This window comes from Nostoc sp. (assembly GCF_036917315.1).
Lineage (GTDB): Bacteria > Cyanobacteriota > Cyanobacteriia > Cyanobacteriales > Nostocaceae > Nostoc.
In genome coordinates, this window is the sequence record NZ_JBALDR010000050.1 from 115,344 (window position 1) to 173,014 (window position 57,671).

Below are 57,671 nucleotides of genomic sequence, written 5' to 3' on the forward strand. Positions count from 1 at the left end.
GTTGGGTTACATTGCTTTCTTGGACAACCTGTGTAGTATTTTCTGCCGATGAGTTTGCCCCACCACTACAGCCAAATGCCAAGAAAGCTATCAAGCCAGATGCAACGAAGCAGTTCCGAAAAACCATGCTGTACCTACAAAAATTATTAGATGATGCTAAAATTTGTTAGTTTTTTGAGTATTATCAAAATACACTACTTTTTACCCATTAATTTACTTATATTTATTTTCCTAAAGAGTCTTGTTGACAATGCATAAAACTTTATCAAAATCAAGAGTGTATAATATTATCATAATAAATACACATAAAGCAATCGCTTAGAACCTACTTTACTCAAAAAACAATTATTTGTGTTGCTATATATATTGCATAGCTGGGACTCGTCGTAAATATCGTACTCGTGTAGTAATTCACCCCGATCAAAACCTTCTTCAATCCGCCAATGTCGGCGCTATAAATCAGCCAGTATTGCAGGTGTGAGGGCAGAAGGAATATCATAATAGCTAGTTTTTCCAATCTTTATTTCTATGAATTAGTTTTATTTTGTATTCAAAATAAAGTAGATAATTAACTCTACGTTATTGATAAATCGCAGACATAATTTCTACTAAATATATGGCAGTTTATAGGTTTGGTATTACTTAAAAACTGAGTAATAGGAAGTATTATTCATAGAAATTACTAGTGAATTACTAATGCCAAGAGATAATTTCTGGCATTAAATTTGGATATTTTGTATTTATCATTTTCTATTAAGGATCTAAAACTATGTCTATTTTCTCCCCTGATGGTCGGACAAAAGTTAGCGATACGACAACTTTTCCGTTTAGTGCTATAGGAAAGATGAGAATACATTGGAAAGGCCCAGATGGGGTTATTGATACTGCCGATGATATTATCCTCAACGGCTCTGGTACTATGATTTCTCCCTACCATTTTTTAACAGCAGGGCACTCTGTGTATGACACGAGATATGGGGGTTGGGCAGATAAAATTGAGGTGATGCTTGGTTCTAAAGGAAATATCATTGCTGGTACAAACCGCGCTGACTATGAATACTATAGTGAAGCAAAATCTGTTTATACGCGTTCTTTTGAAGGATGGACTCAAGGAGATCAAACTAAAAGCGAAACTTTTCAATACGATATAGGATTGGTTACTCTTGACCGCAATATTGGAAACTTCACTGGCTGGTTTAACTATGGATATGACGATAATCTCAGCAGTGGAACTTTAATGAATGTCACTGGATATCCTTCTGATAAGTTTGATTCCAATAGCGATGGGAAATTTGATAACTATGATATGTGGACTCAGAGTGGAAAAATCACAAGTACAACTGACTCGATCTTGCGTAGTAATGAGCTAGATATCTTACCTGGAAATAGTGGAGGCCCTCTCTGGGTTAATAATTCCAATACAAATAAACCGACTATTTATGGAGTAGCTTCAAATGAGACAACCACCAACAACACTCCGCTTTACAACGAGTTCGCCCGAATTACAAGTACTCGATATAACGAGATTAAAAACTGGATCGATGAAGACACAGCTACACGCCAACCTACTGATAAAGCTGATTTAGTAGACTCTGATGTGTGGTTTAACACAACCCTTGGAAGTTTTAGTAATAACAATATCCAATATGGGGAAAATTTCAGCATCACAGTCTATCCTCGCAACAATGGTACAGCCGCGACAGGCACTTTCTCGGTTTCATTTTACGCTTCTACTGATACCAATATCACTAATAGTATTGGTTCTCATTACTTAATTGGTAATACAACTATTTCTTCGATTAATCCATTCAATTCGGGAACAGCGACTTGGAACGGTGCGTTTCCTAATATCCCAATTGGAAATTACTATGTTATTTCATTTCTAGATCCAACTAATTCCATCCAAGAGTTTGATGAAAGTCTAACCAGCAACCAAAAGGTATTTAGAACTTTACTCACTGTTGCCAATAGTGCGATATTACCTCTGACCATTTCATCAACTATTAGCTCTCCCTTATCGGGCCGTGAAGAAAATCTCACCACAGGTACAGCCAATATTAATGAAACTGGTAATCCTGGTAATAACCAGCTAAATGGTGAAAATAGCAATGATATCCTTATTGGGGGAAGTGGTAACGATACTTTCGTTGGAGGTTTAGGTAATGATACCCTAACAGGAGGAACTGGATCTGATATTTTTATTATTAATACCCCTTCTGAAGGAATTGATAACATTACAGATTTTTCGTCCTTAGATGACACAATTTATGTTTCTAAAATAGGGTTTGGAGGTGGGCTTAGTGAAGGTATACTTCAAGCCACACAATTTTTTATCGGTTCAGTAGCACAAAATAGCAGCGATCGCTTTATCTACAACAATAATACAGGGGGTTTATTTTTTGATGCTGATGGTACAGGCTCATCCGGTCAAATCCAAGTTGCTCAACTAGGAATCGATCTAGCCATGACTAATAGGAATATTTTCGTGATTGCCTGATAAATAAAGACGCGATAAATAAAGAAAGACGCGATAAATCGCGTCTCTACATGAGGGTTTTAGAGGCTTAATTGATGCCAAACACTGACTCGACAGTTGACTTAATCGAATCCCGCGCATCCTTCAAAGTTTGGCTAATGGGATGTTTTGCCTGCAAAAATGCCCGCGCACAATTGCGTCCCGGCATTCCCGAAATTGAACCACCTGGATGAGTCCCTGCACCAGTCAAAAATAGATTATCAATTGGCGTTTTGTAGTTGGCTATTTCTGGCAAGGGACGGAAAAATATCATCTGATCTAAAGTCATGTCAACATGATAATAATTCCCTTTGTACGCGCCTAATCTTTCTCCTAGTTCTGCTGGACTTTCTACCCGACGGGCAATAGTTGCATTCTTGACATTGGGTGCATAGTCTGCCAACTTATCAACTACCTTATCTGCAACTTTGTTTTTCAATTCATCCGTCCAACCAGTACCTTTTAAACCAGTGCCTTCTGCACCAGCAATTTGATAAGGGGCAAAAAACTCAATCCATACGGTGTGCTTACCTGGTGGTGCTAATGTGGGATCTAAATAACTAGGCATCACTAAATACATTGATGGGTCAGCATCAGGAATTTCTCCCAAAGTGCATTTACTATGAGCCTGTTCTACATGAGCCACAGAATCAGCAATCAAGATAGAACCAACGAGATATTCATCTTTGTGAGCGTGGTGGGGGAAGTGCAGTGGTTCATCTAAAGCCAAATCTATCTTGAGGATGGTTTCATTATTGTTAACGATGCGGCGTTCTAATCTTTCCCATAAATCTGGGTCGGCGGCGTTAACATCGCTTTTCTCAGTCATTTGTAAGAACAACCGCTTGGCATCAATATTAGAAATAACTCCGTGTTTAGCGCGATATTCTTTCCCGCCAGCAACCCGCACGCCTACAGCTTTGCCATCATCAATTAAAACTTTTTCAACATGTTGGTCTGTGAGAATAACGCCACCTTTACTTGTGACTAAATTCACCAAAGCTTGCACAAGTGCGCCTGTTCCGCCGCGAGGTCTGGCCATCCCTGGATTATGACGCATTGCCATCATAATTGCACCAATGGCAAGGGTTTTTTGTGATGGCGGCGCACCAAGTTCTGCTGCTAGTCTGGCTAGTGGTGCTTTTAGAAATTCTTCATCAAACCACTCGTTAAGTAAATCTTCAGCGCTGGTTAACATCGTGCGAATGAAATCCAGCGTTTTGTTAGGGGAACCAATCACTGAAATTAAATCTTTTATTTTGGTAATGTCGTAGTTACCAAGGATGTCTATAATTGACTTTGGCGGTGCATTAAACATGGGAATCATTGCACCTAGCGCTCGCTGCCAAAAGTCTACAAATTCTGCATATTTTTTGGCATCACGTTCGTTGTAACGGCCGATTTCTGCACAAGTCTTTTCCACTGACTTATGTCCTAAAAAATACTTACCATCAGGATGAGGACAGAAAACAACTGGATCGCACTCCAAATAATGCAAGCCGTATTTTTCTAGTTCTAATTCTTCAACAACTGGCCCTAAGTGAATAAATTCATGGTCAATAGCACACAAATTGAATTTAAATCCAGGAGCTTCTTGCGGTAAACATTCTTCAGTTGTTGCTGCGCCACCTGGTACAGAACGCTTTTCTAGTAACAGAACGCTATAACCAGCTTTTAGCAAATAAGCTGCACAAACTAGCCCATTATGTCCAGCACCGATTAGGACAACATCATACTCTTGCATAGTTGGAATTTAGAAATAATCAGTAACTTTCCAAATTTTAGAAAATTTTTATTACATTGACATCATCCTTCGGTAACAAAAATTATCTTTAAATAGTGTCAATCCTACTAAGGAGAGATTAAAGATGATGAGGGTATTTGTTTTACCTGAGCTTCTAACATAAGTATTAAAGTACCTTTTTGTACTTCTATATCTTTGATAGAAAACGATATATCCTCCCATTTAAAAGATGGTATGTTCATCAGTTCTTTAGCTTTCTGCACGAATGCTGTAATTAATTCTATGGAAATCCCCTCTCCCTCAGTGCAGTTAAAACCCTCTAGCATAGCGGGTTGTGAATTAGTGCGTGGGCGAGCGATCGCAGTGTAAGCTAAAGACCGAGTATTTCCCATTTCCTTTAACAGCACCTTTCCTCTAAATTCTATTTTGCCATCACCAGGTAAAAATACCTGAATTTCTTCTGGCTCAAAACTGACAATTTCACCATCTACATTCAACCCAAAGTTTTGCATCTGGCTACGAACAAACTCTGAGGTCAAAGCGCGGTTAATATCTATTTCTGTAAGTATAACCCTAGCAATGGTATTGACTGGCTCATTGAGTTCTATTTGACCAAAAAGAGCGCTAAAGGGATTGATGGCAATACTATCTGTTTGTAGTTTTATTTCCTGTATGCGAATGTCTTCTTTAATGACTAATCCTTGACCTGCAACTGCAACTCCATCCGACTGTCCCTGAAGGATTTTTAACAGATCGGTTTTTACATCTATTTCTATTTCTTCTACTTCATCTAGCTGATTGGATATTTGTTTTTCAGCTTCTTGGGATAGAAATTGTTCTTCTAACCGATGTTCATCAGGCATGAATTATTAATTCTCCTAAATTTCCTCTTACTCGTAACTGTAAAGGCTAATTCTGGAGAGTAAATCTATATTGGGGTATAGGTAATTTGTGATTTTATTTATAAATAGGGCTGCGATATTGAAGCAGCGATCGCAATTCTTCTCTCCTCTATCTCGTTCCCAGTCGGAGACTGGGAACGAGGAATCTTACTCCCCTTCCCTTAGAGGATGTTTGAAAAGTTTTTTTGTATACATCTAACCCTTGGAGATCCCCCTAAATCCCCCTTAAAAAGGGGGACTTTAAGACTCTTATTCCCCCCCTTTTTTAAGGGGGGTTAGGGGGGATCAAGAAATATTTGCTACTTCAACTAATTGAAATCTTGGTTGCGTGACCATTTAAAGTACTTATTCTAATGTTGCAAAAAAGCAATAAACTGTTACAACCTCGAAGATGTAAAATTTTGGTTAAATTCAACAAGCATCTACAGTTTCACCTCATCGTCAAAAGGTACTCAGCATGACTGCAATCTCCGCAAAGGCATCTTCAGCGCTTCCCAATTTTTCTGAAGGAATTCAATATTTTGGTGAAGCTTTACCAGATTTTGAAACTTATGGTGCAACACCTGCTATTGAGTCGGGAAAAACCGCGATCGCATCGACCACAGATAAAACAGCAGTATATCAAACTTTACTTGCTGCCGATGCCTTACGCTACCTGACTTTGCAAGTTACTGGTAGTAAGGCTTCTGGGCATCCCGGCGGATTTGCCAGCCAAGCAGAAGCTTACGCATCTCTTGTCATGCTGGGATACAAGAACATTATTACGGAAGTCGGACACCACGCCCCCGGATTTTATAGTGCTATGTTCTTGGATCGTTCGCTAGAGGATATGGGAATTTTTACAGTCCAACAATTGCGCGATCGCTTTCGAGAAAAGCACGGATTATTAGGACATCTTTCTGGTTTCATTCCCGGTATTCTCGCACCTGCGGGGCCTTTGGGACAAGGGCAACACTTTGCAATGGCGGCTGCACTATTACACAAAGATAAATTATTCCCCTTTACAGTTGGGGATGGTGGATTGGGTGAGCCTTATATTGTCAGTGCGATCGCACATTTTCATACTGCTTATCCTGCTGTCACAAACTTTTTACCAGTGTTAGTGTGGAACGGTTACAGCCAAGAACATCACAGCATGGTTTCCCTAAAAACCAACGAACAGATGCAAGCATATTGGCAAGGTAACGGTTTTGATGAAGTGGTGTTAGTGGATGCCAAAGATTTCGACGATAAAAACCAGCCAGGGGATTACGTTGATAGTACCGCCTTTTCCTTTGAGAAACGCCTAGAATTTACGCAAGCAGTACTTTCGGGTGTAGATAAAGCAGCGCGATCGGCTTTGGGTGGTAAACTTACCGTCTTCATTATTAAACAACTCAAAGGTGCAGGAGTCCACGCGCGCGGGGCAAAATCTCACAATTTATATCCTAAAGATACGCTGGATGCGCCGCATATTATTAGTGCATTGCAAACCCGTGCTTTGTCAGCAGAAGCTTGGCAATTAGTCAGAACAAATGCCGAACGCGCCGGTGGTGGCCCAGCAGCCAAAACTGTGGTGACAGAATTTGAATTTCCATTACCAGAATTAGGCGAATTACCTTTAGAAGAATATGCAGTCGGTGGCGAACCAAAAGTTTCCACAACTGCAATGGGACGATTGGTAGGAATAGTTGGAAATAAAGATCGTAATTTCCTTGTCACCAACGCCGATGGTAATGAAGCATCTGGAATTGCTAATATCAACCAAGCATTAAAGATTATCCACCCCACAACCGACGACTTGTATTTCCAAGCACCAAACGGACAAGTTTATGAACCATTGAGTGAAGATGCTTGTGCCGGTTTAGCTGCGGGTTTGGCGTTAATGGGTGCAAGAACTTTGTGGTGTTCTTACGAATCTTTTGCCATCAATGGATTACCAATTTGGCAAACTGTTACCCAAGCAATGGCAGAATTGCGCCGTCAAACTCCCTCGACTATTACTTTATTCACAGCAGGTGCATTAGAGCAAGGGCGTAATGGTTGGACTCACCAACGTCCCGAAATTGAAGCTTACTTTGCTTCGTTGATGAGAAATGGAAATGTTTTCCCATTATTTCCCCCCGATGCTAATAGTATTCAAGCTTGTTATGACTGGGCGTTGAAAACTAAGAATAAGGGAATTGTGATTACTGCAAGTAAAACGCCATTACCAATTCGCACCACTTTAGAACAAACTCGTCAAGGGTTGCGCGATGGTGCTGTGCTATTGCATGAAGTCGCTGGTGATAAACAAGTAGTGTTTGCTGTAATTGGCGATTTAACATTAATGCCAGTATTTGAAGCTGCTGCTTTCTTGGAAACTGAAGGTATTGGCGTGAAAATAGTTACTGTGATCAATCCTCGGCAATTGTACCGTAGCCACGATACTGCTTGGGATACTTGTTCTGAACCCGAAGGCGGTTTCTTGGATGATGCGAAATTTGCCGAATTATTTGATGGCGATGCGTTAATTGCCGTTACAGGTGGCGCTGCGGGGATGCTGGAACCAATTTTGTTACGGAGTACAGCCAAGCGCGATACTTTTGCATGGAAACGTGGGGAAACTACAGCCAGTGCTGGTGAGTTGATGGGGTTTAATGGATTGACAGCTGAGGCGTTGACAAAACGTGCGATCGCATTAGTCCATTAAGATAACGTAATACCCCATCTAGGTTTTTACTTGGGTGGGGATTATTTGATAAAGCAAAATTTTATGTTCTATAAATTAGAACCTGTGTAATTTGATCTAAAAAGCTATGATTAAACCTATACCGACTAAATATAATGATGTTCAATTTCGTTCTAGATTAGAAGCAAAATGGGCTGCTTTCTTTGATCTTGTAGAATGGGGTTGGGAGTATGAGCCTTGTGACTTTGATGGATGGATTCCCGACTTTTTACTGAAGTTTGATTCTCCTATTTTTGTTGAAGTTAAGCCCATTTATAATTTTCCACAAGATATTGCTGATGAAATAGAAAAGTCAGGTTGTACAGAAGATTGTCTAATTGTTGGAATGACTCTGGATTCACCTAAAAATAGGTCTTATGGAGTTCAGATTGGTTGGAAGAGAGTCGTAGACGATGAAGAGGCTTTTTTCTTGGAATGCTCTGATTTGGTTTGGCCAGTTTACAAGAATTGGTTTGATGTTGTCTTTACTCTTGATAAATACAAGAAAATTACTTTTGATGGCGCACCTGGACACTCACCAGGAATGGCTAAATTTACAGATGCATGGGACGATTATGGTTCACAAGGCTTAGAAAAAGAAGTTCAAAGGCTGTGGAAGATGGCAGGGAACAAAGTGCAATGGAAAAGTTCGATTATTTCATAAATATTGAAAGGAGAAGTTTAGATCAATGTTGGGTTTCGTTCCTCAACCCAACCTACAATTTATTGCAACTATAGCCAGCGCTGGCGAGTTGATGGCATTTAATGGATTGACTGCTGAGGCGTTAACAAAACGTGCGATCGCGTTAGTGCATTAAATAAATTATGTTGCATAAATGGGGGATAATTTTATTGATTTTCCTTTGCGTAAGATATTCATCCCTAGATTCAGCAACGCCCATTAAATAAGGCTGGAATTGCTTCTACTTTTATCCCATTTATACGTATAGAAACGCTGAAATTGCGTCGGAATGCGTATATTTGCGTTTTTTTTATTGAAGAGAACTTAGCAAGCAGGAAAAATGGGAGTAGATTTGCTGAAATTCTTTGACAAAAGCTGGTTTTGAAGTCACAAAAGCTAGTTTTGGAGTCACAAAAGCTGGTTTTGGAGTCGCAAAAGCTGGTTTTGAAGTCACAAAAGCTAGTTTTGAAGTCGCAAAAGCTGGTTTTGAAGTCGCAAAAGCTGGTTTTGAAGTCGCAAAAGCTGGTTTTGAAGTCACAAAAGCTGGTTTTGAAGTCGCAAAAGTTAGTTTACGAGTCAGAAACTTAGTTTACAAGTCGCAAAACTTGATTTTTGTAGCTAGGACGAAGGGTGATATTTTTATCTGGAAGCGTGGGGAATGTGGAGGCTTGAGGAAAAGTGCGATCGGATTAGTTCATTAAGGATTTTAAAACCGCAGATGTATGCAGTGAAACGTAGATAATTTGACGTGTAGTTGCGTAGATTTGCGGTTTTTATTATATAGGTTTTGATGTTTCTATAAAGTAGAATTTCAAATATACATCTTTTATCTATGGGTGTCTAATTTTGCTAGAAAACATCAAAATATCTGAATTACCATCAGTTTATTTGTTGGATAAAGATCGTCTTCCTAATTGTTCAGCTATATACTTTGTATTTGACAGTAAAGGACATATTATTTATATCGGTAGAACTATTAATTTAGTTGAAAGATGGAAAGGACATCATAGATTTAATCAGCTAAAAAGATTTAATCGAAAAAATACTCTTAGTATTAGTTGGTTAACTTGTAGTAGTGATATAGAAAATCTATCAAATCTCGAAAATGAGTTTATCAAGTTATATAAACCACCCCTTAATTGGTCTAAAGTAGTAGTACCAATTAGAAAAATAACTCCAGCCGAAACTGCTTTACAGCAAAGTCTTCAGCAGCTAGCCAAGCTCAATGTTATGATAGTTGGCTTTGATCCAATATCAGATGGAGAACTACCAACAATATATTTAGTATATCCTGTTTATGGGATGAAAGGATTTTCTGGAAGTATTAGAACTGCATTAAAGAACATTAATAAAAAGGCTAGCTCACTAAGGTGGAAAGAATACAAAACTTATCCTAAATCTTCAGGTAAATTTGGTTTCTGGGAGACTGAATACAACGGTTTAAGAATAGATTTATCTCCATTTGATGGTTTAGTTTACTTCATGGAACATTCAACCCATCGGACTCTAGCTGGAATAGAACTTATGGCATTTAGTAGGGAACAGCTAGAATTAATTTTAGATAAAAAAGAAGAGAATGATGAAAATACATCAGGTTTAGAAGCATTAGAAGATGATCCTATTCCAGTAGAAAATATTTATAAAAATAACCCTTTAAATAGTAATTATGAAAATAAAGTTGAAGTTGAAACTTGGGAGGAATTAGAACCAATGGCTGAAGGTGAAGTTAGAATAATGACTCGTCAGTTTGTTTATGTGGATGATATAGAAATAGAAGTATGTACTAACGACAATGGAAAGCATTTTGTTAGACACAATGTTTACTGGTGGATAATGCACAATCAGAAAAATCCTAGTCTTGAGTATAATAGAATAATAGAAAATTCCAAACATTCAGTTGATAGACTACCGACTATCAGATGGTCTGGTTATAAATTTCGATTTGAGATGATTAGGTTTAGTGAAGATGATGTAGAAGTTGAGAGTGTGCTATTTCCACTAGCTATGTTTGAAGACCTCATGAAAGACAAGTCAAGGTTTAATAGTCAAGCTCTAGAACAAATTTTAAGGGGTGAGTATAAATCAACTGACTATGATAGAGGAAGTATAAAACTATTTGTATGGCTACAATCTAATTCTATATCTTCGCTGCTTCAAACCAATAATAATAAGTAGCTTGAGTTGATAAAAATCAACAATTGCTTTAGATTAAATCCTTTTTAAAGTAATTATAAAATGTATTCTTGAGTCATCAAAGCTGAAACACCTGACTTTATTTCTTGATACAGCCTTAGCCAATTATAATATACTTAAGATTTTACACAAGGATGGAACCATGACTGACGCTCAAAATATGGTTCGCTTAAACTTAGATTTGTCACCTGAACTAAATCAGATATTAGACGAACTAGCAAATAAAATAGGCACAAGTAAAGGTGATGTTCTGCGTCAGGCTATAACCTTGATGCAAATCATGGTTATAGCTAAAGAGGAAACTAAAAAATTAGGAGTTCCAGAAGCAAATCAATTGATAGTTAATGAAATAATTGTCTCATCTGAACAGCAGCCAAAACCCCATCCACTAGACACATTTATGGAAAGGCTAGGCCCTTGGGAAGATGAACGTACTGCTGAGGAAATAGTCAAAGACATTTATGATAGCCGTACTATTTCTAACAATGACATTAGTCTATGACTTATTTACTTGATACTGATACTTGCATTTATTGGATTAAAGATATTAATTCAGTCAGAAATAAAGTTAGAGAAATAGGATGGGAGCAAATTTATATTTCTAGCATCACAGTTGCTGAGTTATATTTTGGTGCTTATAATTCTCAACGAGTAGTGGAAAATTTAACTCGTGCAGAAAACTTCATTCAAAACTTACCCGTCGTACCTTTAACCGATCCTGCTCTGAGAAAGTATGGTGAATTAAAAGCAGAACTCCGTAGAATAGGACAAACAATTGCTGAATTTGATTTACTAATTGCTAGTGTTGCACTTGCAGAAAACTACACTTTAGTAACAAACAATACTCGTCATTATGAACGCATCAACGGATTAAAACTGGAAAACTGGACTCTGCTTTAAACACTCAACATTAGTTAGTCTCGATTATTTGGCTGTATGCCATTATAAATTAGATTATCAGCCGCGATCGCGCAATTTCTCTTCTCCCAATGGGACGAAGTTGTAGTTGTAGGTTGGGTTGAGGAACGAAACCCAACATTCCCGTCTCTACGTAAAAAAAATCTTTTCTCCCTCAGACTAGAAGTCATATCAAGTCCGCTTGATTACTTATTAAACACGAAGAACCCCACCCCCGCCAAAGCTATGCTTTGTCTCCCCTCCCCGCTTGCGGGGAGGGACTGGGAGTGGGGTGTATTGACTGTGGTTAGCATAACTAATTATGCGGACATGATATCACTGGCTCACAAACAAAGTCTGCGAAGGCGGATTTCAATGTTTTGAAACCTGCAAAAGCAGGTTTTGTTTGTATAGCCGTGATTTCAGTTGTTTAGCACTCAAAAAGACAAGTTAAGGAAATGCGATCGCCTCATTGCCTTAGAGGAAATGTAAGGATTAAGGTCGAAAATTGAGGTATCAAAAATAGAGCGTGAAAATCTTTCCTTCCTCCTACCTAATATTATTTATTTCTTGCAGTTTGTTCTTACTAGGAAAAACTGTTTAAGCAGTTTCACTCAGTAATCGCAGAATAAATTGGAGTGGAATTTCTACCCGATCGGAGCGATTATTTAGTTCATTGCCTACTGCATCAATCGCTTGCTCTAGAAGATAGGCAAAAAGCAGCACATCTAGTTCTTGTGTTGTCTTTGGCAGGAAGGATTCTTGACTAGCAGTTTCTAAATAAGAATTGAGAAAGCTAGTACTAACCCAGGTATACCAAAACTGTCCCCATTGTTCTAGAAGGGGTAAATTTTCAGGTAAGATCATCCCAGATTGTTTTTGATAGCCCAGAGCATCGTTAACTGCATAGTTGAAAGATAGCAACATTCCTGCTACATCTTGTAGAGGCGATCGCTTTATGCGTTGTTCGCTTAAACTGCGATCTGCGTTGCCTTCAAAATCAGCAATAATAAAGTCTTTTCCTGTGTAAAATACTTGTGATAAATGGTAGTTTCCATGATGACGAGTCCGCAATGCAGTAATTTTTTGCCCGACAACTAACTGAAAGCGTTCTAAGATTTTCTGTTGGCTATTAAGAACTTCTAATGCTAATGGTTGAGTATCGGTTGGCAAGGATTTTACTCGTTCTTTTAACAACCGAAATACTTGTCCAGTTAAGTTACGTGCATTTTGATATATCGAACGTTGATAAAGTGATGAAAAAGATTCTGGAGCAAAGTCTGAGCTATCTATATTTGTAGCCAGCGCTATATGGAATTCAGCTGTGGATTTACCCAACAGTTCAACACTTTGCAGGTAAGAAGTAATCGTTGCAATTGCCAATTCTGGAATCTCACTTCTCTGCAAATCCAACAAGTAACCTGATGGCAGAGGCACTTCGGTAATAGTGGCGTGTTCTGTGGTCACTAAATCAAAGTAGTTTTGCAAACTATCAAGGGTATAGTCCCAGCCACTACGGCTATCTAGAATATACTCTTGTAATATGCCTATAGTCGTGGGTAGGGCAGTTTTATTGCCTGTTTTATTTGCACGGCGGTACTCTAAAGCACCAGCTAGGAAAACTGAGTGTTGCAAGCGTTTTTTCTGGTAGAGAAAACGCCGGATTTCTAAATCTGGCTGCAAACCCTCTTCGACTTTGCGGAAGAGTTTTAACAACAAGCGATCGCCATAAACTATATAAGTATTGGTTTGTTCTTCTTTATTCAGAACAATCGGCTCATGATTGGTTAACTCTTGGCGCAATTCGGAGAATGAATCAGTAGTAGTGCTAAATAATTCTCCGGTTATTCCTTGATAAGAGTGATGATTAGCGATCGCATCATCTAGCAGTGAGATGAGAAAGTTCTTGTCTGCTAAAGCATCAAATAAAATTCCACCTTCTTGAATATTGGGTGAATTTGTGTCTATTTTGCCTTGCACCCTAAGCCGTGCAATTACAGCTTGCGGCATTTCTGCCAAAAGATGTGTTGCTTGCTCACCTTCTGCATAGGCCAGAAATAACAGATAAGTTTCGTGGTTTCCCTGGCTATAATCTACCTGCAACCAAATAATTTGAGCTATCTGCTGGTTATAGGGTAAAGAAATCGCTTCAATGATTTGTACTGATTGTACAGTCTGAGTTTTGCCGCCAAACCAGCTACAGGTATAGAGGTAATCCCGCAGTGTTGATTGGAGAATGTTTTGTGACTCTCGTTGCCCAATCACATTCTGCCATGAACCATTTACCAGCAAAGTTGCTAAATCTGCTTGGGATTTAGGGGGTTGAGTTGAGCTAGGTTTACGTTGTAAGGTGAACCAGTAAAACCCGTAAGGACTTAAGCTGAGGAAATAGGGCGATTCTGTAATCGGTGGAAACTCAGTGGAACCAAAAATTTCTATTGGTATTAACCCATTGAAGGTTGATAAATCTAATGCCACCGTTTGCACGTAACGAGATAAATTTGCTACTACCAAGACATCTTCTTCAGAGGTAATCCGGCTGAAGGCGAAAACTTTGCGATTATTAGACTGTAGCAATTCAAAACGCCCTTCACCCAATGCCGAAAACCGTTTGCGAGTAGCAATTAAACGTTTCATCCAATACCAGAGAGAATTGGTATTAGTCCGTTGAGCCTCGACGTTGAGTGCTTCGTAGTGATATTCTGAGTCAACGATGACGGGTAGATACAAGCGTTGCGGGTTGCCGCGACTAAAACCAGCGTTGCGGTCAGAACTCCACTGCATAGGTGTGCGAACACCATTGCGATCGCCTAGATAAACGTTATCTCCCATACCAATTTCATCACCGTAGTAAAGTACGGGGGTTCCTGGCAAAGATAATAGTAAACTATTGAGTAACTCAATTTGGCGGCGGTCATTACCCAAAAGCGGCGCTAATCTGCGGCGGATGCCTAAATTTACCCGCATCATTGGGTCTTGTGCATAGGCCCCATACATAAAATCGCGGTCTTCATCTGTCACCATTTCTAGAGTCAGTTCGTCATGGTTGCGGAGGAACAATGCCCACTGACAGTTATCAGGAATCGATGGAGTTTGCTGAAGAATATCTACAATCGGGAAATTATCTTCCATCCGCACTGCCATAAACAAACGCGGCATTAGGGGAAAATGAAAGTTCATGTGACACTCATCCCCTGCACCGTAATATTGAGCTGCATCTTCAGGCCATTGGTTCGCCTCAGCTAGTAACATCCGGTTAGGAAATTTCGTGTCGATGTGCGATCGCAACTCTTTCAAATAAGCATGAGTTTCGGGTAAGTTTTCGCAGTTCGTTCCTTGCCGTTCGTAGAGATAAGGCACAGCATCCATGCGTAGTCCATCTACACCCATCTCCAACCAAAAATCTAGAACATCAAATACCGCTTCGCGCACCAAGGGATTGTCATAATTCAAATCCGGCTGATGGGAATAGAAACGATGCCAGCAATAAGCTTTGGCAACTGAATCCCAAGCCCAGTTAGATGTCTCAAAATCTTGGAAGATAATTCGCGCTTCTTGGTATTTTTCAGGAGTATCACTCCAAACATAAAAATCTCGCTCCGGACTGCCTTTCGGGGCGCGACGCGCTCTTTGAAACCAAGGATGTTGGTCGGAGGTATGATTAATAATTAACTCAATAATTACACGAATACCGCGCTGATGAGCGGCGTTCAAAAACGTTTTAAAGTCTTCTAATGTGCCATAGATAGGATTGACACTAGTGTAATCAGCAATATCGTAACCATCATCTCTGAGTGGTGAAGGGAAAAAAGGTAACAACCAAATGGCAGTAATACCTAAATCTTGTAAATAGTCTAGTTTTTCTGTCAGTCCTGGAAAATCACCAATACCATCACCATTACTGTCAGCAAATGTGCGAACACCTAGTTCGTAGATAATTGCATTTTTGAACCATAACGAGTCATCTTTCAAGGTGGAGTTTGGCATTTTAAAAAGATATGCGATCGCATATCCAATAGAACTATATTTTACTTGATACAATCGCTGAGATTATCAGCTTATTTATCTTACACGAGTAATGTTTACGCTTTCTTACTTAAGTAATGAAACTACCAAACGAGCTATATTTAGTCATAAATAATCATCCTAACTGCGTATATACATATAGCAGCTTTCATTTGCATGAAGTAAAAAGTTACGGGTTTTGAGGCAGGTGGTAACAGAGCGTAGTCGTTGGCGCAGCCTCTCGTAGAGAAGTGAGGCAGAAGCTTTTTATATCTGATGCTCCCGTACTGCATTTTGAACTTCACTTCAAAAGCAACCTGCTGTATATATATCACGGTTGCTGAGTTGTATTTTGATGCTTATAATTCTCAACGAGTAGTGGAAAATTTAACTCGTGCAGAAGAATTTATTCAAAACTTACCCGTTCTACCTTTAACCGATCCTGCCCTGAGAAAGTATGGTGAATTAAAGGCAGAACTCCGTAGAATAGGACAAACTATTGCTGAATTTGATTTACTAATTGTTAGTGTTGCAGTTGCAGAAAATTACACTTTAGTAACAAACAATATTCGTCACTACAGCTGCATTTCTAATTTACAGTTGCAAAACTGGATTTCACCTTAAAAATATTAAGTAGTTTACACTTTTGACTTAACTGCTTGCTGTGATGCTTGTAAAGTCTGAGGCAAACTCCAGTCGGGACGCAAGCTAGCGGCGTTGCGTAAATAAATATGATGAATTGAGGCGGAGGCTGGCAGATAGGCGTGGATTAAGAAGCGAATGCAGCGCTGTAAGCTGCCTTCGACGTGCATTTGCTGCACATCCAACATAGCCACATTATCCCAACCAGGACGCGCTCTGGCGATCGCAGCTGGAAAAACTGCATCCAAATCGCGTGTCACTGAAAAAGTCACACTAATAATGTCCTTGGGCTGGAATTGATTCCGGTTTTCCAGTTCATTTAGTAGTTCTGTAACTACCTCTTGGATTGTCTCAACAGTATTTTCTGAAGCGGTTGTTGCTCCGCGAATAGCCCGCATTTGCCAGTCCACGCCAAAATCCTCCTTAAAACACAAAGGTGAGGAGTTAGGAGTTGAGAATGAGAAGTTAAGACTGTTAACTCATAACTCCTCACTCATAAACGCCAGTTGCTCCACTTGGGGAAACCCCAAGACCGCACTGGCTCCTCCTAACTCATATTTAGGGTCGATATAACCACAGAGGTAAACCACTAGTAGACATTTCAAATTCGAGCCAATCAATACCGGCCCCAATTCCTGATGAAAATTGACGACTCCCTGGTATAAAGCGACTCAATAAAGGTTTACGCTCTTCTAGGGTATAGCAGAGAGTTTTTTCTGGATCGAGACCAACCAGTTCTGCTGTCCAACGACGGGCATCTTCTTCTGTACCCAGGCGGTCTACAACACCCAAAGCTAGGGCTTGCTGTCCAGTAAAAATCCGACCATCGGCGAAACTTTTCACAGCTTCTACCGTTAAAGAGCGTCCATCAGCTACCGTTTGGACAAACTGCTGATAACTTGTGTCAATCAACTCTTGCAGGATGTGTTCTTCTGGTTCGGTCAGTTGCCGATCGAAAGCCAAAATGTCTTTGTAAGGGCCAGACTTAATTACCTGGAAGGAAACACCGATTTTTTCTAGCAAGCGTTCCAAGTTATTCCCACGCAAAATCACACCAATACTACCCGTAATCGTACCTGGGTTGGCAACGATGTATTCGGCTCCCACACCGATGTATACTCCTCCAGAAGCCGAAATATTGCCAAAGCTAGCGACGATTTTGATTTTCTCGCGCAAACGCTTCAGGGCACTGTAGATTTCTTGAGAATCTCCGACTGTACCGCCAGGACTATCGATACGTAGCAATAATGCCGGAAACTTTTTTTCTTCTACAGTTTTCAGGGCTTCTAGGACGCGTTTGCGAGTAGCACTGGCGATCGCACCAGTAATTTCAATCCGCGCAATTTGTTTTCTAAACTTGGGCTTAAACGGCCAAACCATGAGCTGTCAACATACCTCGTAATAAATTCAATATAAGATCCCCGACGGTCAGACGACCTGCTTTCCTCTGTTATGAAAGATGAGTAGGCATTGCGATCGTCATAATTTTAAGGAAATTTTTATATTTTTCAGTGAGTTTTATTTGATATTCTCGATTAATACTAATCAAATCCTCAAAGATTACAGCTAGCATAAAATGCCAAACTCTAGTTTAGCGTTAACCTGATGATTTAGAAAGACTATTTTAGCTATTTTGCCAAATTAAAAGCTCTCAATGCCTTGTTATTCTGGCTTTTTGAATGTTTGAGGACTGGTTTTACTAAGGTCGCACACGTTTACTAGTTGTCAGTAATTAATAACTAATAACTAATGAATATATAAATATTTAATCAATTACTTCGACACTCAATTTAATTAATCCAAATTCATTCAGCAACACTAATCTCTATTTAGGTTGAGACTAGTAGTACTTTCACTCTGGGAAATATCACTTTTTCCTGTCTTCTACAGCCCAATAATCTGCTGATGAAGCGATTTCACTACTCAATCTATACGTAAAATTTGATACCGATAATATACGAACATATCAAACAGTGCGCCAACGAAACTAAAGGTCAAGCTAATTACAAATAATCCGCGTAGGGGAGTTCCACTGCCGAAGGTGGCGAGAAAATGCATAATCTCAGTAGCGATCGCCTCGGTTAACTCTTGTAAGCCAGGGAAGTTACCAAGAAGGGATAGAAAAAGGAATCCGCCGCCAATCAGGAACATGGGAACGACAAAACTAAAAATGATTGTAAGTAGTAGGGAGCGGAGAAAGTTAGTAAAAATAGTCATTTAAGACAAACTCCGTGAGTAGAGATGACAAAAGCAAGATAGCGGTTTGTCATTTTCTACAATACGAGCGATCGCCCCAGAGCAGCGAATCTGTCAAAAATCTTAAGTTTTCATTAAAATAAACGGGTAGCAGTTACAGCCTATGCTGGGGATATAAAAGGCAATTTAAATCTACAAAAACCTTGTAAAATGGAGGTTATAGCCAAGTGTACTACTTATTTATTGCCTTGTAGCACGTTTAAGAACAGCTTCATTTTCTGAGAACATCTTTAATTTAAGTTAATATTCAGCCGTCTTGAGGGAGTGGGGAGATGAGGGTAGAGGGGCAGAGGGGCAGAGGGGCAGGGGAGCAGGGGAGCAGGGGAGCAGGGGAGCAGGGGAGAAAAGTTTAGAAATTGCAACAAGTCTTTCCCCTTGCCTCCTTGTCCCGTTGTCCTCTTCCCCATTCCCCATTCCCCATTCCCCATTCCCATGACTTCCGCTATTCTTAAGGCAGTTACCGAGTTAGCTACAGAACATTGAACCAGACTACATCCAAATCCAGTTTAGGGGAATGGAGTCAGCGTTTGCTGGCGGCGATTTTTCTGGGTGGGCAAGTACTAGTTCACCTATTGAGAGGCAAAATCCATCGGCGTAACACCTTAGAACAAATGGCAGCAGTTGGGCCAGATTCCTTATTTATTGCCCTATTGACGGCTATTTTCGTTGGTGCGGTGTTTACCATTCAAGTGGCGCGGGAATTTATCAACTTTGGCGCAGGAAACATTATCGGCGGAGTGCTTTCTATAGCGTTGACACGAGAACTCTCTCCTGTGTTGACAGCAGTGGTTTTGGCGGGACGAGTCGGTTCTGCCTTTGCAGCAGAAATCGGTACCATGCGAGTCTCAGAGCAAATCGATGCCATGTTGATGTTAAAAACAGATCCAATCGATTATCTAGTTATTCCCCGCGTTATTGCTTGCTGTTTAATGTTACCAATTTTAACCCTCCTATCTTTGATAACGGGGATGTTCGGAGGATTCCTCATTGCGACAAATATCTACAACCTGTCTGATACAGTATTTCTAGACTCAGCCCGTAATTTTCTTGGTATCTGGGATATTTTAAGCGCCATGATTAAGGCGTGTTGTTTTGGGATTTTAATCGCTGTAATTGGTTGCAGTTGGGGGTTGACGACAACAGGAGGTGCTAAAGGTGTAGGACAGTCAACTACAACTGCTGTTGTGACTGCCTTGCTGATTATATTTGTGAGCAACTTCTTTCTTTCTTGGTTAATGTTTCAGGGGACTGGCAGTGCATTCATAGGACTATAGAAGTGAGGAGTTATGAGTTATAAGTTATGAGTTAAAATTCCTCACTCTTAACTTCTAACTCTTAACTTCTAACTCCTGACTCCTAAAATAGGAGAGATGCCTACTAAACAAAGCAGGATTTAAGACTGTGACCAGTTCATTTGCTTCTAACTCCACATCAACTGTGGAACTCAAGCCTAGTTACAATATACCCATCGTGTTAGCGATCGCCGCGATTCCACTATTGTTGGTACAACCTTGGGTAGGCTCCGTTTTCACGCTGTTTGGTTTGTTTCTCATGTTTCAGGCGTTAACGCTGCGTTTGCAATTTACCGCTACCGACTTAGATATTTACAGAGGCGAAAAATTGATTCGACGCTTTCCCTACCAAGAATGGCAAAACTGGCGGATCTTTTGGAATAGAGTCCCCATTTTGTTTTACTTTAAAGAAATTAAAAGTATTCACTTTTTGCCGATTTTATTTGACCCCAACACCTTGAAAACTTGTTTAGAACAACGTTGTCCGCGTATTTAGCGCTGAGTGCCATCTGTGCTGAGTCGTTTTGATATAGACTCAGAACTCAGCACTCATGCTCAGGACTTTTATGGCAGGTCAATTGTAATATTTCTGAAAGCTATTTATTCGCATCATAGGAATTACACTATTGTTTATGAACCCAGAGGCATCTCAAACCCCAGAACCAATTAATGAGCGGTTGGCAGAAAAACCAGAAGAGAACAATGCAATTGAACATCCAGTAAATCCATCTGTTGAGTCAGTGGTAGACACAAAAGCCATTAGCTCATCAGAGGACTACACAAATTTTGAGCCACTCATTTCCAATGCAGAAGTGGTAGATTCTACAGTAGAGCTAACAGAAAATTCAAATGGCGAGTTTGTAGCGCAGTTAGAAGGGGAAAATGTGGCGCTGGGGTCTGAAATAGGATCGGTAAATAATTTATTATATGCAGAAGCAGAGCAGCGAGTGGCAGAGTTGCAAAGCGCTGAAGCATCTCTTAAGGAAGAAATAGCCAAGCTGCAAGCTTCTTATGAAAACCTGCAAGCACAGATGAGTGAAACTCAAACCTCACTGGGACGAATTGTACAAGAGTCACTTTTGCAGTTGGAACAACGCAAGCAAACTCTGCAAATTTCTGTCGAACAATTAGAACGCCGTCAAGAACGTATCCGCAACGAGATGCGAACCACTTTTGCTGGTACATCCCAAGACTTGGCAATTCGGGTGCAGGGTTTTAAAGACTATCTCACAGGTAGTTTACAAGATTTGGCTGTTGCCGCTGAACAGTTGCAACTGACCCCAACTGTGGTAGAACGAGAAAAACCAGCTGTAAAAGAGGCTAAACCAGTTGAATCCCAGCCTGGAATACCCCAATTTGCCCAACAGCAGTTTCAAGATACTACCAAGCAAATTCGCCGCCTAATCGATCAATACCGCAATAAACCAGATTATTACGGCCCGCCCTGGCAACTACGCCGTACCTTTGAACCAATCCATGCTGAACGAATCTCTAACTGGTTTTTTACCCAAGGAGGACGGGGTGGTTTGCGGACAATGGGTAGCCGCTTGCAGAATATCCTAATTGCCTCAGCTGCAATTTCGATATTACACAAGCTGTATGGCGATCGTGCCCGTACTTTAGTCTTAGCTAATACACCGGAGCGATTAGGCGAATGGCGGCGTGGCTTGCAAGATTGTCTCGGAATCGGTCGCCCAGATTTCGGCCCAGACCGGGGTGTGGTATTATTTGAGGCATCTGACGCTCTCGCTCAAAAAGCAGAGCGATTGACGAAAGCCAACCAACTGCCCTTAATTATCATTGACGATTCAGAAGAACAAATCAGTTTGTCATTGCTGCAATTTCCCCTGTGGTTAGCCTTTGCTCCTGACCCCAAAACAGTGAGAAACTATGATGATGACTTTTAAATGAGTCATTGGTCATTAGTCATTGGTCATTGGTCAAGAGATATTACTCTTGACTTTTTTGAATTTTGTTAGCGCAGCGTAAAGCCTTTGGCATGGCTTCGCTTAGAGCGAGTCTTCAAGCGTCATTTTAAATTTTGAATTGTATTATGGCTATTTGGTTAACTCTGTGCGGGGCAATTGTCGTCATAGCTTACCTGCTGGGTTCTTTTCCCACCGGCTACATTGCTGTGAAACAGTTAAAAGGTATTGATATTCGGGCAGTTGGTTCAGGTTCCACTGGTGCAACTAATGTACTAAGAACCTTGGGCAAAGGGCCAGGAGCATTGGTTTTAGTACTTGATTCCTTAAAGGGAGTATTAGCGATCGCTCTAGTTTATTGCTTGTTCAACTTTGAACCAATTAAAAATTATATCCCTCAAACGGTAGATGCACAACTGTGGCAACCGTGGGTAGTAACAATATCTGGGTTAGCTGCCATTCTGGGACATAGTAAATCAATTTTTTTAGGCTTTACTGGTGGTAAATCCGTTGCTATCAGCTTGGGGATTTTGTTGGCAATGAGTTGGCAGGTAGGTTTAGCAACAGCGGGTGTGTTTGCCGTCGTTGTGGCAATATCGCGGATTGTTTCTTTAAGTTCAATAGTAGGTGCGATCGCAGTTTCCATTTTCATGGTAATTTGGCATCAGCCCTTACCCTATATTCTGTTTGGGATTGCTGGTGGGTTATATGTGGTTTTGCGTCATCGCGCTAATATTGAACGACTGTTTGCGGGAACGGAGCCGAAAATTGGGCAACCTGTAGCGACAGAACCCGAACAAACTGCATAAATAGGTAATCGGGAGCCAAACTGAAAACTCTTCTCTCAGAAGAGGTGAGCTTCTTCCAGTATTAATGTTTTAGGCTTAGGAACGAACATTGCCTTTAATTAAACGGTGAAAAAGGCGGCAAGGCCACAAAAAAGCTCCACAAATAGTGACTGAGGCGATGGCGGCCACAACTCGCCAACTTGAACTAGATCGAGTGTCAGACTCTGAAGGATGAGCTTGTGTCTGTTTAGCTAATTCTGGCATTGAATGAGATAGCTGACTGGCTGTACTCACCCCTTCAATCGCTGCTCCAATTAGATAAGCTACTAGGGCAATTACTAGCCAGTTATTCATAATATTCCACTGTTTGAACTCTGAGCGTATGCTTGGCAGCGAGCAATAATTTGATTTTTCGGACTAATGATTGCCGCCTTGCCCTAAAGATAATCGACCTTCAGCCGTATCACGAATTAGGGGCAGTTTAGATTTTATATAGGTATTGAGAGTACTATCTGACTGAGCATCAAGCCCCTGCTTGGCTTTTAACTGCTGGAGAAGCAATTGTACTAAAGCAGCATCGTCAAACTGGAGTAGGGTGTTGACCTGGGTAGACTCGATTACAGCCCAAAGCTGTTGCATCATTTTCGCTGTCACCATGAGTCTGTAACCTCTTAAGCTTTTCTTTATATTTACACGGTTTTGGAATTTGTGGTTAGTTTTTGTCTGAAGATTTATAAAGATGTAGGCTAAAAACGCCTGAGTCAGTTAAATCTGTTAATGTTATTACGTTTTTCAATTGATTGCACTACAGTAGTAATCCATGCTTTATCTTAACCGTGCTACGTAAAGAAAGAAAACTACCTAAAGACTTAAATCCTCCCTAACCGTTTTTTATAGTGAGGGAATTATAGCAAGGCTTGCGATCGGCCACAATGCAGACATACGTAGGCATCAAAGCTTTTTCTCGAAGGGAAATTTATGTGGCTATCGGGTAATACCATTTTGGATTTTAGACTTTCCTGCGGAACGCTACGCGTAGCTTGCTTCCCCGGAGGGGTACGGCTACGCTCAGTCGAACGATTTTAGATTTTGGATTGTGAAACATCCATTGGATAAGTGTTTCAGTTTTCCATCTGTCGCAATCATTTTTCAAATTGGTGTAATTTTACTAGAACTTTATTGTAAAACTCTCGAACAAGCTCCTTCCTGTCCAGAAGGATCGGGAAAAATTGCTAAGGTGTGATATTCAGGATTATCTGTTTTATATATCACTCGAAAAGTATACAACTTGTTTTTACCTTGCGCTTCGGTAACAACTGTTAAAAGTGTATTGCTAGTGGGAGGAAGTCCAGGTATATCCAGTTTTTGAATTCGTCTGAGTTGAATTACATTTGCTGAGGAGTTTTTACAATCTCCTGAACTACTATTAGCTTCTTGACCAAACTGCATACATACTGGCCCATCAAAATCCATAGTTACCTGTGATGGGTCATTTAACCAAACTTTTTTAATTATTTCTCCAGCTGGGATAAAACTTAAGTTTGTTCCTTGTTGATACCAGACATCAACCGTAGGTACAAGTCCTCCTAAACCTTGTGCTTGGCAGGAAAAGATGGAACGCAGAACGGCGTTATTAGCTACGGCGCGACCTACCAACAAGAACATAGCAACCGAGAAAGTTAAGGAAGCTATAGGTAGGAAATAAGAACGCTTTGGGTTATTTCCTGACAATTTAATATTCTTTTTCATGGTTGCAAATATCTAAAATTGGTATAAATATTACCCCTTAAAACTGAGTTGCTTGATTAACATATATTTCAATATTTGTGCCTGCTGGCAAAAACCAAACACCACCTTGTTGAGACATTTGGGCGATCGCCTGTTGATTACGTTGGGCAATTTGGGGTACTACAGAGTTCATACCACCTTCCAGAACCCCCGCTGCAAGGTTGCGTCTATTCTCAGTGACAGTAGTATAACCAGTGACGACACCATTGTTGGGGTTATTGGTGTTGTTGTCGCCATTTTCGCTATTCTCGCCGTTAAGGACGGCGTTGTTGCCATATCCTCCATATAAAGGCAGGAGTTTGGTATCAGGACGATTTACTAACTCTGCTGCCTTAGCAATACCTCCCAAAACAAATAGTCCTGCATCCATCGAGGCTATAGACGAACTTTGACCGGGAAATTTATTTGCGATTAAAGGCTTACCTTGGGTACCGCGAAGAATAATTGCATTGTTGGGTAAGCTTTGTTCTGTGGGGTTGCCATTATTTTGCGAGATAACCTTGACTACGTTCATCTGCAAAAGACCTTGTTCGGAAAGCGAACCAATTTCAGCTAGGAATTCGGTGTTTGCGGGTAGAGCGATCGCACCATCGGTAGATTTTAGTGCTTCTTTCAATCGGATCACAAATACGTTTTTCGCTTCTTCTGCATCTCCGCCACCGCCTGACTTATTACTAGTTTCTCCAAATATTGCTGTCGCCAACACAGCTTTGGCACTACTCCCAACTGCTACAGATTTCTGTCCCTGCGGTTGGGCTTGACTGACAGCAGAATTTTCTGGTTGTGGGGTGTTTTGTTCGGGATTGGGATTTGTTGCCTCTTGCTGCGGCTGCGCATTGGTTGCAGGTTCCAAAGTAGCTATATTACTAGTAGGTTGATTGCTAGCATTAACTTGACCATAGCTACCCAATTTTGCTAACCTTGCCCACTCTTCAAATGGGCTTGGTGGAGTTGGTGGAGTTACATTAACTACTGGTTGAGTGGGGTTCACAACTGGTGGTTGGGGCGATCGCGAAGGTTGATAAGCAGGTACTCTAATGATGCGCTCAACTGTCACTGTCCGAGGTACGTAAGCTGTTGGTGGGGGTGTTGGGATCGCTTTTTGTCTAACTGACGGTTGTTGTAAGGCTACTGTCGGCGTTGATTTGGCAATTCTCAGCTGTTGTTGGGCAGCTCTCACCATCTGTGCTTGTTCAGTCAGAGCTAATTTCGTTTTGAGAGTATCTACTTGGGCTTCCATCTGTTGAGATATGGATTCATCAGTAGGCTGCTCTTGCACTGGTGGAGAAACAATAGTTTTTGGTTTTTGATTGCTGCTACTCATCAATTGAGACAAAAACACACCACCCACCAAAACGATCGCTAAGGTAGCAGCCCCTACCAAGCCTAACTTGGCAAAGGGATTAGATGAGAGTGCTTGCTTAGTCTGAACATCTTGTGGTTGAGAAAGAGGCTCTGGCGGTGTTGCAGAGTCTTCCGATCCTTCGGTGTCACTAGAAGAAGATTCTTCTTCAAAGCCGACCAACCTTGACATCCGCGATTCCCAATCTACAGATTCTACTTCTGGTTGGCGATCGTCGGTAGTTAGAGTAAATCCATTTTGGGGAGGCGTTTGGGCAGGAATTGAGTATCGGGTCATGGTAGAGCCTTGTTTGGATTTCCAGAACAATTATTATCTTTAATTTCACATATATTATAAATTTCTAATCTGGCTTCTCCAAGGCGGTAAGCTGCAAACTGCGACGGTAGTGCTGCATTTGGTAGTGAAGTTACAGGTCGATCTATTGCTCTAACTAAAATTTGTTTATTAAAGGAAACTGATTTCCCTAATTTATCATAACTGTTAAAAATTAATTGATTGGCAAGTATCTCTACTTTCCACTTTCCATTACTTATTTCTTTTGGTTGAGAAACTTTTTGGATTACTAAGACATTCTCCGCTCCTCTATTAACATTTTCAAATTGGCTATCTGGATTTAAATTAGTAATTTCTGACTTAAGTTTTTCTTTAAAATCATCAGCTACCAGTTGGGAGGTAATTTCCCAGACTTGTGTTGGCGGCTGTTGTTGTGACCAGGTAAGCATTAAACTCATAGTTTCACCCACAAAGCGCCGAATTGTCTCTGGTTGGCGCTCTAAATTGGGTTGGGGGTCTACCGTAATAGCATGACCATCAACAAGTTGCACTAAACTTTGAGGAGTGAGTTGTCGACCTAACTGTTGTAACATAGACCAATGAAATATTAGTAACAGCAAGGTAAATAGATGTAAACCAAACGTTCCTACTGCCAACAACGGTAAAGGACTATTTTTTTTATTTTCTGGTTTGAGTAATTGCATTAATAATCATTCGTATAAATTGAACTATCTTCACATAAAAAATTGATTATCTGATAAAACTATCAGATGTTTGTCCAGTTCCGCATTGTTTTGGTTTATCTGCGTTCGGGTTGTAGTCATCTAGCAAACATAAGTTACGAATTTCATAAATTTCTAGTCTATCAGCGCGGACACTATAAATTGCTTTTTGCAGGTCGGTGCTATTGTCAGCTTGGGGATTAGCGAAATAATCTGCTGCACGTACAAGGAAATCTTTATTAAAAGGAGTTATAAGTTTTGCACCACCAACTCGATTTCTTTGAACTAAGTCGGCTACCATACCCACTTGCCACTTCCCTGGTGCAATTTGTTTTGGTGGATAAACTCTCTTAATTACTAGTTGTGAAATCATCGCTTGGTTGAGATTTTCCGAGAAAACTTCTGGCGGTGTCATTTCTGCAACTGTGCTTAAGAAACCTTTGCGAAAATCTTCTGATAAGGCAAAACTAGCTACCCAACTGCTGGTACTAATTTTTTGGCTACCACCTTGAGGTGTGTTAATAAGTATTCCTAAATCTGATTTGGGGCTTGCGACTTCTTCAATAGTTTGTGGTGGTAAGGTTCCAGACCAGCTAAACATTGATATCATCGTTTTGCTGATAAATTGGCGAATTGCTTCTGGTTCTCTTGCTAAATCATCAATATTAGCTACTGGTTTGCCATTGATTAATTGCACAAAGTTGGGAGGTTTTCTCAAACTGAGTTGGCGAATATTTAGCCCTTGTAATAAGAATAAAAATAAAACTAATACATGTAAACTGAAGGTTGCGATCGCAAAAAATGTCAAAACACTTCCCGTTCTTTGTCTTCTTTCTAGTAAACGCACCATCTCCTCACCTCCTCCTGCAAAAACTTCAGCTATTATATATGATGTTTTGCATATACTTACTACTTACAACACTTCCAAAAATTTTATATTTTCTATATCCTCTCTTTTACTAAAGAAGCCGTACTGCTGATAGCGCTGAAGACTGCAAAACCACCAGCAGCAGCCACAATTAAAGATAAAATTGGTGCTAAAATCCCCAGAAAAATTATAAACCACATTAAATCTGGATCGACATTAGCATTTTGACCTGGGCCATTGACAATCACTGCGGCAGTTAGCACAGCAATAATATTGAATGAAATTTTGGCGATTCCAATAGATAGAAATCCAGTCAGCCACGCAAAAATTGGTTTACCAGCTACAGGTAGTAAAGATCCACCTACAGCAATTGGCCCTAAAGCTGCTATTAACAACATAGTAGCTTCTATCAAATTCTGGAACGCATATTGTAAGGAAACTAAAAAGTTTTTGATGCTCGTTTGCACTGTAGAACCTAACAGAGAATTAAAAGAGGTTTCTGATACAATGCCAGTGCCATATCTGATATTATCTACTTTAGTTTGTAGTCTATTTATCCAGCCTTTATTTCCATAAGTATTTCTATATTTCTGCCAGAGAACATTAACTTTTTCGGCAGCTTGCTTAAAGCATTCATTTTGTTGTTCGCCAGTAAGCGATTGGCAAGGACGTAGAAAAGAACCAGCTACTTCTTCAGCAACACTCATATTCAGTGCTTGCTGATATATTTTATCTGCATCTGCTGATACCACTACTTGCTGATTTACAGTGTTTAAAAAATTCCGCACTCCCAGTGTCAGATTAGACAGTATACTTCCATTGCCGGAATTACTTAAGAGTACTACCACAATAAAAGGCCAAATTAAAGCTGATATGGGACGTGTGTATTCGTAGGATATTAAGTCTTTGAGGAATTGTATCATAAAAAATAACAGGGTTCCTACAGCAAAAAAAATACCCAGATTTGTCAGCGCTCCATACAAATTATTACTGGTATTATTTTGTAATAAATCCAGCCATTGTTTGTCCCAACCTTCGGCAATACTTTGGGAAGTTGCGGTACCAGTATCGAGAATCTGATCGATGCCTACTTGCGCAAAAATTAGTTTAATAGCAATTTGCATTTTGAATTGATGGGCTATTTTTTAGATTTTGCCAGGTGCGTTAGGAAAATAACCCACCCTACTAAACTTTTTTAGATTTACTATTGGGTTATCAAAAATTAAAGCATTTTAAAAATGGTCTAAAAGATTAGAGCTTTTTTCTCTTAAAATCCAAATTATTAACTTTTCTACCAAACAAATCTAGTTGAGAAGTCGCTCGTAAAAGTCGCGCTGCTTCTGTAGATGTTTCTACTCTCCGAGCGCGATTTGCCTCTTCTGTCTGCTGAGAAATATTTGCTAAGTTTAAGTTAGAGTATTGCAAAGCCTGATTTGTTTGTAATGTCTGACCAAATGTTTCAGCTACAATTTTTATTTGTTCCTGTTGAATTTTCATCATTTGGACTTGACTAACACCTAGCAATTCTGCCAATCCAGAAATAGCATTTGCTGCTGGATTAGCGGCATTAGCGGCGGCATTAGCTGTATTACCAGCATTACTAACACTGGATCTAATTTTATCGAGTAATGTATTATTGCTCCCCTCTAATTCCTGAGCAAATCCCTCAATATCTTCCAGAGATTTCTCGGTATTTTCTAACTTCGTTTTTGTCCGAATTTGTCCATTTTTACCGAGAACACCTACCGCTACTCCACGGGTAATTATACGATTAAGTTCATTACTAACTAAATTTCCCTTTACTGCTGCATTATTCTCAAAGCGACTTGATTTAGCATCTGAATTAGAAGAGTAGTTAATTGAATCATCACGAATTTTTTGTCCCGCCGCGACGGGGTTAGGTATCTTCAAATCTCCCTTGGCATTCTCAATAGCAATTCGACCCTGACTTTGTTCTAAAGGGGTTAAGGTATCCTTCAAATTATATTGAAAGTAATCTTGCATATCTTTGGAATATGATTGAAAGTCAGTCCAAACCTGACCTAATCCGCCCGTTTGAATTTGTGCTACAGCTGGTAGTATTGCCAAGGATAGCAAAGTGAAAGTAAAAATGGTAGTTTTTCGCATACATCTGTGCCTGAAAAAGGTAGACTACATTATATATATAGTGAGATAAAAATTTAGCTTTTGAACCATGCTAATTTAGATTTTGGATAATAGAATTAGTTTTTCGGTTCAACCCCCGACGCTATTCTCAAATCTAAAATCCCTAAGCTGCAACGCAGTAATGGGTGCAGTAAATCTAAAAGACGTTGTTAACTAGCTAACATTACGCTATCGGAAATCTAAAATCCAAACTTGTTTGATTCACTATTAACGACTTACATAACTCGCTTAACTACTACGTAGAGTCGCTACTAACTGACGTGCAAAGGCAGAAATTGCTTCATATTTATCGCTGTGAAGTTGCATCATTTGGCTACGTGCAGTTTGTTCATAAGGGTTATTAGCAACTGCTGCCAATTGTTCGTAACCTGGATAGTAACGGCAGAATGTATAAATACCGTTATCATCTAATAACCATTGGCTATAAACGCCTTCTTTCCGGGGAAAAAAGCTTTCTGAGGCATTACGAGAAATAACTTGGCGGGGATATTTCAAGATGTCTGCAAAACTATCTACTGCAACTGGCTGAATGCGTCCAATCAACCGTGTTGTCAGGTTTTGCAATATTTTTGATGCAGCTTTAGATTTAGCAATGGTGTCAGGATCTTGTCCTGATAAGATGACTCTGATACCGGCTTTAGCGCCGTTGGCACAAATTCTACCAACTAAATCAGAAATTTGCTCGAACTCAAACAAAATTGGTGCTTCGTCGATAAAGAATATGGAAGCTGGACTACCTAATGCGCGTCGGAGTGCGGCTGAATAAGCACTCAAGGATAGTACGGCTGCATCTTCACTATCTGATAGGTTTCTGAGAGCAAAAACTAAAAGTTGTGCATCGGTAGGAAAGCTGGATGGTGCAGAAATGGCTTGTCCGACGCGGCTAGAAAGCCAAAAGCGTAAGCGCAACTGAATTTGGCTGAGAGCGTCTTCGACTCTACCAGTTAAAGAACTTAGCTGCAAGTGTTCTGGCGAGCAGAAGAAGAGAAAATCTTTTAAAGTAGGGGTTTTCTGCCAAGCAAGAGTGCCAAATCCTCCCTCCATCGCCTGTCGATATCGCTCTTTGATGCCCTCATCTCTAAAGAAGGCTTCTAAAGCCAAGTTGAGCAGCGATCGCACGGTTTGCGATAAAATTTGACTTTCAGTGGACGATCCTAAAACCATTGTCATTAACGCTGATTCCAGGAAGGCGGTATAATCGTTAAAGCGATCGCGCTGTTGTTCTGCTTCTAGCGATCGTAAATCTGGCTGTTCAAATAAGTTATTCGATTGTTTGGAAATATCAAAATAGGCTCCATTCCCCTCCATAAACTCTGTGTAGTCAGTGAAAGTAGATGTCCCATCAGGTTTCGGGAAATCTAACGCCACAACCGGAATCCCATGCGCTAAAGCCTGAGTTAAAATTCCTGACACCAACACCGATTTACCCGCACGAGTTGTCGCAAACAAAGCTAAATTTTTGTGCTGATTAAATAAATCTAAATGTATGGGTGTTCCGCCTTCTTCAGCAATCAACTCAAAGCCTTGTTTGTCACCTTTTTTGGTTAAAACTAGAGGCATTAATCCCGGAACTTCACTTGTTAAATATAGCTGGCGGCGATTGAAAGGTGTTGCTAATAAACCCTCCCAAACTATTGGTAGAGTTTGCAGCCAAATTTTCCAGGCATATTCAGTTTCCCTAATTACTCTGGCTGGACGTTGAAAACAATTTTCAATATATCTTGTCGCTTCATCTAATTTTTCTAAAGTTGGACGATGTACTAAAATAGCGACACTCGTATAAATCGGGACTGCACCTTCAAATAACTGCTCTTGCGCTGCTACCGACTTCTTCAACTTTAATTGAGCATTGACATCAATAGTTTTACTTTTTTCTTGAGCCATGATGGTTGTCATGTTTGACTGCTTCAGCACTCGTTGCAGAGTAGTTTTTACCAATGCTGGATTTGCAGCAGTCAACTCACAAAAAATTTCTGTATCTACTACTGTTTCTCTGGCCAACAGTTCCCATAAATACCGCAGTTGAGACGATTTATTAACCCAACCGCCGGGTTTTTCCAGAAATGACAGTGCGCCAATATAACGATTATTAACATTAACCCAGCGGCGATCGGCACAAGGTACACTAGATTCCATCAGCAAAGTTGTGCCGTGGATATTGTCTAGAAGTAATTTAGTACTAGCTAAATCGGAATTAACTTGTTCGTGTAATCCTTCTTCATCTAAAGTCATTAACTGGGGAATAGCTATTGGCTGCGTATCATTAAACCTTTTCCAGATTCCCCCCCAGAGTTCATCAGCAGTCAAAGGTTTAACATCCAATCCCATTTTGTTAGATAAGATTTGTTCCCAGCGAAGAAAACCCTGGTTGTAAGCATTTGTAATCAGGGTTTCGATACGTTGGTTTTCTACTTCTAAAAGATCGCCTTTAAATTTCAACCACCAGGATTCAGCTTTGACTAAAAGCTTTTCTATCCAATCATCTGCATGTTGCGAGTTAGATTCAATGGTGTAAGTTACATAAATCCGCAAAAATTTAGGTTTACGAATCCCAGAAATAGTCAGTTCTTTAATTCTGGCTCTCTCCGCCATCAACAAATATTTAATGTCTCGCGATGATGCATTTCTGATTAATGTTGCTAATTCTTTTTGCCGCTCCTTATCTGAACTAAAAGAACCCAAGTGTAGCGTCATCCTTTCACCGCTAGGAATGTCTTTTAATCCGGCTTCAATGTTATTAAAAAGTGTATCAATTTGTTCAGGTCTTAAGGTGGTATGAATTCCCTTACAATCAAAACCAAAAACAAAGCAAAACCGATCTTTTTGAGTACCTTTTGTCAACAGGTAAGCGCCAATATCACGTCCATTCATTGCAACACGCAGCATTGTCGCCAAGTGTAAGGCGTCTTCAAATGGCGTTAATCTACTTTCATTTCCGGCGATGCCGACGCTTTGTTTTCCGATTTTTTGCTTCATGGTTAACTTCCAGTAAGCTTTGATAACGAGCAAAGCCTCTTGTCCAAGCGGGAACGCCAATAAATTTGCTTAAAAAACTCCAACTCCTACCACCAGTTAAAATCCACCAAGTTCCTATTCCCCAACCAGTCATTAGTACTGTCCACAACCATTTTTGAAACTCTTCTTCAAAAAGACCCCCAAAAATCCCATTGATAATAAAATAGGAGGCTAAGGCTATTACCGTCCAAGGAAGAATTTGATCGGCAGGAATTGGCCCTAATGAAGGTTGACTTCCCAAAACCTGATTGACTGGACGAAATTCTTGTTCCCGCTCTTGAGACATTTGAAATAACTAAATTATTTACTGCTATCGCCAATTACAAAGCGTGTGAGTACATCAGCAATGGTAACAGCAACAACCACTAATAGGGGAGTTCTGGCGATGCTTTGCCAATCTTCATCTTTACGCACTGCATTAATCACACCAACTAGGGAGATTGCAATATAAAGTAAGTAAATTGCCCGTAACACATTAAATATCAGGCTTACTGGGGTTTCGGCAGCACCACCGTTGTTTGCTGTTAAGGTTTTTTTGAAAAACTTTTCAGCTTCCCCAAAAAACTGTGCTTGTGCAGGGGCTGCAAACCAGTCTAACCAATATAAACTCAGAACAATGGCTGCTGCTAAAATTTGTAATAAGATTAGCGATCGCCTTGGTAAATTCACTTGCTGCCCAATTTGCTGGATGATGACTGCAATTAAACTACCAACAAGTAAACAAAACACCAGGATAGGACTTTTGAGGCTGATAACGCTAACCAATACAGCACAAGCAATCAAAAAAGGTACAGATTCAAGCAGAATAGTCAGACAAGATTTAAATACCAGTCTTAACTTGTGAGATTCTTTCGCCGCACTAACAGTTAAAGCTTTGAAAAAGTTTCTCTCGTGAGAACTTTGTCTAAACATTTGCTAATTTTCCTATGTGTACTATAACTAATCCTTGTATCGAATTTTACAACTAATCTAATTTAACATGCTTTAACATCATTCATTATTAATTAAATTATAAACCTGTAGTAAAGTTCTATATTCTACATCAGTATTCTAAAGTTAAGTTAACATGATATTAAGATTTATCTAAAACCAAATTTCTCTGATTTAAGAAGCTAGATTGCAAATATCGAGATTGAACTGGTAGAGTCCTCTCGACTTTGAGAATTGTATCAATCTTCTCATATAGATAGCTTCGATCAACCAACTTCAAAGCCTTGACTTTTTCTACCTCACAGGTATCTGAGCGAACTGCTATAAATATTTCAGACTTGTATGTAGACCGTAGGCTTGCTCTTAGGGCAGACCAAGCGTAATTTTGGCTCTTTAGGGTTCTTCAGAGCGGACATGATATGAAACAGTAAGCTGTTATGCATTTAAGTTGCATATCAACTGGTGAGGTTGTCCTTTGTCAATTGTCCTTTGTCCTTGGTAAACACTAATGACTAATGACTAATTACGGTCTACACGGAAAATAGTGCAATATGTAGGCGCGTTAGCTTATTGAGTCACCGAAATTCAAATAACCTGTCTTGAAAAGTTTAGATCGATTGTAGAAAAATGGTAGACGTTCAAATTTACGTTTTACCATTTTTCTACACGCCGATTAGATTCTAGACTAAATTACAAACTTAAACACAGTTCCTTTATTAGAAGTACCGCCATTCGAGGCAGTACCGTAAAAGGTACCATTCGAGAGCTGAATTAGCGTGGACTCTGGCGTTGCCCCATTAGTGCCATTGAAACTAATTAAGCCAGTGATGGTTGCCCCAGTCAGCTGATAGATAACTCCTTTGTTATTTGCCCCACCAGCAGAAGCTGTGCCATAGAAGTTACCATTGCTTGCTTTTATGAGTGCAGCCGTTGGGTTGGCCCCATTGGTGCCATTAAAACTGGCAACTAAAACGGGTGTACCGCCACCTACCTGAACCTTGAATATAGCTCCTTTATTGTTGGCTCCACCCAGTTTAGCGGTGCCGTAGAGGAATCCATCAAATTCAATTAATCCAGACTGCGGATTTGCCCCATTGGCGCCATTAAAGCTATATGAAGTCAGTATTCCTGCGGGAGTTAACTTGAATACAACTCCTTTAGCACTTATTCCACCGGCTGAGGCGCTGCCGTAGTAGTTTCCATCGGCAGCCAGTTGCAATCTTGCTAATGGAGTTGCTCCATTAGTACCGCTGAAGCTTGTGATGGTGGTGAGTGCCCCGGTGGTGGGCGAAACCTTGAATATAGTTCCTTTATTATTGGCTCCACCTGTAGAGCTTGTCCCCCACAAATTGCCATCAGTACCTGTAATCAGTCGGCCTGCTGGGTTCGCCCCATTAGTGCCTGTGAAATTTGTAAGAGTTGTCAGGGTTGTAAAAGCTGTTTTCGCCAACTTAAATACACTGCCGAGGTCACTTGTACCACCTGTAAAGGTTGCCCCATATAAATTGCCATCGGCTGCTTGGAATAATCTAGCAACTGGATTAGTCCCTTTGTTGATTCCAGAGGTTCCGGTGAAGTTTATCAGTGTCGTCAGAGTAGTAAAAGCAGTAGGAGTTAACTTGAATGCAGTTCCTTTGCCAGAAGTGCCACCAGCAGAAGTAGTTCCATAAAGATTGCCATCAGTACCGTTACCCTTAAGTACACCAGCTCTTGGTGTAGCTCCGTTGGTGCCGTTGAAATTTACAACAGTGGTCAATGTTGCTGCAAAGGCTTGTTGCAAGGGTAGTACTAATGAAGAAGCCAAAACAGTCAAAGAAGTAAAAATCAATACCCTATTTTTGGTCTGGTGTTGTTTGTACAGATTAATCTTGTTCATTGAATACCTCAAAAAAGTTTGGTGGAGATGGAATAGTAGCTAGTTCTAACGGATTTTGCGATGGATGCTAGTCATGACTAATACCAATCTCAAAAGTGATTGCTACATAATCTAGGTTTGAAAACCACAGATGTAGAATGGTTTTCCGGCTTTTTTGCGTTTAAGCAAGCTACGCCAAGCCTCTCCTTTGACTCCAAGGGAGAAGCAAGTGGCGTTTGAAGGACGTAATCCAAGACTCCAGCATCTCGTATGTGTTTTTTTACTTTCTTATCTACGAGATATTGCTACGCTTTAACTTATATGTTGAGCGCAGTTTTATCTAAGATTGGTATAATTTGTTAGCTTAAACACTAGTGAGAAAATGCCGGAAATTTGATATAGCCCTATTTCAAAAGGACTCAGAAAACCTATTTTTACTACCTACACTACAAAAACCGTAGTAGCACTGAGTCAATAACGTGAATGACACGATTAATGATTTCGTTAGGTAGCATAAACCACTATTTATTTTTTTCGATGTCTTGAAAAACACAAAAAATGCTGAAAAACCCACAACTTTGAGATAAATAGCCGCAAATTATAGATTCAGAATAAGTTTTTATAGTGTGCAGTTTGTCAAGTAACTAGTAAAGTCTATTAAATACTGATTAAAACCTCTAAAAAATCTTAATAACCAAAATTAAATATTAAGTGAAAGCTTCAGGTTTTTCTCTGAAAAAGGAATAAAATTGCCATAAAAATCGTTTTTCAAACATCTCTAAATTCCCAAAATATATTTAAGCTTCTCCATAATTACGTTAATATAGCGGTTCCCACTCAGTTTATAAGTAGATCGGTATAAAAAAATATTCAGATAGTTTGCGATCGCGATCGGTTTTAGGCATTCACCAATGCTGTCAGGTGGAGCGATCGCAGAATTTGGCGTCAACTATGTTATGATTTTATTATGTTGAGAAATATTTTCGGTTATGTAACTGACTATATAGACCCCTCTCCGAATCTAAATCTCTACACCCTTTGATTCTGAAGGTGTTTGATGTCATAAGTATTTCAAAAATTGAAATTTTAGTTAGTCGAAATGTATTGCCATGTCTCGCTTGACACTGATACATCTAACTGTCAAAAAAATGTGCTAAGAAGAACGGACAAGTCTAGTGTGTCACACACGCAGACAACATACGGATAGTACTGGAACTTATGCCCACGGATATAATTACTCGTCCTGAGTCCCTCACAGAAGATTGCTTTTTTACTTACGCCCTTGGGACTGATTTGCACGATACTAATTTAACAGCCAAATATTTACGCCGAATCAGAAAAGAAGATAAACCATATATCGACATAGCTGTTTCTCCCAGACCTGGCTATAGATTTGAGGTTTGTCTTATCCCCGTTGAAGGGTTCGCTCAAGAAAGAATATTGACAAAAGACGGGTTCGCCAAAGCTTTAGCAATTATTTGTGCTGTATCTAATAAAGCTAGGAAACGATTCCCTTCAGGAAATGGACAAGAAATAGTCCGGTGTCAATTTAGTAACTTAGCTGATGCAGTTGCTGTAGCGAATAGACTGTCTGCATTACCCTCTGATATGTATGAAACTCTCGTCAAGGTACCAAATGCTTTGTAATATATATTACATACGCTGAAATATTTATTATTAAAACTGACATCTGGACATTTTAATGGTAAGTAGCTAAATGACTTGAGACAAAACTTCAATGGGTCATATTTTGTCTGTTGAAAAAAGACTTGTCATACAAGACTTTTAACCTTAATGTACAATTTTGACGTTTTTGTACGCTAACCTGTAAATTCAAAGTGAGTTTTTTTTATGCCTATAAGTCCTCTGCGTGAAGAACCTCGTAATCAGCGAGCGCCTGTAATTCGTACAAGTAATGAGTTTATTCTCTTGGAATGGCTGAAGTCAACTGGTCGTCTAATCGAACGCGAACATCAAGAATCTGAGTATCTAACTGAAGTAGAAGAAATTTCCGAAATGATAGACCTTGACGATATCCCTTACGATCATGACGATGATGATGGTGAAATGGATTTGGAAGCCTAGTAGCGCAAGGCGGAATTCAAAATTCAAAATTCAAAATTCAAAATGAATACAGCGTAAGCATTCCATTGATTTGGAATGGTGAGGCAGTCGCTCAGAGGGGGTTCCCCCGATGAGGAACTGCCGTTAGCGCAGCGTTAACGAGCCTGCGAGCGTCACCCTAAGGGGTGTTTCATTTACGCCGAAAGGCTAAGATTCCTGACTTATCTAAAAAGTCAGGAATTTTAGTATTAAAATGCGAGTGTGTTTAATTCTTTGACTTGAGTAAGAGATAAAATAATTGTCCATTGCTGACTGTAACACCAGCGCGATCGCCTGCTATTTTCCCAGTACCTAAAAAATAATCCACTCTACCTGCACCTTTAATTGCACCTCCGGTATCTTGGTCAAGAACATAGCGGCTGATAATGCGCTCCTGCATTTTTCCAGTAGGATTAACGAAGGGAATGGAAGCGCGAATTAACGCTAAAGCACCAGGAGGCATAAGAGATTTATCTGTAGCAATAGAACGCTCTGCTGTTAATGGTACGTTGATAGAACCTTGAGCTGGCTCACCGTGATTTTCTTGAAAAAAAACAAAGCTGCGATCGCGCGGAATATAAATATTTAATTCTTGGGGATGTTTTTGGAAATAATCGAGGATAGTTGGCATAGTTACACCTTCTTGCGGTAATTTGCCATCATCTATTAATTCTCGCCCAATACTTTTGTAGTTATAAGCAGTGTTACCCGCATAGCCGATTGTGGTTTGAGTACCATCGGGAAGTTGGAGTTTCGCTGAACCTTGAATTTGAGTTAGATATGGTTCGAGGCGATCGCGAAACCAAAACAACTCTAATCCTCGCAATTTCCCTGTTGAACTTTGTAAACCATCTGCTCCTTCTAACTCCTCGCGTGTCGGATGAGGCTTAGTCCAGGAGGTGAAATCAGGGGGTAAGCGATAAACAGGATAGCGATATTCTGTTGTCGGGACGCGACTGGCTGCGTAAAGTGGCTCATAATAGGCGGTGAATAAAACGGAACCTTGGTTATCTTTACCGACTGACTGGTAAAGAACAAATTCCCGCTCGATGGCTTGATGTAATTCTGTTGCAGAATTGGTTTTTAATAGAAGTTCGCGGAATCTTTGCAAACTTTTGATGACGCGATCGCGCGTAATCCCAGCCACCGGATAGTTTTGATAAGCAGCCGCAGCATTAGCTGTTTGCAGATATTGGAGACTGCGAGCGATCGCACTTATCAGTGCCTTTTTCTCTGGTATTTTGCCATAAATTACTTCATCCAAACAAGAGGTATCACTTTGACAACAAGTAATTGCTAGTCTCTGGATTAATGGTAATTTTTGTTTTTGCAAAAATGCATCTTGATTTTCAGCAGTCAAGGACACTGGTAGATCCCACTTTTTCACCTGACATTCTGGCGAAATGAGTTCCTGATGTGTGAAAGATTGCATCCGCACCAGTAAAATCGCCAAAACTACAGGTAAACTGATGGCAATAATTTTGTTAAACTTTCTTAACCCAGTAAGTGTCTTTTTCATTAAAATTCAAAATGTTTAAGATTCTCCCACCTCGCTCAAATTGAAAAATCAAAAACCAAAAAAAATTTCTAATCCCCAATCATCTATTCATTCATATTACGGTAAGTCGCAACAGCAGAAGGCGATATCCGGTTCAAATATCGGAAGATCCAATACTTAAAGATAGTATCTAGAATCACCGGAAATGTAGCAATAAATAAGAAGATAAAATCTCGATTTGCTGGTAATCCCCAATGACGCGATACTCCTTCTAGCAGTACTTCCCAGCCATGAGGAGAGTGGAATCCTACAAAGATATCAGTAAACAAAATAATGATAAATGCCTTCGCACTATCGCTAAGTCCATAGACAATATTATCAAAGAAATCTTTGAGTACAGCAATAGAAGACTTACTAACTAGCAAAAGCCAGATAAAAGCAACCACCGAGAACATATCAGCAAAAACATTTTTGATAGCACCAGAGCTTTCGTGACGAAATTCTTCAGCAAGCTCTTTCGCCTTGTTTTTCATTTCAGTCTCCATCTGCTCAGGTAACAGTGGAGGGGCTTTGATAATGAGATTTTCAAACTTGAGTTTTTCTTCAAATCTTTGTAATTCTACAAGAGCTTCCTCTTCCATTTCGGAATTGAGAAATATCTGCATTTCCTGAGTGCTTCTAAACTTCTCAATAATTGGGCCGACTACGAAAGCTTTTGCTATTTGATGTGTTAGAAGTGGTATGATAATTAATAGTAAAATAAACCTGAGAGAGATTATTGTTCTTTTTTGAGTTTGACGAAAACTCTGAATTACTTCTTGTTCCGAATTAGGGTCTAATTCAACTTGCAGACGACTGATAGTACTTAAAATAGAGCGAGGTAAAACCCCCATTGTATCGGTTTTACTCTTGGCCTTTGGTTTATTATTTAAGTCTTGATTTGGTATTTTAGGTGGTAATGTTGGAGTTTTGACGAGCAGCGATTTTTCGTCAGATGTGACAGAGGTAACTGGGAGATTTGGAGGTTGTACTACTAAAGCTTTGGAAGTTGTTTGATCGGAACTTGTTGTGTATTTAGATATAACTTGGTCGATATAGTTTAGCTTTTCTAAAACTAAAGAAGGACTTAGATACTCTATACCTGCTTTCTCGGCAGCTTTTTGATTCTCTTCATTTAGAAACCAACGGCTTCCTCTAAACTCCGTCAGCCGCATCCTGGCAATTTTTAATAGCTTGTTGAGGTCTGACTCAAAATAATCCATCACACTGTTACTGTACATGGCCGAGTCAATGTCTATTTTATTACCATTGAAATGCTTATCTTCTATTTCCTGAATTTTTAATGCTGCATTGTAAGCTTCATCTAAAGAACGTTCAGGAGTCTGTAAGTACCATCGATAAGCAGCAAGTAAGAAAGAATAGATTTTTTGACTAAAAACAGAGTTTTTCATTGCAGACAATCATTCAGCATTGTTTGATGACTATTAACCTTAAGTTAACGCACGAGGTATACTAACAAATCTACAAGGAGAAAGTTTGTGGTTTCTCATTCGGTTTGGATTGTTGGCACTAGCCGTAGTGGTAAGACAGCTCGCTTGGTAGAGCAATTTTGTAATTGGGTAACATCAGAAAAACAATATACTGAATCATTTTATACGAAAAAAACAGGACGTAAAAAAACTGGTCATGTACCCGAATTTTTATATCTTAAACAAACAGAGCCGGGAGTTTTAGTTTTAGCTGCCAATGATGATAATCGTCGAGAATTAGGAGATATAATTGTTACCTCAACTTTGGGTAAATATCCGGTTCGTGCCAAGACACCACTAGGTTTTTTTCAGGATGAAGTCATTTTATTTTGGCCGTTGCTGATTAACTCGTTGAACCTGAAAGCACAGTTTCCGGTAAGATTGCGACCAGAAACCGAACAAGAGTTAGCAACCAAACTTTGGCGTCCGCAATTAGACGAAGAAATTTTACGTCTGGCGGGAGTGAATGAATCTCGCTTGGTGCGTCGCATCTTGGACTTATTACAATTAGCAGCTTACAGTGGTATACCTTGCGAAGATATTGCCCAGATTTTAGCCAAGGGTCTAGGGGAAAATACCACAACTTTAGAGCCGGAATTTTTAGCATCTTTGCTGCTAGATTGGCGTAATTGGTGTTTAGAGAGGGGTTTACTAACTTATGGGATTATTACCGAACTTTATAGTCAGCACTTATTAAGCGATCGCAACTACCAACAGCACCTAACTAAACGCTATCAGGCAGTACTGGCAGATGATGTCGATGACTATCCTAGCGTAGCGCGTCTTTTGTTTGAGTTGCTATTAGATCGAGGTGCAGTTGGCGCATTTAGTTACAATCCTGACGGTGCAGTGCGATTGGGATTGGGAGCAGATCCCAACTATCTAGAAGGTTTAGCAGAGCGTTGTCGGGTAGAAATCTTGAACGGGCCGCCTCCAGAGTCCCTGAGCGAGCAACTGACTAAACAGATGGTGGAATTAGTCACAGAACCGATGATACTGTTGAGTTTACCAAAAACAGTGTATTCAATTCAAACCACCTCCCGCGCCCAATTATTGCGGCAAACAGCAGAGGAAATTGCTGATGCCATTCAATCAAAGCAAGTGCAACCAGAAGAAGTGGCGATTATTGCACCAGGTTTAGATGCGATCGCTCGTTATACTCTAGTAGAAATCCTCGTTAAACAAAATATCCCAGTAGAATCGCTGAATGACCAACGTCCCCTAATTAGTTCGCCCGTCATTCGCGCCTTACTCACCATGCTGGCACTAGTTTATCCCGGCTTGGGACGACTCGTAGATCGGGATGCCGTGGCAGAAATGCTGGTTGTATTGAGTAGGAAACAACAACCACCAGAAAACTCTACAGACGCGATGAATCGGGTATCTACAACAGACGCGATGAATCGCGTCTCTACAAATATTGATCCGGTACGTGCTGGTTTGATTGCAGATTACTGCTTTGTACCCCATCCCGATCGCCCCAACTTGCTACCAGTGTCAGTCTTCGAGCGCTGGGATCGAATCGGTTATGCAGCGACTACAGCCTATAATCAGATATTAGAGTGGTTAGAACAGCAGCGATCGCAACAAGAATTGCGGTTAATTCCTAGTCCTATTTCTCTGTTAGACAGAGCAATTCAGCGCTTTTTATGGAATGGTAGTAATCTTCCCTACGAACAACTAGCAGCACTGCGGGAATTATTAGAAACCGCCCAACACTATTGGGAAATTGACACCAGATTACGACAAATTGCCCCAGTTGAAACAACGCCTCACACAACTATTATTGAATTTATTCAATTACTGCGACGTGGTACGATTACCGCTAACGCTTACCCTGTGCGCCCCATTGGTGGAGCGAGAAAGGCTGTCACCTTAGCAACTATATTTCAATATCGATCTAGTAGGCGATCGCATCAGTGGCATTTTTGGCTGGATGCTGGTTCTCCTCTATGGGCGAAAGGTGGTGCAGCGACTTTGTTCGGTGCGCCGTTTTTCCTGCGAGACAGGTTAGGCGAACCTTGGACAGCAGAAGATGAGAAATTGGCCGAAGAACAAAGACTGCAAAGGATTTTGACAGATTTACTCTCTCGTGTATCCGAGAGAGTTTATTTGTGTCACAGCGATTTAGCCGTGAATGGACAAGAGCAATTAGGGCCGCTGTTACCCTTAGTGAATGCCTGTGTGACGGTTATTTCGGAGGCTAATGTTAATTGAGTGTTTTTATAGTAGCGGTTCTCGACAAGCGTGAAGTACAATTTTGACCTCACTTCCATTCCTCTCTCCTTTTAGCAGAGAGGCTTTGAATCTTTTACTAAATCAACCTAGCACTTGCTGAAATATCCGAGTAAATTAAAAATGATATTGCTGAAATAGTAAAAGTGGGTTGTTAAGTTAATGTCACTCGATTCGCTTAAGCAAGAAGCAAAAAATCATAACACTTCACCACAAAGATTACGAGAGCTAGCTGCAATTAATGATGAACTAACGAGATTAGTTGCTGCAAATCCTCGCGTCGATAGTAGTTTATTAGGAGAACTTGCGATCCAAGCCAGAACTAACAAAGATGTGGAAATGCAAAGAGCGATCGCAAGTAATCCCAATACACCAACAAAATGCTTAATCGGACTAGCATATCTGTTTCCTGAAGAATTTTTTAGCAATCCGGCTTATGATTTGTCAATTCTGCAAAATGTCAACTTTGCTCACCGTTTTGAGAAGAAATTACTCTTTAAGCTTGTTTGTGCATCTAATGCAACAACATCTTTTCTAGAATTTGCTGCTGGCATTTGTGAGACTAATATTAAGGATATTCGCAATGATAAACATTTTGGGCACTTCTCCCTAGAGCAGCAATATGGCATTAAATATCTTCGGATGAATATAGGGTATATGAGTACATTCTCTTTTGAAAACTTTTGGCAATGGAGAGAGATTTTAATTCTTATAGCTACTCATCAGAATACTTCTATAAAAAAGCTATTGGGTTTATCTATATCCGGGGAGGATATTGTTGCAGAAGTTGCTCAGTTACGTCTTGATTGTCCCAATGATGACATTAATTTCTGGGATCAAGTTGCTTTAAATAAGAAACCAAATCTCATTCTTTTTATTCCCCGTAGACTGATGTCTATACTGGCTCAATTGCCAGAAATATCCACAAATTTTCTAAAAGCGGCATCCCAGCTTGAAACATTTCCAGAAATTATAAATATTATTGCTAATCATCCAAAAACACCTAAAGAATTACTCGATAATCTAGCGAAAAATAGCCTTATTTTTATTGCTGAAGCAGCAAAGCTACATATTAATTATGCTGGCGAATTGGAAACTGGATGGCGAAGTCTAGCGAAAAGTAAAATTGATAGAGCGCAACTGTTTATTTCAACAGATAATGTAGAAGAAATTGAACTGCGATTGTGGTATGCAGGAGCAATTGATGAAAGCACTTTACCTTATTTAAATCAAAATTTAGTACACGAATATACAAGTACCTTATTAACGATTCTTTGTTCTGCTAACACACCTCGACCGATTTTAGATAATCTTGAAAACCACCCCAGACTTTCTCAATTAATCACTGAATGTATTACATTCTTAAAACAACGAGAAACAATAGTTTTCGATTTACTTCCCAAAATATTGCCAATAAACAATACTGAATTAATAAATTATGCTGCTAATAAAACCAACCCTGTAGTTAGCAACCTAGAAACTTTATTTGCGAAATTGGAAGATAGATATTGGGGGAAAAAAGTAATATATATATCCATAGAAAAAGCAAATATTCACGTACATTTAATTGAGATGATGCAAGGAAGAAGGGGAGGAAGGAGGAGAGGATACTACCTACAAAATATGCTTATTGATTTTGGAGGCAGATATAAAGATAATAATCCAATATTTATTAGACTTTCTAATTTAGAATACTATGGCGTAATTCTAGCGAACAAACCAAGAACTTCACCGGAAATACTAGCAAAACTAGTGGAGCATCCAATCCAGGGAGTGAGAGTTTTGGTAGCTAGTCATCACAATATTACTCAAAACTCTTTAGATAAGTTAATTGACGATCGCAATCCAGAAGTTAGAGCAGCTGCTTTGGCTAATCCCAAACTTGATTCGATGCTTAGAGAACAATTAGCAAGCTTGGAAAATCCAAATTTATCTCTATTAGATTTACGAGAACTAGCAAATAGTGAGCATACTGCTGTCAAAACTAAAGTTGTTCGACATCCTAACGTTGATGGTTCAATTCTGGCAAAACTAGCTGACGATAAGTTAATTGTCAAATTAGCTGTAGCTAAACATCCGAAAACTCCAGCCGAGATTCTAACTAGATTTATAGATCATCCAGATCGAAGATTAACTTTAGCAGTTGCTCAAAACCCTGGTGTGCCGAAAGATTTACTAATTCAGTTAGCCACTCAACCCGGAGGACGTGGGGGATTTCACTTTAATCCACTCAATTTAGCTGCTGTTAAAAGTTTACTGACTCAAGAACCAGAAGCGGCGATTCCTTTCTTGGATCGGTGTCTAAAATTTCCCGATCGCCCATCATTTTCTCGCTTTTTGGTTCTGATGAATCCTCATATACCGAGTTCATTTCTGGCAAGATACTATAAATCTTGGTTTTGGCCAGAAAGATATGCGATCGCTCAAAATCCAAATACTGACCGCGACATTTGCCAACAACTAACCCAAGACCCCAATCGTATTGTTCGTGCTGCTGCACGGGATAATTTAAAGTAGTAAGCTAATCAGCATTAAAGTTGCATAATCAGGGCGGGCAAGATGCCATTAGTGTCAAGTTAAGATGAAATCACTGGGGTAAACTAAGTATAGCTAGGGACACTTCGGCAAGCTCAGTGCATCGCTGGGGACTGGATGAAAAGTCTTTTTGTGTTTAGGTTTTATCCTCCTCAAATTAAAATTGAACAAAAATAATAAACGGCTGCCCGAATTCAATAAACGACACCCCGAATTCAATAAACGGCTGCCCGAATTCAATAAACGACCGCCCGAATTCGATAAACGGCTGCCCGAATTCAATAAACGACTGCCCGAATTCGATGAACGGCTGCCCGAATTCAATGAACGGCTGCCCGAATTCAATAAACGACTGCCCGAATTCGATGAACATACCTTTGATATTTGGGCTTCTGCCTTAACTTGACACCAATGGCAAGATGCCCACCCCACAAGACATTGATAAAATTTTAATATGCAAATTAAATGTGTTTTAGCTTATTCTCTTTTAGATGTTGGATTATAGCAGAAGTAACTTAACCTATTACGAATGAGCGTTTACTTAAAATAGGTTTATTAAACGCCGCGATCGCAGAAACAATGCTAAAGATGATTTCAGAGATTAGCTTCAATAGATAAGGCAAAATTCAGGTTGCTAAACCGTTACTATCGTCAAAATAGCCTGTATTAATACTTCTAGCTCAATTGGTTTAGAAATATGATGTTGAAATCCGGCGGCTAGTGCTTGTTGTCGATCGATTTCTCCCGCATAAGCAGTCAGAGCGATCGCTGGAATTTCTCCACCTCGATCGGGTGACTGCTTTCTAATTTGACGAATTAGGGTGTAGCCATCCATATCGGGCATACCAATATCACTAATTAACAAATCAAATTTTGCTCGTCCCAAATTGCTCAGAGCATCATGTGCTGAGTCCGCCTCAGTCACTTGTGCCCCGTACTGTTCTAGCACGAAGGCAATGAACTCCCGCGAATCTTTGTCATCATCTACAAGCAGCGTTTGCAATCCATTGAGATTTAAATCTGAGCGATCGCGATCGGCAGTATTAACTTGATTCAATTTTGAAGCAGCGATCGGTGGAAGTTTAACTTTAAATACTGCTCCTTGACCTTCTCCAAGACTGGCTGCTTGAACAGTTCCGCCGTGCAATTCAACCAAATGACGCACGATCGCTAACCCTAACCCCAACCCGCCAAATTTTCGCGTCGTTGTCCCATCGGCTTGACGAAAGTAGTCAAAGACGTAGGGTAAAAAGTCAGCAGAGATCCCTCTACCAGTGTCGCTGACAGTGATTTGAGTGTATTCCGCAGCATGAGTGTCTACTTCATCCTCAATCGTTTCTAACCGCACCTCTACTCGACCACCCTGTGAGGTAAATTTAATCGCATTAGAAAGTAGATTCCAAACAACTTGTTGCAAACGACCAGAATCACCCAACACTGGCCCAACATTCGGTTCAAATATTGTTTGAATCTGAATAGATTTAGCTTCAGCAGCCAGCCGCACGGTTTCAAGGGCAGCTTTGATAGTAAAATTTAGACCGACTGGAACTGTATTTAAACTCAACTTTCCTTGGAGAATACGCGACACATCGAGCAAATCTTCGATTAGTTGTGCTTGCAGTTTCGCGTTGCGCTCGATCGTTTCCAGGGCGTACTGAGTTTTGGCTGCATCCTGATGATTTTTTTGCAGAATTCTTGCCCAACCCAGAATCGGATTCAAGGGCGATCGCAATTCATGAGACAGCACTGCCAAAAACTCATCTTTGATGCGGTTGGCTTGCTGCGCTTGTTCGGTCTGTTGCTGCAAAGAAATCATTAGTTGATTGAGGCGATCGTTTTGCTCTTGCAGCAATGCTTCTGCTCGTTTACGTTCAGTGATATCAGAGAGAATGAAAACCGCACCAGTGAGAGTCCCATCCCCATCAAGTACCGGATCGATGGTTTTGGCAAACCAGCGTTCTTGGGACTGAAATTCGAGAATTTGCCGTTGGTGAGTTTCTTTCGCACGGCGAAAACAAGTACCATCGCCGATTCCCAATTTTGCACCCATCAACTCGTGGTGGGCATAACCTAAGATTTCGTGGGAGGGCTTGTTAAAAAGCTGCATCATCGCTCGATTACAGCGGATAATTCTACCTTCTCGGTCAACCAGAGAAACGCCGTCGTTCATCGAGTCAAAGGTGGTTTGCCACTCCCGCGCTGAGGACAAAGCAGCTTCTTCCGCGCGGCGAATTCGCAGCAGCGATCGCAAAGTGGCAAGCAGTTCAATCGGTTCAACGGGTTGCACCAGATAAGCATCGGCACCGCTATCCAAGCCTTCTGCTTTATCCTGGCTTTGAACAAAACTTGCAGACAGGTGTAGCACAGGGATAAAAGTCGTTTCCGGGTTTGCCTTAATTTGGCGACAGACTTCAAAGCCGCTGATATCTGGTAATTGGACATCTAAAATTACTAAGTCAGGCTGAAAGTTAGCAACGGCTTTTAAGCCTGTTGCTCCAGTTGCCGCTTCCACCACACTAAAGCCTGCATTTTGCAAAATCCGGTTAACAACGTAGCGATTGGCTTCGTTATCGTCAACATGCAGGATCGTAACCCGTGGCTCAGACATGACTTTTCCCTGAAACCTCTAGAACAAGTCCGGCTTTGACGAGCGCATCTTGAAGTTGAGCGATGGCCGTAGTTTGAGAGCCTGTTTCTTTGGAAACAATGGCTATGCTTTGCGCTGCTAATAGGCTCTGCGCTTCTGCATCCAGTTGGGCAGATGAGTGAATAATCACAGGAATCGACTGAGTGACGGAATTGTTTTTAAGCTGCTTGAGTACATCAAACCCGCCGATCTCTGGCATCTCCAAATCCAGTACGATCGCAGTTGGCTGCTCTCGTTGTGCCAAATTTAATCCTTCCTGTCCATTCGTGGCTTCTAAAATGTTCAAAGGTGTATTTATTAACAACTGTTTCACCAGATACCGATAGGCGGGGTCATCGTCAATTAACAAGATTTTTTGAGGCTTGTTCTCAGTAATTAGCCTATTAAGTTTGTTCAACAGCGGCAATCTGTCTACCGGCTTAATTAGAAAACCGTCTGCTCCTAACGCCAGTGCTTGCTTCTCGTTATCAACGATGGTAATAACGAGTACAGGGATAGTGCGGGTTGTTTCATCTCCTTTAATTTCTCGTAAGAACGTCCAGCCGTTTTGCCCCTCCAGCAGAATATCTAGCATAATCGCCGCCGGTCGAAGTTTTTGTAAGACCAGCCTTGCCTGAGCTAAGGTGCGGGTAGCAATCAATTGATAGATTGATTCCTGAAGGTGCTTTTCGTAAATAAATAGGGTTTCTGGATGATCCTCAACCACCAGAATCGGCAAGCGAGTTGGCTCAACTGATGCGATTGGTTGCAGTACGGTAGTCAATTCGGTGGCATTTGGGTAGACGATGGGAATCAAGGCTGTAAAGGTAGAACCTTCACCTATCTGACTTTTCATCGAAATGCTGCCGCCGAGTAGCTCCGCTAGCTTGCGCGATAACGGCAATCCTAAACCGGTTCCCTTCACCTGCTTTTGCAAAGGGGACTCAATTTGCATAAAATCCTCAAAAATCCGTTCTCGATCGCCGGGAGCAATGCCGATACCTGTATCAGATACAGAGAAAGTGACGTTATGACCCGTTTGCACAGCGGTGACGCGCACCTCTCCCTGCTCGGTAAATTTGAGCGCATTTGAGACAAAGTTTCGCAGAATTTGAGCGACTTTCCCCTCATCGCTATAGAGCGGCGGAATGCCTTCAGGTTCCTCGACAATCAGCGCTACAGAGGAGCCTTGAACCAATAATGGGCGCAGCATCCCCCGCAGCGTGCCAAACAAATCACTAACTTCAAAGGAACTGGGATGCACTTCAATTTTTCCAGCTTCCACCTTTGCCAAATCCAGTAAGTCGTTGACCAGTTCTGATAATCCGCTTGCCGCTTTTTGGATGAATGTCACCTGCTTTTCTTGCTCGATAGTCAAATCGCCATCCATTCGGGCTAGCAGCATCCGAGAGAGGGACAAAATCGAGTTGAGCGGCGTGCGAAACTCGTGGCTCATGTTCGAGAGAAAGCGGGTTTTTAACTCGTTTACCTGTTGCAGAGAGCTGGCTTTCTCATCCAATTCTGCATAGAGGGCAACCACACCGCGATTGGTATCTTCCAACTCCTGATTGAGTTGGCTCAATTCTTCCTCGCGCTTCCGTAGCTCTGCCATAGCCCGGAGTAATTCCTGGTTTTGCTGCTGGATTTCTTGATAGGGATTTTCAGGCGATCGCCCAATTACGGTTTCTCGAATCTGCTGCAATTGCGAATCGGTAAAAGCAGGTGTGCGCTTCGACAACCTTTTGCCGATTGTTACCGTTGTTCCTTGCTCCGGCAGTGATTCAATCTCGAAGAAATCCATCAATCTACGAGTACCCACGATGCCTAGCCCCGCTCCCGTATCAGAGGTGTAGCGTCCGGCCAAAACATCTGCTAAATCAGGAATTCCCCCACCCCGATCCTGAATCCGAATCAGAAACGCTTGCGGCTCTCCCGCCACAGAAAATTCAACCGTTCCGCCTTGGGCATATTGAAAGGCATTACGGGCAATTTCGGAAACTGCCGTTGCCAATCGCGCCCGATCTTGAGCATCAAAGCCCAACTGCTCGGCGATCTCACGAGTTCGTTGCCGAGCTTGCACAACATCCTGTTCGTACTGGATGGCGATCGTAAAAACAATTGTCAAGTCGCTTCACTCCAATTCAAAATTCTTAAACCTTCTAGTTATTTTTCGCGTTCTTTAAGTAATTATTAATAAGTAATAAGTAATGAGTAATAAGTAAATACCTATTAATTATAAAGTAAAATTGATTACCACATTTCTTTTACTTGTGATTAATTATAACGCAAATATCAGTATTCAAGAAAGAACAGAAAATTTTGCAATAAGAGTTATCAAAGCTTATTCTGAGCTAAATAAAAGACCTTTTGACGACGCTGGTAAAATCTTGTCTAAACAATTTTTAAGAAGCGGGACATCAATAGGTGCAAACTGTTCAGAAGCCAAATATGCACAATCAAATAAAGACTTTATCAATAAGTATTTTATAGCATTAAAGGAAGCCAATGAAACCCTTTTTTGGATAAAAATAATGATAAAGTCGGAGTTGGTGTCAAAATCAAAATTTCAAAATCTGATAGAAGAGAATGAAAGAATTATTAAAATATTAATAACTTCAATCAACAAATTGAAAGAAAAATAATCCACTCATTACTCATTACTCATTACTCATTACTCATTACTCATTAAATTTGGTTCACCAATGATGACACCCTCCCTTAACTGCCCATTCCTTTCGCGACTAACACCGTCACATCATCCCGCTCTCGGTTAAAGTCTCGGTATAGAACTCCTGCAATCAGGCTGGGATGTTTTTGCATCAAGCCGGGATAGCGATCGATCTGCCACTTAGCGCTTAATCCGTCAGAATGCATAATTAAAATTCCGTTGGCATACCAGGGATAGCTAAACTCTTGAATTTTGCGGATTTCATGTCCCACCGTGCCATTGTGAGATAACAGATGGCGATGCTCAGTAAAGGAGAAAATGCTGGCAGCGATGTTGCCAATTCCGGCAAAGCGGACAGACTGTTGTTCAAAGTCGATTTCGGCAATGGCGAGTGCTGCGCCTCGCGTACTTCGCAAGGCGGCGTGGGCAGCTTCGACGATCGCACCCGGAGAACGATGAAGATTTTCTTGAAACATTTTCACGGCAGCAGAAGCAGCAGAAGCAGCCGCAGGCCCATGCCCTAAACCATCAGCTACTAACAACAAGCTACAGCAACAATCAACTTCCGATGCCCAGGTATCTCCTGAAACCTCTTCTCCTCGTATGGGCAAACAGATCGCTCCAATTTCTAAAAACTTTTCAGGTTGATGGGTTGCTGAGTCTGTCCAGAGGTGAGCGAGAAGGGCTGTACCTTGGTTGGGAACGGAGTAAATTTCCAATAAACCAGAAAGGCGACGAATTGCACCCATACCATTGCCCAAGGTTCCGGCTGTGGAAAAGCCATCTTGCAAACACTCATCCACATCGACCATTCCCCGTCCTTTATCTAGCGATAAGATTTCAATGCCAATTCTGGAATCTTCCTTGAGCGATCGCATTAGCACAACTCCGCCGTGAGCGTGCAGCACCAGATTGTTTGCAATTTCTGTCATCACAATCCCAACCTTGCCCCGTTCCGTTTCCTGAAAACCGAGCTGAGTTGCTAATGCCATCGCTACCCGTCTGGCTTCCCCAGTTTGGCTAGATTCAGTAATTGTGACGGCGACAGATTCTCTCATTTTATTTCCATCGTACAATTATTATCCGTGTTCCTTCTCCCACCGCAGACTGAATCTCAAACTCGCTGGCAAGTCGTTTGGCACCACCCAGCCCCATACCTAAGCCGTTGCCCGTGGTGAACCCATCCTTTAGCGCCAGATCGATATCGGGAATACCCGGCCCCCGATCTTCAAAGGTCAGCCGGAGTCCTCGTCGTCGTCCTTCCTGAAGCGTTTCTACCTTGACTGTGCCGCCCCCTCCGTAGTCTAAGGTATTGCGGGCTAACTCACTGGCGGCGGTGATAATTTTAGTTTGGTCTACTAAGCCAAAGCCAATTTCCACGGCTAGCTGGCGCACAGACTGCCGAACTAAAACTACATCTGTAGAAGATTGAATGTCGATAGTTTCAGTCTTCTGCATCATCATCTGCACGCCATTTAGTGGCAGTGATTTGATTTGTGGTTTCATTGAATGACGATCGCAACAATGCCATACCCTTTTCGACGTTTAAGGCAGTGCGAATCCCCGTCAGCGACATCCCCAATTCCACTAGGGTGATTGCCACAGCAGGCTGCATCCCGACGACAACTGTCTCAGTATCCAGCACCCGTGATATTCTGGCAATGTTGGCTAAAATCCTCCCAATGAAAGAATCAACAATATCTAATCCCGAAATATCAATCAGGACACCGTGAGGGTGAGTTTGAGTGATGCGGTTTGTCAGGTCTTCTTGTAGCGTCATGGCGAGGCGATCGTGCATATCTACCTGGATTGTCACAAGTAGAAAATTGCCCATTTTAAGTATAGGAATGCGTTCCATTGCTTTTTTCCAGCTATTTGGATTGAGAGCGGTTAATGGTCGTTCCCAACCGTTTTAGCGCCGTCAGAAAGGCATCGGCTAAGGTTGCTTTTGTGGTTACATTTGTCAAATCAATGCCGAGATAGACGATTGTTTGGGCAATTTGAGGACGAATGCCACTGATCATACAATCAGCTCCCATGAGACGGGCGGCAGTAATAGTCTTGAGCAGATGTTGAGCAGTCAGGGTATCGACAGTGGGAACCCCGGTAATGTCAATAATGGCAACTTCTGAACCAGTTTCGACAATCTTTTGCAATAACGATTCCATCATCATTTGAGTTCGGGTACTATCCAGAGTACCGATTATCGGCAATGCCAAAATTCCCTCCCAGAGTTTAACCACTGGGGTAGACAGCTCCATCAACTCTTCCTGCTGCCGCAAAATCACCTCTTCTCGCGTCTTTTGATACACTTCAATTGTCAGCAATCCTAGCTGATCCAGTAAGTTTGTGGCTAACCAGATATTTTCACCCAACGCAATGGAATCTTGCAATTGGTGACGCATTCGGTTGAAGAGGGGTTGCTTGAACGAAAAGACGAATGTAGCTATTTCTGAGGGTGTGAAGCCATTTTGCGATCGCGATCGAGAAATGCTGTTGAGCATCTCCCGCATCTCCTGCCACTCCGCTGCCTGAATATTGGTAAAGTTGCCCCGCCCAACGGCAATCCGAAACAAACTCAGGAATTCCCGGCACTCCTCCTTTAGCTGTGCTTCTTTAATCAAGCCTCTCCGAATATTCACAGTGGCTAGTTCTTGAGTCCACTCCGACAACAAGTCTGCCTCGAAGGTTTCTAATATCTCTGATATCTTACTTTCGCTCATCGTTTCTGTAAGGGCAACCGCTTTCATTAGTTCAAAATCAGTGTATGACGATTCAGCCCAAGCTGAAAGCGACGATTACAAAAAGTCTAAAAGCTTGCTAGATATGAAGTGCGATAAATCCTAAGGGTGTGGGAGGTGTGGGAGGTGTGGGAGGTGTGGGAGGATGGGGAAGAAATCTTACCCCCCACACTCCCCACACTCCCCACACTCCCCACACTCCCCACACTCCTCTTCTATGCGTGAGAAATCCGGGCTGGGTTGGGCTACGCCACCCTATGATTAATTGAGGATCGGCAAAAAAGTTACAAAAAATGCGTCCCTATAAAAAGTGTATTTAATGCAAATTTCGGGACTGTGGTTGAATGGGAAGCGGAGAACGAGAAGGTACTTTATCCCGCCATAGAAGCAAAGGAATACAGAGAAATCCCAAAATAATTGCAACTCCAGCCATTATCCAAACCATTAATCTATTTGGTCTATAGTTCCCTGTTTCAATTTGCCAGAAAACTTGGTTGTATCGCCATGCAGCTAAGGCAATAGTCAAAATTCCAAAAATTACCAAAGCAATACCCAAATTTTCCGAGCTAGATAATGGACTTACCGGAGGTTCTTGTTGAGTAATACTAATATTCAACTGGCGCAGAAATATACCAAATCGCGCGATCGCAAAACCAAAGCCAATCAATGCAATAGAAGTGCGTAGCCAAGCCAGAAATGTACGTTCGTTCGCTTGATGCTCCCTTTGACGGTCAATTTTGGGTATTTTATCCATGAGTAGCTTTTAACACCAAGTTCCTCTTGAAAAGTATTCGTAATATTGATGAAGTTTCGTAAAAGTCTAATCTAAAAGTGTCCTTAGATTTTGGGAAAACTGATTCTATATCTATAAAAATCTTGATTATGCTTGATGACAACGATTTTGCATTAGCCTCGGCTGTTGACACTTCGGTTGTAGTGCTTGAGCAGCTATCTTTACATCCTCAGCCAGAAGTTCGTGAGGCTGTAGCTAAAAATCCGAATGCGCCCACGGAAGTGTTGCTGAAATTAGGTAAGGAGTTTCCAGACGCAATTACGGCGAACCCGATTTTCAATCTTTTGTTGCTGGAAAATCCTGAAAGCCATTTTGTCAGGCTCTCTTTAGCGCGTAGCACAACAACTAGTGAAACTGCGATCGCTCAGTTATCTAAAATCGAGGATAAGGAAATTCTTTCTGCTGTGGCTGGAAATCCAAAGACACCTCTTCACATCCTGGAACAACTTGTAGAAAAGCCGCCTCGTTTCTGGGATGACGAGAATGCTGATGAATCTGATTTCGATGAACTCTTTACCGCGATCGTTCAAAATCCGAACACTTCTGAATCGTTATTGCTTCAACTAGCCGAGCGTGGAAGCTTCTATGTCGTCAAAATTGCGATCGCTCAGAACCCCAAAGCACCCTTATCCCTGCTAAATCAGTTTGCAGATTGGAGAAATTTTAGGATGCATAAAGCAATTGCTCGAAATCCTCAAGCACCAAGCGCAATATTGGAAAAACTAGCGGGAGAAAATGAGAAAGAAATTCGCGATCTGGTCAAGAACCATCCAAATGTTTCAGAAACTGCGATCGCCATCATCAATTTTATCGAGGGTAAACCTGGAACATCCATCGACTTGCTAGAGCAGTTAGCTAGCGATCAACGAATCTATATCCGGCTATTGGTTGCTGCTCATCCCTTAACCCCTGCAAAGGTTTTAGAAAAGCTCGTGCAGGATACTGATGAAGATGTACCCTTCAAAGCCGCAAGCAATCCCAATGCAACCTCTACCGTTCTAGAGTTTTTTGCAGATTTCTTGGTCAAGCAACATCAACGAGTCTCGCCATCAAATCAAGCTATGTATAAAAGAAGTGCAGTTCAATTGGTGAGACGTTCTGACATCACCCTAAAAGTGTTAGAAAATCTGTTGCAGATGAATGAGTATGATGTAGTAAACGCGATCGCATCGTCTTTGAAAACACCACCCACTATCCTGCTTGCACTTACAGACTATCAAAACCAATCTAGCTCACACATTCACTTTCTCATAAATCTCGCTAAAAACCCCAATACACCTTCAGATGCGCTGGAGAAGCTTTATCTAAAAATCAACCAAACGCAGCATCCAAATACGATCGATGGTCTACATGATATTGCTTCTCATCCCAATACTCCTGTCCATTTGCTAGAACAATTCGCAGTTCATTCACGCACCGATCTTCGTGCAAAAGTTGCCAAAAACGTCAATATACCGATTTCAATTTTGGAGCGGTTAAGCAATGATTCTGACTCTAGGGTTAGTAGTATTGCAAAACAGGCGCTGAAGGCAAGAGCTTGATTTCAGAACTGTTTTTGTAAAGATCAACACAATCCAAGGATAGCTCTGAGAAAATCCCAAGCGATCGCCAGAATCTTTACAATGGTAAATAAGGTAAAGATATATATCAGAGTCAAAATCAATGGCACTATTTGGATTTGGCAAAAAGTCAGTTATGCCCACACCAGAGGAAGCTTTGTCAGGAAGGGCACAATCTATGTCAGTACCTGCGGCTCATTATGTCAACAAGAATCCTTTACAATCCCCTTATCCCGATGGATTAGAGAAGGCAATTTTTGGCTTGGGCTGTTTTTGGGGTGCAGAACGCAAATTCTGGCAACTTAAAGGAGTTTATACGACCGCAGTCGGTTACGCTGCTGGGTTAACACCCAACCCCACTTATGAAGAGGTATGTAGTGGGCGAACCGGTCACAATGAAGTGGTGTTAGTTGTGTTCGATCCCAAAGTAATTAGTTATGCCGAACTGCTGAAAGTCTTTTGGGAAAGCCACAATCCCACCCAAGGAATGCGCCAAGGTAATGATACTGGCACTCAATACCGTTCGGGAATTTATGTATATTCCGAAAACCAAAAGCAGCTAGCAGAAGCATCGCGGGAAGCTTATCAGCAAGCCCTCAACAGCGCAGGTTATGGCAAGATTACTACAGAAATCTTGGATGCACCGGAATTTTACTACGCTGAAGCTTACCATCAGCAATACCTAGCTAAAAATCCTAATGGGTATTGTGGTTTGGGAGGGACAAATGTTTCTTGTCCCGTGGGTGTAGTTGAATCGCAAGTTAGTAGTTAGAAATGGAGTTGGTAGGGTAGTTAACTTAACGTGAGTTCGACGAACCTCTCCCTGCCTTGAACTAAAGTTCAAGTCTGTCCCTCTCCGACTCGGAGAGGGATATGTTTTGTCTAGTTAAGAATATTTGTAGTATTTGTAGGTTGGGTTGAGGCTTTGCGAAACCCAACAAACCGCGTAAAATACCCAAAGTATTGAGATGGTGCGTTATGCTCTTAGCTAACGCACCCTACAAGATTACGAATTACGAATTAAATGAGCGAGGTGCTTTAACACTTTCAGGACAATATATATATCATCACGACTATCTAAAGCAAACAAATCAGATAGAGCATATTGTGGAGTTTCAGTTTTTAGCAGTTTGATAAATCTAAATTCATTACCATTGGTGATAAAGCCAAAAACAGGTTTAGCTGAAGTTGCATCTGCCAACATATAAGCCAATGCTTGTGAAATTGCTGGCACTAACGAATAATCTGCTCGTTTTGCCTCAATAACGAGAACCCAAAATGGAGGATGCAACACCAAGATGTCAATACGTCCTCTGATAATCGTGCCTTCGTCTTCAGAAGAAATTCTGACTTCTTGTTCTGAGGCAATGTAAAAAGGCGGTTGATAAAAACCTGCTAGACGTAATAGTGGAGATAGAACCACCATTTTGACTACAGGTTCCAAAATAGGATATTTCGATAGATGCAAATATTCTGTCTTGACTTCGTTGAGAGATTGCTTTTCTAAGTCACTCAACTCAGCTAAATCATGTCGCCATTCTGAAAAAAAATCTTCGTCGTCTGCAAGTTGTAAGCCAAATTCATCAATTAGTTGGGCTAGGGTGATATCTTTTCCTTGAATAATTTGAACCATTTATTGAACCCTTAACTTATCTACCTAAAAAATTCTCGCTTGAGATTTATCCAAAAGACTGCCTTAAAATACAGATTTCAGCAAAGCGATCGCTCGCACCCATAACATAATACTAATAGGCGCTCCAAGTAGAATACCAGCGATCGCCCAGCCTCTCTGATGGGCTTTGAATTGTTCAATACTGCGCCACTGCCTACTTTTCCAAGCCCATTCATTGCCTTTTGCACCGAGTGCGATCGCC

General features: G+C 40.9%; 52 protein-coding genes (2 of these 52 cut by a window edge). 20 read left to right on the top strand and 32 right to left on the bottom strand.

Annotation, left to right across the window (positions count from 1 at the left end; genetic code table 11):
• Nucleotides 1-127 carry the 5' portion of a tetratricopeptide repeat protein gene (locus V7K84_RS23890; protein ID WP_334841690.1) on the bottom strand. It extends 617 nt beyond the left edge of the window, so 127 of the gene's 744 nt are visible here — the first part of the coding sequence; its start codon is at nt 125-127; its stop codon lies beyond the left edge, outside the window.
• Between the two features lie 642 nt (nt 128-769).
• On the opposite strand from V7K84_RS23890, the gene V7K84_RS23895 reads away from it, so the two are divergent.
• Nucleotides 770-2,497 (top strand): trypsin-like serine protease, encoded by a 1,728-nt coding sequence (locus V7K84_RS23895; protein ID WP_334841691.1) that lies wholly within the window; start codon nt 770-772, stop codon nt 2,495-2,497.
• Nucleotides 2,498-2,564: 67 nt separating this feature from the next.
• Here the strand turns inward: V7K84_RS23895 and crtO are convergent, their stop codons facing one another.
• Together crtO and V7K84_RS23905 are read right to left on the bottom strand one after the other, a co-directional pair.
• Nucleotides 2,565-4,259 (bottom strand): beta-carotene ketolase CrtO, encoded by a 1,695-nt coding sequence (gene crtO / locus V7K84_RS23900; RefSeq protein WP_334841692.1) that lies wholly within the window; start codon nt 4,257-4,259, stop codon nt 2,565-2,567.
• Nucleotides 4,260-4,366: 107 nt separating this feature from the next.
• Entirely contained in the window at nt 4,367-5,122 is a 756-nt protein-coding gene (locus V7K84_RS23905) for an LmeA family phospholipid-binding protein (RefSeq protein ID WP_334841693.1), read from the bottom strand.
• Nucleotides 5,123-5,618: 496 nt separating this feature from the next.
• Between V7K84_RS23905 and V7K84_RS23910 the strand changes: the two genes are divergently transcribed.
• The 7 genes from V7K84_RS23910 (at nt 5,619) to vapC (ending at nt 11,625) form a co-directional block, all read left to right on the top strand.
• Nucleotides 5,619-7,832 (top strand): phosphoketolase, encoded by a 2,214-nt coding sequence (locus V7K84_RS23910; protein ID WP_334841694.1) that lies wholly within the window; start codon nt 5,619-5,621, stop codon nt 7,830-7,832.
• A 106-nt stretch (nt 7,833-7,938) separates the two neighbouring features.
• Nucleotides 7,939-8,514, top strand: coding sequence for a hypothetical protein (locus V7K84_RS23915; protein WP_334841695.1), 576 nt, complete (start codon nt 7,939-7,941; stop codon nt 8,512-8,514).
• A 25-nt stretch (nt 8,515-8,539) separates the two neighbouring features.
• Entirely contained in the window at nt 8,540-8,668 is a 129-nt protein-coding gene (locus tag V7K84_RS23920; protein WP_334841697.1) for a hypothetical protein, read from the top strand.
• A 229-nt stretch (nt 8,669-8,897) separates the two neighbouring features.
• The gene (locus V7K84_RS23925) at nt 8,898-9,233 is read left to right on the top strand and encodes a hypothetical protein (protein WP_334841699.1); all 336 of its coding nucleotides are present in this window, start codon (nt 8,898-8,900) and stop codon (nt 9,231-9,233) included.
• 145 nt (nt 9,234-9,378) lie between these two features.
• Nucleotides 9,379-10,707, top strand: coding sequence for a GIY-YIG nuclease family protein (locus tag V7K84_RS23930; RefSeq protein WP_334841701.1), 1,329 nt, complete (start codon nt 9,379-9,381; stop codon nt 10,705-10,707).
• Nucleotides 10,708-10,867: 160 nt separating this feature from the next.
• Nucleotides 10,868-11,227 (top strand): CopG family transcriptional regulator, encoded by a 360-nt coding sequence (locus V7K84_RS23935; protein ID WP_334841703.1) that lies wholly within the window; start codon nt 10,868-10,870, stop codon nt 11,225-11,227.
• Nucleotides 11,224-11,625 (top strand): type II toxin-antitoxin system tRNA(fMet)-specific endonuclease VapC, encoded by a 402-nt coding sequence (gene vapC / locus V7K84_RS23940; protein WP_334841704.1) that lies wholly within the window; start codon nt 11,224-11,226, stop codon nt 11,623-11,625. Before V7K84_RS23935 ends, vapC begins: the two co-directional genes overlap by 4 nt.
• 597 nt (nt 11,626-12,222) lie before the next feature.
• Here vapC and treS read toward each other — a convergent pair.
• Nucleotides 12,223-15,609: a maltose alpha-D-glucosyltransferase gene (gene treS, locus V7K84_RS23945; protein ID WP_334841850.1), complete on the bottom strand. Its 3,387-nt coding sequence runs from the start codon at nt 15,607-15,609 to the stop codon at nt 12,223-12,225.
• A 294-nt stretch (nt 15,610-15,903) separates the two neighbouring features.
• On the opposite strand from treS, the gene V7K84_RS23950 reads away from it, so the two are divergent.
• Nucleotides 15,904-16,251: a PIN domain-containing protein gene (locus V7K84_RS23950; protein ID WP_334841705.1), complete on the top strand. Its 348-nt coding sequence runs from the start codon at nt 15,904-15,906 to the stop codon at nt 16,249-16,251.
• Nucleotides 16,252-16,265: 14 nt separating this feature from the next.
• Here the strand turns inward: V7K84_RS23950 and aroH are convergent, their stop codons facing one another.
• From aroH to V7K84_RS23965, 3 genes are all read right to left on the bottom strand, one after another.
• On the bottom strand, nt 16,266-16,679 hold the full coding sequence (gene aroH, locus V7K84_RS23955) for a chorismate mutase (protein ID WP_292735923.1): 414 nt from the start codon (nt 16,677-16,679) through the stop codon (nt 16,266-16,268).
• 148 nt (nt 16,680-16,827) lie between these two features.
• Complete coding sequence (gene sppA, locus V7K84_RS23960) at nt 16,828-17,649, bottom strand: signal peptide peptidase SppA (protein ID WP_094350670.1); 822 nt, start codon at nt 17,647-17,649, stop codon at nt 16,828-16,830.
• A 543-nt stretch (nt 17,650-18,192) separates the two neighbouring features.
• The gene (locus V7K84_RS23965) at nt 18,193-18,486 is read right to left on the bottom strand and encodes a hypothetical protein (RefSeq protein WP_334841707.1); all 294 of its coding nucleotides are present in this window, start codon (nt 18,484-18,486) and stop codon (nt 18,193-18,195) included.
• Nucleotides 18,487-19,004: 518 nt separating this feature from the next.
• Here V7K84_RS23965 and V7K84_RS23970 point away from each other — a divergent pair.
• The 4 genes from V7K84_RS23970 to plsY all read left to right on the top strand — a co-directional run bounded on the left by V7K84_RS23970 (nt 19,005) and on the right by plsY (nt 22,551).
• Nucleotides 19,005-19,799: an MlaE family lipid ABC transporter permease subunit gene (locus V7K84_RS23970; RefSeq protein WP_334841708.1), complete on the top strand. Its 795-nt coding sequence runs from the start codon at nt 19,005-19,007 to the stop codon at nt 19,797-19,799.
• A gap of 127 nt (nt 19,800-19,926) precedes the next feature.
• Nucleotides 19,927-20,313, top strand: a complete 387-nt coding sequence (locus V7K84_RS23975; protein WP_334841709.1) for a DUF3119 family protein — start codon at nt 19,927-19,929, stop codon at nt 20,311-20,313.
• Nucleotides 20,314-20,449: 136 nt separating this feature from the next.
• The gene (locus V7K84_RS23980) at nt 20,450-21,724 is read left to right on the top strand and encodes a DUF3086 domain-containing protein (RefSeq protein WP_334841710.1); all 1,275 of its coding nucleotides are present in this window, start codon (nt 20,450-20,452) and stop codon (nt 21,722-21,724) included.
• 146 nt (nt 21,725-21,870) lie between these two features.
• Nucleotides 21,871-22,551: a glycerol-3-phosphate 1-O-acyltransferase PlsY gene (gene plsY, locus V7K84_RS23985; RefSeq protein ID WP_334841711.1), complete on the top strand. Its 681-nt coding sequence runs from the start codon at nt 21,871-21,873 to the stop codon at nt 22,549-22,551.
• Nucleotides 22,552-22,626: 75 nt separating this feature from the next.
• Here plsY and V7K84_RS23990 read toward each other — a convergent pair whose 3' ends face one another.
• The 13 genes from V7K84_RS23990 to V7K84_RS24050 form a co-directional block, all read right to left on the bottom strand.
• A complete protein-coding gene (locus V7K84_RS23990; protein WP_334841713.1) occupies nt 22,627-22,884 on the bottom strand; it encodes a hypothetical protein in 258 nt (85 codons plus the stop codon).
• Nucleotides 22,885-22,947: 63 nt separating this feature from the next.
• On the bottom strand, nt 22,948-23,187 hold the full coding sequence (locus V7K84_RS23995; RefSeq protein WP_292735900.1) for a hypothetical protein: 240 nt from the start codon (nt 23,185-23,187) through the stop codon (nt 22,948-22,950).
• A 519-nt stretch (nt 23,188-23,706) separates the two neighbouring features.
• Nucleotides 23,707-24,279 carry a hypothetical protein gene (locus V7K84_RS24000; RefSeq protein WP_334841715.1) on the bottom strand — a complete coding sequence of 191 codons (573 nt, stop codon included), beginning with the start codon at nt 24,277-24,279 and terminating at the stop codon, nt 23,707-23,709.
• A 37-nt stretch (nt 24,280-24,316) separates the two neighbouring features.
• A complete protein-coding gene (locus tag V7K84_RS24005) occupies nt 24,317-25,957 on the bottom strand; it encodes a hypothetical protein (RefSeq protein ID WP_334841717.1) in 1,641 nt (546 codons plus the stop codon).
• Entirely contained in the window at nt 25,954-26,658 is a 705-nt protein-coding gene (locus V7K84_RS24010; protein WP_334841719.1) for a hypothetical protein, read from the bottom strand. The genes V7K84_RS24005 and V7K84_RS24010 overlap by 4 nt, the downstream gene beginning before the upstream one ends.
• 46 nt (nt 26,659-26,704) lie before the next feature.
• Complete coding sequence (locus V7K84_RS24015) at nt 26,705-27,526, bottom strand: hypothetical protein (RefSeq protein WP_334841721.1); 822 nt, start codon at nt 27,524-27,526, stop codon at nt 26,705-26,707.
• Nucleotides 27,527-27,618: 92 nt separating this feature from the next.
• On the bottom strand, nt 27,619-28,668 hold the full coding sequence (locus V7K84_RS24020; protein WP_334841722.1) for a hypothetical protein: 1,050 nt from the start codon (nt 28,666-28,668) through the stop codon (nt 27,619-27,621).
• A gap of 127 nt (nt 28,669-28,795) precedes the next feature.
• Complete coding sequence (locus V7K84_RS24025; protein WP_334841724.1) at nt 28,796-29,671, bottom strand: hypothetical protein; 876 nt, start codon at nt 29,669-29,671, stop codon at nt 28,796-28,798.
• A 267-nt stretch (nt 29,672-29,938) separates the two neighbouring features.
• Nucleotides 29,939-32,686: a hypothetical protein gene (locus tag V7K84_RS24030; RefSeq protein WP_334841725.1), complete on the bottom strand. Its 2,748-nt coding sequence runs from the start codon at nt 32,684-32,686 to the stop codon at nt 29,939-29,941.
• Nucleotides 32,640-33,011, bottom strand: coding sequence for a hypothetical protein (locus tag V7K84_RS24035; RefSeq protein ID WP_099101832.1), 372 nt, complete (start codon nt 33,009-33,011; stop codon nt 32,640-32,642). Before V7K84_RS24035 ends, V7K84_RS24030 begins: the two co-directional genes overlap by 47 nt.
• A gap of 14 nt (nt 33,012-33,025) precedes the next feature.
• Nucleotides 33,026-33,637, bottom strand: coding sequence for a hypothetical protein (locus V7K84_RS24040; RefSeq protein ID WP_334841727.1), 612 nt, complete (start codon nt 33,635-33,637; stop codon nt 33,026-33,028).
• Nucleotides 33,638-34,340: 703 nt separating this feature from the next.
• Complete coding sequence (locus V7K84_RS24045; RefSeq protein WP_334841728.1) at nt 34,341-35,531, bottom strand: choice-of-anchor tandem repeat GloVer-containing protein; 1,191 nt, start codon at nt 35,529-35,531, stop codon at nt 34,341-34,343.
• 757 nt (nt 35,532-36,288) lie between these two features.
• Nucleotides 36,289-36,459, bottom strand: coding sequence for a hypothetical protein (locus V7K84_RS24050; protein ID WP_334841730.1), 171 nt, complete (start codon nt 36,457-36,459; stop codon nt 36,289-36,291).
• A 269-nt stretch (nt 36,460-36,728) separates the two neighbouring features.
• Between V7K84_RS24050 and V7K84_RS24055 the strand changes: the two genes are divergently transcribed.
• A complete protein-coding gene (locus V7K84_RS24055) occupies nt 36,729-37,157 on the top strand; it encodes a hypothetical protein (RefSeq protein ID WP_289797738.1) in 429 nt (142 codons plus the stop codon).
• 204 nt (nt 37,158-37,361) lie between these two features.
• The gene (locus V7K84_RS24060) at nt 37,362-37,595 is read left to right on the top strand and encodes a DUF3134 domain-containing protein (RefSeq protein ID WP_292745509.1); all 234 of its coding nucleotides are present in this window, start codon (nt 37,362-37,364) and stop codon (nt 37,593-37,595) included.
• A 244-nt stretch (nt 37,596-37,839) separates the two neighbouring features.
• On the opposite strand, the gene mltA is transcribed toward V7K84_RS24060, so the two are convergent.
• Both mltA and V7K84_RS24070 read right to left on the bottom strand, forming a co-directional pair.
• Nucleotides 37,840-39,132 carry a murein transglycosylase A gene (gene mltA, locus V7K84_RS24065; RefSeq protein WP_334841734.1) on the bottom strand — a complete coding sequence of 431 codons (1,293 nt, stop codon included), beginning with the start codon at nt 39,130-39,132 and terminating at the stop codon, nt 37,840-37,842.
• Nucleotides 39,133-39,215: 83 nt separating this feature from the next.
• Complete coding sequence (locus tag V7K84_RS24070) at nt 39,216-40,571, bottom strand: proton extrusion protein PcxA (RefSeq protein ID WP_334841736.1); 1,356 nt, start codon at nt 40,569-40,571, stop codon at nt 39,216-39,218.
• A gap of 78 nt (nt 40,572-40,649) precedes the next feature.
• Between V7K84_RS24070 and V7K84_RS24075 the strand changes: the two genes are divergently transcribed.
• Together V7K84_RS24075 and V7K84_RS24080 are read left to right on the top strand one after the other, a co-directional pair.
• Nucleotides 40,650-42,857: a recombinase family protein gene (locus V7K84_RS24075; RefSeq protein ID WP_334841737.1), complete on the top strand. Its 2,208-nt coding sequence runs from the start codon at nt 40,650-40,652 to the stop codon at nt 42,855-42,857.
• 180 nt (nt 42,858-43,037) lie between these two features.
• Entirely contained in the window at nt 43,038-45,392 is a 2,355-nt protein-coding gene (locus tag V7K84_RS24080) for a variant leucine-rich repeat-containing protein (RefSeq protein ID WP_334841739.1), read from the top strand.
• A gap of 175 nt (nt 45,393-45,567) precedes the next feature.
• Here V7K84_RS24080 and V7K84_RS24085 read toward each other — a convergent pair whose 3' ends face one another.
• The 3 genes from V7K84_RS24085 to V7K84_RS24095 form a co-directional block, all read right to left on the bottom strand.
• On the bottom strand, nt 45,568-45,783 hold the full coding sequence (locus V7K84_RS24085; protein WP_334841741.1) for a hypothetical protein: 216 nt from the start codon (nt 45,781-45,783) through the stop codon (nt 45,568-45,570).
• A 261-nt stretch (nt 45,784-46,044) separates the two neighbouring features.
• Entirely contained in the window at nt 46,045-48,018 is a 1,974-nt protein-coding gene (locus tag V7K84_RS24090) for a hybrid sensor histidine kinase/response regulator (protein WP_334841743.1), read from the bottom strand.
• Nucleotides 48,011-50,161, bottom strand: coding sequence for an ATP-binding protein (locus V7K84_RS24095; protein ID WP_334841745.1), 2,151 nt, complete (start codon nt 50,159-50,161; stop codon nt 48,011-48,013). Before V7K84_RS24095 ends, V7K84_RS24090 begins: the two co-directional genes overlap by 8 nt.
• 145 nt (nt 50,162-50,306) lie before the next feature.
• Between V7K84_RS24095 and V7K84_RS24100 the strand changes: the two genes are divergently transcribed.
• Entirely contained in the window at nt 50,307-50,678 is a 372-nt protein-coding gene (locus V7K84_RS24100; protein ID WP_334841747.1) for a four helix bundle protein, read from the top strand.
• A gap of 76 nt (nt 50,679-50,754) precedes the next feature.
• On the opposite strand, the gene V7K84_RS24105 is transcribed toward V7K84_RS24100, so the two are convergent.
• The 5 genes from V7K84_RS24105 to V7K84_RS24125 all read right to left on the bottom strand — a co-directional run bounded on the left by V7K84_RS24105 (nt 50,755) and on the right by V7K84_RS24125 (nt 54,199).
• Nucleotides 50,755-51,762, bottom strand: a complete 1,008-nt coding sequence (locus V7K84_RS24105; protein WP_334841749.1) for an ATP-binding SpoIIE family protein phosphatase — start codon at nt 51,760-51,762, stop codon at nt 50,755-50,757.
• Nucleotide 51,763: 1 nt separating this feature from the next.
• On the bottom strand, nt 51,764-52,210 hold the full coding sequence (locus tag V7K84_RS24110) for an anti-sigma regulatory factor (protein WP_334841751.1): 447 nt from the start codon (nt 52,208-52,210) through the stop codon (nt 51,764-51,766).
• Nucleotides 52,149-52,562 carry an STAS domain-containing protein gene (locus V7K84_RS24115; protein ID WP_334841753.1) on the bottom strand — a complete coding sequence of 138 codons (414 nt, stop codon included), beginning with the start codon at nt 52,560-52,562 and terminating at the stop codon, nt 52,149-52,151. The genes V7K84_RS24110 and V7K84_RS24115 overlap by 62 nt, the downstream gene beginning before the upstream one ends.
• Before the next feature lie 13 nt (nt 52,563-52,575).
• Entirely contained in the window at nt 52,576-53,427 is an 852-nt protein-coding gene (locus V7K84_RS24120) for an STAS domain-containing protein (protein ID WP_334841755.1), read from the bottom strand.
• Nucleotides 53,428-53,761: 334 nt separating this feature from the next.
• Entirely contained in the window at nt 53,762-54,199 is a 438-nt protein-coding gene (locus V7K84_RS24125; RefSeq protein WP_334841757.1) for a YidH family protein, read from the bottom strand.
• A gap of 128 nt (nt 54,200-54,327) precedes the next feature.
• Between V7K84_RS24125 and V7K84_RS24130 the strand changes: the two genes are divergently transcribed.
• Together V7K84_RS24130 and msrA are read left to right on the top strand one after the other, a co-directional pair.
• Nucleotides 54,328-55,779, top strand: coding sequence for a hypothetical protein (locus V7K84_RS24130; protein WP_334841758.1), 1,452 nt, complete (start codon nt 54,328-54,330; stop codon nt 55,777-55,779).
• Nucleotides 55,780-55,900: 121 nt separating this feature from the next.
• Nucleotides 55,901-56,569: a peptide-methionine (S)-S-oxide reductase MsrA gene (gene msrA / locus V7K84_RS24135; protein WP_334841760.1), complete on the top strand. Its 669-nt coding sequence runs from the start codon at nt 55,901-55,903 to the stop codon at nt 56,567-56,569.
• A gap of 234 nt (nt 56,570-56,803) precedes the next feature.
• On the opposite strand, the gene V7K84_RS24140 is transcribed toward msrA, so the two are convergent.
• Both V7K84_RS24140 and V7K84_RS24145 read right to left on the bottom strand, forming a co-directional pair.
• Nucleotides 56,804-57,430, bottom strand: coding sequence for a type I restriction endonuclease (locus V7K84_RS24140; protein WP_334841762.1), 627 nt, complete (start codon nt 57,428-57,430; stop codon nt 56,804-56,806).
• 63 nt (nt 57,431-57,493) lie between these two features.
• Nucleotides 57,494-57,671, bottom strand: the 3' portion of a protein-coding gene (locus V7K84_RS24145) for a serine/threonine protein kinase (protein ID WP_334841764.1). 1,016 nt of this gene lie beyond the right edge of the window; only the last 178 of its 1,194 coding nucleotides appear in the window; the start codon falls outside the window, past its right edge; it ends in the stop codon at nt 57,494-57,496.

Excerpts from the sequence above, each read along its gene's own strand:
- V7K84_RS23895 (WP_334841691.1), top strand. The coding sequence starts at position 770 with ATGTCTATTTTCTCCCCTGATGGTCGGACAAAAGTTAGCGATACGACA.
- crtO (WP_334841692.1), bottom strand. The coding sequence starts at position 4,259 with ATGCAAGAGTATGATGTTGTCCTAATCGGTGCTGGACATAATGGGCTA.
- V7K84_RS23905 (WP_334841693.1), bottom strand. The coding sequence starts at position 5,122 with ATGCCTGATGAACATCGGTTAGAAGAACAATTTCTATCCCAAGAAGCT.
- V7K84_RS23910 (WP_334841694.1), top strand. The coding sequence starts at position 5,619 with ATGACTGCAATCTCCGCAAAGGCATCTTCAGCGCTTCCCAATTTTTCT.
- V7K84_RS23915 (WP_334841695.1), top strand. The coding sequence starts at position 7,939 with ATGATTAAACCTATACCGACTAAATATAATGATGTTCAATTTCGTTCT.
- V7K84_RS23920 (WP_334841697.1), top strand. The coding sequence starts at position 8,540 with ATGTTGGGTTTCGTTCCTCAACCCAACCTACAATTTATTGCAACTATA.
- V7K84_RS23935 (WP_334841703.1), top strand. The coding sequence starts at position 10,868 with ATGACTGACGCTCAAAATATGGTTCGCTTAAACTTAGATTTGTCACCT.
- vapC (WP_334841704.1), top strand. The coding sequence starts at position 11,224 with ATGACTTATTTACTTGATACTGATACTTGCATTTATTGGATTAAAGAT.
- treS (WP_334841850.1), bottom strand. The coding sequence starts at position 15,609 with ATGCCAAACTCCACCTTGAAAGATGACTCGTTATGGTTCAAAAATGCA.
- V7K84_RS23950 (WP_334841705.1), top strand. The coding sequence starts at position 15,904 with ATGCTCCCGTACTGCATTTTGAACTTCACTTCAAAAGCAACCTGCTGT.
- sppA (WP_094350670.1), bottom strand. The coding sequence starts at position 17,649 with ATGGTTTGGCCGTTTAAGCCCAAGTTTAGAAAACAAATTGCGCGGATT.
- V7K84_RS23965 (WP_334841707.1), bottom strand. The coding sequence starts at position 18,486 with ATGACTATTTTTACTAACTTTCTCCGCTCCCTACTACTTACAATCATT.
- V7K84_RS23980 (WP_334841710.1), top strand. The coding sequence starts at position 20,450 with ATGAACCCAGAGGCATCTCAAACCCCAGAACCAATTAATGAGCGGTTG.
- plsY (WP_334841711.1), top strand. The coding sequence starts at position 21,871 with ATGGCTATTTGGTTAACTCTGTGCGGGGCAATTGTCGTCATAGCTTAC.
- V7K84_RS23990 (WP_334841713.1), bottom strand. The coding sequence starts at position 22,884 with ATGAATAACTGGCTAGTAATTGCCCTAGTAGCTTATCTAATTGGAGCA.
- V7K84_RS23995 (WP_292735900.1), bottom strand. The coding sequence starts at position 23,187 with ATGGTGACAGCGAAAATGATGCAACAGCTTTGGGCTGTAATCGAGTCT.
- V7K84_RS24000 (WP_334841715.1), bottom strand. The coding sequence starts at position 24,279 with ATGAAAAAGAATATTAAATTGTCAGGAAATAACCCAAAGCGTTCTTAT.
- V7K84_RS24005 (WP_334841717.1), bottom strand. The coding sequence starts at position 25,957 with ATGACCCGATACTCAATTCCTGCCCAAACGCCTCCCCAAAATGGATTT.
- V7K84_RS24010 (WP_334841719.1), bottom strand. The coding sequence starts at position 26,658 with ATGCAATTACTCAAACCAGAAAATAAAAAAAATAGTCCTTTACCGTTG.
- V7K84_RS24015 (WP_334841721.1), bottom strand. The coding sequence starts at position 27,526 with ATGGTGCGTTTACTAGAAAGAAGACAAAGAACGGGAAGTGTTTTGACA.
- V7K84_RS24020 (WP_334841722.1), bottom strand. The coding sequence starts at position 28,668 with ATGCAAATTGCTATTAAACTAATTTTTGCGCAAGTAGGCATCGATCAG.
- V7K84_RS24025 (WP_334841724.1), bottom strand. The coding sequence starts at position 29,671 with ATGCGAAAAACTACCATTTTTACTTTCACTTTGCTATCCTTGGCAATA.
- V7K84_RS24030 (WP_334841725.1), bottom strand. The coding sequence starts at position 32,686 with ATGAAGCAAAAAATCGGAAAACAAAGCGTCGGCATCGCCGGAAATGAA.
- V7K84_RS24035 (WP_099101832.1), bottom strand. The coding sequence starts at position 33,011 with ATGTCTCAAGAGCGGGAACAAGAATTTCGTCCAGTCAATCAGGTTTTG.
- V7K84_RS24040 (WP_334841727.1), bottom strand. The coding sequence starts at position 33,637 with ATGTTTAGACAAAGTTCTCACGAGAGAAACTTTTTCAAAGCTTTAACT.
- V7K84_RS24045 (WP_334841728.1), bottom strand. The coding sequence starts at position 35,531 with ATGAACAAGATTAATCTGTACAAACAACACCAGACCAAAAATAGGGTA.
- V7K84_RS24055 (WP_289797738.1), top strand. The coding sequence starts at position 36,729 with ATGCCCACGGATATAATTACTCGTCCTGAGTCCCTCACAGAAGATTGC.
- V7K84_RS24060 (WP_292745509.1), top strand. The coding sequence starts at position 37,362 with ATGCCTATAAGTCCTCTGCGTGAAGAACCTCGTAATCAGCGAGCGCCT.
- mltA (WP_334841734.1), bottom strand. The coding sequence starts at position 39,132 with ATGAAAAAGACACTTACTGGGTTAAGAAAGTTTAACAAAATTATTGCC.
- V7K84_RS24080 (WP_334841739.1), top strand. The coding sequence starts at position 43,038 with ATGTCACTCGATTCGCTTAAGCAAGAAGCAAAAAATCATAACACTTCA.
- V7K84_RS24085 (WP_334841741.1), bottom strand. The coding sequence starts at position 45,783 with ATGTTCATCGAATTCGGGCAGTCGTTTATTGAATTCGGGCAGCCGTTC.
- V7K84_RS24090 (WP_334841743.1), bottom strand. The coding sequence starts at position 48,018 with ATGTCTGAGCCACGGGTTACGATCCTGCATGTTGACGATAACGAAGCC.
- V7K84_RS24105 (WP_334841749.1), bottom strand. The coding sequence starts at position 51,762 with ATGAGAGAATCTGTCGCCGTCACAATTACTGAATCTAGCCAAACTGGG.
- V7K84_RS24110 (WP_334841751.1), bottom strand. The coding sequence starts at position 52,210 with ATGAAACCACAAATCAAATCACTGCCACTAAATGGCGTGCAGATGATG.
- V7K84_RS24115 (WP_334841753.1), bottom strand. The coding sequence starts at position 52,562 with ATGGAACGCATTCCTATACTTAAAATGGGCAATTTTCTACTTGTGACA.
- V7K84_RS24120 (WP_334841755.1), bottom strand. The coding sequence starts at position 53,427 with ATGAGCGAAAGTAAGATATCAGAGATATTAGAAACCTTCGAGGCAGAC.
- V7K84_RS24125 (WP_334841757.1), bottom strand. The coding sequence starts at position 54,199 with ATGGATAAAATACCCAAAATTGACCGTCAAAGGGAGCATCAAGCGAAC.
- V7K84_RS24130 (WP_334841758.1), top strand. The coding sequence starts at position 54,328 with ATGCTTGATGACAACGATTTTGCATTAGCCTCGGCTGTTGACACTTCG.
- msrA (WP_334841760.1), top strand. The coding sequence starts at position 55,901 with ATGGCACTATTTGGATTTGGCAAAAAGTCAGTTATGCCCACACCAGAG.
- V7K84_RS24140 (WP_334841762.1), bottom strand. The coding sequence starts at position 57,430 with ATGGTTCAAATTATTCAAGGAAAAGATATCACCCTAGCCCAACTAATT.